Consider the following 57,372-nt stretch of genomic DNA (forward strand, 5'->3'; position numbering starts at 1 on the left):
CATCAAATGGTGGTAATGAAACATATACTCCAACGGTTACTGTAACTGTTAATGGTAATGAATATAAGTGGGAATATGGTTCTGAAGGTTCGATTGTTATTGATGAACAATTCGATGGCACTATGGTAGCAGTTGTTGAAGGTCTTGACCTTAACATGGCTAGCTTAACTATTACTGGTGCTGGAGGCAAATATAACGAATATTGGTCTGATGAAGAAGGCGATAATCCAATCGTTGGTGATCATACAAGAATCGAAATTCCTCTAGTAGGAAGTGACGATGGCAAGACCGTTAGTGGTGTATATAACATTATTGCTAGAAGTAATATTGGTGAAAAGAGAGCAGTAGTATCATTTACTGTTACTGTTGCACCAACTGTTGATAAGACAAAACTTCAGGCATTATATGATGATGTGAAAGATTATGAAAGTACTGATTCCTATTATAAATACTTTGGGGAAGAATTAGAGGAAGCAAAAAAGATTCTTGATGATCCTAATGCCACTCAAGATCAGGTAGATATGAAAGTAGATCAGCTTTCAGGCAGTTACTATGCATTATTAGTTTCAGAATTAAATAGTATGTATAGTCCTACAATTGGCAGTGAAGATTTGATGAAATATACGACTGATTCATTAATACCAGTGATCAATATGTGGGGTATTACTCATAATAGAACGAATAACAATTATGAGGAAAATTCAATAATTGGAAATGTTGGTCAGATGAAAGGCTGGTATGAAGAATATATTAAAGCTGTTGAGGGACTAGAAGAAGCAACTTTGGAAGATCATTATATCGGATTGTATGAAGAAGTAACTTCTACCAAAAAATATCAGGGACACTTTGAAGTTGTCAAAGAAGAAGTTGTGGAAGTAAATGGTGAAAAGAAAATTCGTTTAACTGTTCAATTTATTAATGATGGATTACATCCGGTTTATGGTGAAGAATTGCCAAATGCGAATGGAAGTACTAAATTTGAAGATTTCAGTATTGACAGAGATGGAGATAATATTCATGCAAAAGTAAAAACTTATAATGAAGAACTTAAACAGCAAAGATATACTGATTTAGCTAATATTACTCCTTTGGATGGAAATACCAATTATTATGCCGGATTCCAGGGAACGATTGACCTTAATCCAACAGATAAATATGTAACCTTTGATTTCTATGCTTCCAGCAACAGTTATAAAACTTATTCACCATGGTATTACAGGATAAGTGAAAGAGATCTGACAGCTCCTAATGCAACAGTTACGACATCAAACAATGGAGCACCAACAAATCAATCTGTAACTGTTACAATTACTGCGGATGAGCCAATACAGGAAGTAGAGGGATGGACATTAAATGAAGATGGTATGACCTTAACAAAAGTATTTGATGAAAATACTACAGGAACACTTACTATCACAGACCTTGCAGGAAATGAGACATCTGTGGAAATTAAAGTTGAGAATATAGATACAACAGGACCTGAACTGGATGTAGAATATTCGACAGATCAGCCAACAAATGCTTCTGTGACAGTCACTGTAAAATCAGATGAACCATTAAATCCAGCTCGTTTGCCAGAAGGCTGGACATTAAGTGAAGATGGTTTGACTGCTACGAAGATATATGATGAAAACAGGAATGAAACAGTTATCTTTGCAGATGAATTAGGTAATACTTCAGAAGTTCAAATTTCTGTTGATAATATTGATAAAACGAATCCTGTCATTGAATTAACAGAAAAGAATGTAGTAATTTGTGAAGGTGATGAATTTGATCCAATGGATTTAGTAGTAAGTGTTACAGATGGTCAGACAGATTTAAGTCAATCATTAGTCATTATTGAGGAACCAGAAATTGATACTGATAAAATAGGAACTTATGTAATTACATATCAAGTGGAAGATGCTGCTGGTAATGTCACTAAAGAAATTGTGACACTTACAGTAAATCCTAAGATGGCTGAAATTAATGCTATACCAGTCATTACGGCAAATGACCAGACCATAAAGGTGAATGATACATTTGATGTATTGGCAAATGTGTCTGCGACTGATAAAGAAGATGGCGATTTAACAAATAATATCAAAGTTATCGCAAATGATGTTGATACGACAAAGCCAGGAATTTATCATGTAACATATCAAGTATCAGATTCTACAGGTGGAACATCCACGAAGACAATTACAGTCACTGTTGCTGATAATACGGTTCCAACAGATCCAGAAGAACCGTCAACACCAGATGAACCTGATACAGGTGAAGAAAAACCAGGCGATACAACAGAAACTCCATCTACAAGCGATCAATCTATGATGTCAGTGTATGTCGGTTTATTAACAGTGAGTGCATGGATGCTGGCAGTATTGCTGAGAAGAAAAAGAGAAGCGAAATAGTTTAAATGTCTGTCTGATTCTGTTTTAAGGAAGCATTTGGGGAGGTAATGTAACTTTTAAGAGATAAGATATGCATAACAACATTTTGTCTTATGAAAAAACGGGAGAATGAAGTATCCCGTTTTTTTTAGGATTTTATTTATCAAATGAAAATAAGAAAGGATTGCGTAGAAAACGAACTTGAAGGTATAATAGTATAAGGGTGATGATATGAGTCAGAAACAGAAAAAGATTGTTCAAGTGAGTTACGCCATTTATTATATATTGCTTGTATTAGCAGCTGTTTATTGTTATCGTACACAAAAAGAAGGGCTTATGATGGGAGCTGTAGCGCTATTTACCTGCTTTCTGGTACCTTTAGTTTTAAAAATTCTTCATTTAACACCAATTTTTGAGATTTATATGATCAATATCATATTTGCCGCAATCGCAAGTATTGCAGGAAGTATGTTAGGTGCTTATTCATTTCCTTTTTTTGATAAGGTCTTACATTTCTGCAGTGGACTATTTTTGAGTGAATTAAGCTATATGGTATTTTGCTGGCTGAAAAAAACAACTGTGATAAAAGAAAAAAACGAACGTATTCTTTCTATCATATTTGTCAATGCCTGTAATATGATGATTGCAGTCTTTTGGGAATTTTTTGAATATGGATGTTTGATCTTTTTAAATAATGATGCGATCAATCATTATACGAGCGGAGTCCATGATTCAATGACGGATATGCTTGTAGCTTTTGTTGGTGGAATTATTATAACTTGTTTTATTTTGAGTTATTATAAAAATGATAAGAAAAACTTCTGGATAAAGTTGAATGAACATTTTTATGATATCAATTTTAATTCATAAAAAATTCTTGAAAATTTCACATTGACTTCACAATAGAGGAATATATTATATATGTCAAAGAAATTTGACAAATAACTTTTTCATATTTGTATCCTCATGAAAACTAGATTGCCAATTGCCGGGCAGTCTAGTTTTTTTCAATAAAATATGATATAAATTATTTATGGATATTAATGAAAAAACAAAATTAAAAATAGCTTATTCAATGAAAGAACTAATGGAACATTCTTCTTTATCCAAGATAAGTGTAAAGGATATTGTAGAGAATGCTCATTTGACACGTCAGACATTTTATCGATATTTTAAAGATAAATATGATTGTGTGAACTGGTATTTTGAAAGAGTCGCTCAAATGTCTTTTAAACAATTAGGGAATGGTGTTGATTTAGAAGAAGGCTTAATTAAGAAGTTTGAACTTTTGAAAAAAGATCAGCGTTTTTTCTATGAGGCTTTTATGGCTGATGATCAAAATTCTCTTTTTCAATATGATTATGATTGTATTTATGAATTTTATTCGCATATTCTTCTTGATAAGTTAGGAGAATTAAATGGAGAAATTGATTTCCTATTGAAAATGTATTGCAAGGGTAGTATTGATATGACATTTGAATGGGTAAAAAATGGTATGAAACTATCTGAAAAAGAATTTGCTCATCTTTTGATTGAAGCAATGCCTATGAAGCTACAGATATATCTTTTGAATAAATAAATTCATAAGAAAAGTGACAGACGATAAAATCTGTCACTTGTTTTTAATTTCACAAGAGTGCTAAAATAAATGCGGATAGTAAAGGAGATGTAATTTATGGCAAACAGATTTGTGTTAAATGAAACAAGCTATCATGGTAAAGGAGCAATCAAAGAAATCCCTACAGAAGCAAAAGCCAGAGGATTTAAAAAGGCAATGGTTTGCTCAGACCCTGATTTGATCAAGTTTGGTGTTACAAAGAAAGTAACCGATTTATTGGATGAAGCAGGATTAGATTATGTTGTTTATTCTGATATCAAACCAAATCCAACCATTGAAAATGTACAGAATGGTGTAAAGGCACTTCATGATGCTGGTGCTGATTATATGATCGCTATCGGTGGCGGTTCATCAATGGATACAGCTAAGGCAGTAGGTATCATTGATCGTAACCCGGAATTTGCGGATGTAAGAAGTCTGGAAGGTGTAGCTCCAACTAAAAATCCATGTACACCTATTTTCGCAGTTCCAACAACTGCTGGTACAGCTGCTGAAGTAACGATCAACTATGTTATTACAGATACTGAAAAAGATCGTAAGATGGTATGTGTAGATGTTCATGATATTCCAGTAGTTGCATTTGTTGATCCAGATATGATGAGTACGATGCCAAAAGGTTTGACAGCTGCTACAGGTATGGATGCTTTGACACATGCCATTGAAGGTTATATTACGGCAGGTGCCTGGGAATTGAGCGATATGTTCCATCTGAAAGCTATTGAAATCATTTCTAGAAGCTTAAGAGGTGCTGTTGAAAATACTCCTGAAGGAAGAGAAGGTATGGCATTAGGTCAGTATATCGCTGGTATGGGATTCTCGAATGTTGGTTTAGGTATCGTTCACTCCATGGCACACCCGCTAGGAGCTTTATATGATACACCTCATGGTGTTGCCAATGCGATCATCCTGCCAACGGTTATGGAATACAATGCTCCAGCTACTGGAACAAAATATAAAGATATTGCTGAAGCCATGGGCGTTGATACAACAGGTATGAGTCAGGAAGAATATCGTAAGGCTGCTGTTGATGCTGTAAGAAAATTATCTTCTGATGTAGGTATTCCTGCTAACTTAAAAGATATCGTAAAAGAAGAAGATCTGGATTTCTTGAGCGAATCTGCTTATGCTGATGCTTGCCGTCCTGGTAACCCAAGAGAAACAAGCGTAGAAGAAATCAAAGAACTTTATAAATCATTGTTATAATCAAGCAAAGGAGTTTCATTCATAAAGGATGGAACTCTTTTTCTTATTCATGTATAATAAATATGAAAAATGGAGGAATAAGCAATGATGACAAAGGAACAGATTGCTCATGATCTGGCAATGGTTTATATGCATAATCGATATGGAATTACGATAGAAGGAAGTGTGTCAAGTGGATGGGGAGAAATTGAGACCAAACATTTTCCTTCCTCTTCAAAAATAGAATATGAAGAAGTTGAATTAGAGTCAAGAGATATATGGGGACTTAATAAAACAGAAAAAGTGGAAAAAGGAAGAAAAGTAGATTCTATATTTCAAAAAATGTATGCAGATTATCAATATGCTTATCAGTATTTTTATGATTTGATTCGCAATTCATAAAGATACATCTATAAGTTGGTACTTTTTTCAAGACAAAATAGTTAAAAAATCATGTTATAATAATATCGTAAAAAAGCATACATAAGGCATCAGATACATACGATCTGGTGCTTTTTTTGTATCATATTTACAGAAAGGAGCAATTATGAAAAAGTATTTGAATAAAGATCCATGACAATGATCAAGAAGGAGCTTGTTAATAGCTCTTTTTTCATGAAAGGAGGCAGGTATGATTTGTCATGCATTGAGTGAAAATGTCTATCGTACACTTGAAAGTGTATTGAATGAAAACCGTTTTGAACCCACTGTCTTAAAGATGCTGGATAGCAGTGATACTTATCCCAAAGTAGTGATACAGGAGTTATCGAATACACAGAATGTCAAAGATGGAAATGGGATGATTTCACATTCTTTCATTCAGATTGAAGTGGATATTTATGCAATGAATACTAATTATGGAGAAGAAGAGTATTCGGGCAGTGATGTCGCAAAAGAATTGATCGATATTTGTAATGAAGTTATCGATGGTATTTTTGGAATGAAAAGAGAAAGCTGGAAACCTTCGGTGGATGTTCAAAATGGGGTTTATCGTTTAACAGTTGTCTATCAGGCAATTCAAGATGATTTAAGAAAAGTATTATTTTAAAAGAAAGGAAGATGAAATATGTTAGGAATTAATCAGGAATTTATATTTAATGAAAATCGTGCAAGAGTTGGAAGAGGATCAGGACTTTACAGTAAGGATGCAACTGATGGCAAATATGCATTATTATTACCACTTATTGAAGTACCATTTATCAAAGAAACACTGAATACAGTGGAAATCAAAGTAGCTAGTTCAGATACGATCAGTAAGATCGAAGGTTCAAGAACTTTAGAAGAAGCAGAAGCACCAGTATATTTACATCGTGATGTTTTACGAGTACTTGAAAGTGTTAGTGGAAAGACATTACATTTGCTTTCAAAAAGCAGTGATGAAACAGGATTTACGTTTGATGGATCTGTTTCTTACACACCAGATAGTGCCAAGATGGATGAAGCATGGCAGGGAACGATCAAGATCACGCCACTTACAAAACCTCAATATGTTGATGATGTTTATGGTCTATGCAAGCCTACCGCTAAATTTGCTTCCGGTATTCCTGCTAATGTACAGCTGGAAACAACAACAGGTGTAGAAACGATTGCCTTTACATGTGATCCAAGTGATGCCACAGTTACAGCTTCTACAAATGCTTCTGGTGTCGTAACAGCTACCGTTGAAAACGGTGCTGTCAAGATCACAGGAGTGAGTGCAGGAAGTGGAGTTGTTGCCCTAAAAGCTACAAAAGAAGGCTATGCTTCATGGGAAACAACGATTCATGTCGTTGTACCACAGGCAACAGAATAATTCATCATGCAGTCAATTTGACTGCATGATTTTTAGGAGGAAATCATGAAAAATATGTTGAATATCAAAGAATTTCAAATAAAAGATAAGCTTTATGAATTTCGTCTTTCCTATAAGGCAAAAGTAGAAATAGATAAAGAAAATCGTAAAAGCTTACAGCTATTAGCTGATGAAAATATATCTAAAGCACTTCCTTATATCAATAAGCTCAGTGATCCTAATTTAGATGAAAATGAACGTTTAGAAGCAATGGGAATCGTAGCCCCTTTATTAGAAAAAGAAGATCTGAATCATATCGGTGATATTGATCCAATTGAATTAGGATATATCCTATTACATAACATTAAAGGAAATGAAAGTATTACGAAAGAAGAATACTATGATGAAATCATTCCATCTATCGAAGAAACATTAGGCTTTGAAAAAATGTATGAAGAATTTATGGATATGCATGATAAGGTTTTTACCCAGCTGGAGGCAATGAACAAAAAGACGTCTCCGAATCCATCTCATTCTTAGACAAAGAATATCATGATTTTGAAGAAGTATGCTGGGATATTTTAATTCCTTTGGCACTGGAATGTGGTATGAATGTTCATGATTTCTGGTATGCGACAGATATAGAACTCCATGCTTATGAAAAAGCTTATTTCAATCGTATCAATCAAAATGCATGGCTCGAGGGATTCTACGGCTATCAGGCACAAGCAAGTGTATTGAGTGGCATCTTCGCCAAAAAGAAAAGTGATATCCAGGAATACCCAAAACAGCCAATTCGTTCCATAAATGATAACAAAACCAGTAAGACAGAACTTCAAAAAGATCAGGAATTTAGAGATATACTGATGCAATGCTACTAAAGAAATAAAATAAGGAATATAATATTCATATTTTGAGTTATAAAGTAGAAGAAATCGCTTAAATTTGACCAAATTTGCCCTTTAACCTTCACTTAATTAAAAAAATAACGGAAATTGGAAAAATCGCTTTTTGACCCTTTTAGTTCAGAGATAATAGAAGAATGGTCAAAATTTCTATGATTAACTGCCGATCTCCTCCTTTCATCATGATTCAAGATGAAAGGGAGGTGAAATTTTGTTTAACTATGGTCAAAAAAAGAAAAAGTGGCAAAAGATAAAAACAGAAGAAGAAAAGATATTAAGAAAGAATCATATAGATGAAAAAGTTATCTATGAACTCTATCAATATGACTGGCAAATGTTTAAAAAGGAAAGATCCTATCAGAATCATACTTGTAATTATGATCTGTCAAACTATCCTTCAAAAGAATCAAGCTTTATGTATGAAAACGCTCAGGAATTTTTAGATAGTTTTGAAGATGAACGACTTTATCATTTATTAAAAAATGATTCATTACTTCTTCAAATCTTATATTTAAAGGAAAAAGGTTTTCTTTATAAAGAAATTGCGGAAATATTAGGGCTAAGTGAACATCAGATATATTATAGAATTAAAAAAATGAAAAAAAATAAAAATAATGACTAATTTGACCTATTCACAGTGCCTATATAGTGAAAGGAGGTAAAATAACTATGTATTACTTAACATTAAATCTTCATAAAGAAGTTATTGAAAGAATGAAAATGATCAATTCTATCAAACAAAATCGTATTGATGCAGTGGCAGAACTGGAAGAAGTAAAAAAGAGAAATCCTCTTATCAGAACAAAATCAGCCAGTGAATCAAAACATGGCGGGAGCAGTGAAAAACATTCCATCGCTGTTATACTAGATGCAAAACAAAAAGCATTAGAAAAACAAATCGCTGAATACGACAGTATTATATACAGCTATGAAAAAGGTTATCGACTCTTAAATGAACAAGAAAAAGAAGTGCTGAAATTAAGATATCATGAAGATCTTAGTCAACAGCAAACAGCTGATGTGATGGGTTTTTCACTCAGTCACATCAAACAGGTCAACGCTTCATTAATCGACAAGATGATTAAACAGCTATTGTCCTAATAAAAAGAACATCAGGGAATACATTCTCTGATGTTCTTTTATAAATTATAAATGCAATTATATTAATAACCAGCAAGATGGTTATTCTTTGTCAGGGATGTCCATCTCAAAAAACAAGAGAATTGTTTCATCGAAACCATCATCATAAGAAGGAGAATGATTTACAGCACTGACAAGGTGAAAGCCTAATTTTGCGACTTCATTCATTAAATTATTTAATTGTTGCGAATCTTTATCAGTCCATGACCTACGATGACGATAATATATCGTTTGATAGAATTTCATATTAACCTCTCTTTCTAGTTTTATTCTACAATAATTAAAATGGTTTTACAATTTAAATTTTTAGCATTCATAAAAAACATTTTTAAAGGAGGTGTTTATATTGGCAAATACAAATATGAATGATGCGAGTGAAGTAACTTATCTTGTATCAGCTTTGAATGAACTAGATAAAAAAATAAACAAAATAACTAGTTCAATGAATAAAATGAAATTAAGTCAGACAACTACACTAATTGAAAAAATAAGAAAACAGATTGCTTCTTTTGATTTTTCATCTTTAGAAAAAGGTGTTGAAAAGATTAACAAAGTTACAGAGGGAATGAATGCACTTACGGAACAGTTAAAAAATAGTCCGTTAATGGCACTTCAAAAATTTACTGAATCATTGAATGAAAATATAAAAAGCATAAGTAAAAGTTTTGATAATGTTAAGGACATATATGCTGGAATTAAAAAAATTTTTGGTTTATCTTCAAATTCAAACAGTAAAGATGAAAGTAAAAATAATAGTAGCACTCAAGGGAATAATACACAAAATATTGGCAGTCAACTAGAAAATGTTAAAAATGGTTTAACTAATCTTGCCAATGATCCTAGTGCAGAGGCAATTGCGGAGAAGTGTACAAATATTACGACATCATTTAGTCAGATGTCATTATCATCGGTTGTATCGATTGGTGCTGTTGCATTGATCGTAGCGGCTGTAATAGGTGCTGTTGTACAGTTATGGAATACAAATGAAGAGTTTAGAAACAGTGTGCTGTTAGCTTGGGAAAATATTCAGGCTGTTTTATTGAGTGCTTATGAAAATGTTTTAAAGCCACTGTTTGATAGTCTTGTTTCTTTGTGTATTTCAGTATGGGAGAATGGTTTACGTCCATTATGGAATGAATTTGTGAATTTAGTTGATGTAGTTATGAGTGCATTACTTGATTTCTGGAATTTTGTTTCACCATATATTACACAGTTATTAGAATTTTTAGGACCGATACTTAAAGATGTTTTTTAATTTTTTAGGAACATTTATTGGTAATACATTGAATGGTGTTTTAGGCATCATAACGACTGTTATTGGAGCTGCTACTGGGGTATTTAAAGGAATTATAGATTTTATTTCAGGTGTATTCAGTACAGATTGGTCACAGGCTTGGGAAAATGTTAAACAGATTTTCTCAGGTATTTGGGAAACCTTAAGTGGTATTGTTAGTGGTGTTTGGAATACTATTTTAGGATTGTTTGCTAATGGCGGTAAAATATTCAGTGGTGTTGTGGATGGAATATCAGGTGCGTTTAAAAATATTGTAAATTCAATCATCAGAGGTATTAATGATGTCATACGTGTTCCTTTTAATAAAGTGAATGGATTATTGAACTCAATACGTAGTTTTAATGTTCCTTTGATTGGTCAGCCATTCTTAGGTTTATGGAGCTATAATCCATTACCAATACCTGTAATTCCTACTCTTGCTAGAGGTGGTTTTGCTAATGTAGGACAGTTGTTTATTGCGAATGAACCGGGGAATCCTGAATTGATTGGTAATATTGGTGGAAGAACGGCAGTTGTAAATAATCAGATGATCCTTGATGGTATTCAGAGTGCGATGAGAAATGCAATCATTGAAGGTATGAGCTTGAGTTATGGACAGGGGTGATACGTATGTGGATGTTTATATTGATGGCGTATTTACAGAAAGAAAGCTGATGAAGGCAAATGAAAGACATATGCTTCGGACAGGGAAGCCGGTATTTGCGAAAGGTTAGGAGGGTTGAATATGAGTGAAGATGAAATTAAATTTTATACAGTGATCAAAAGTAATGGTGTTGAATTACCGGCTGTGAGCAATGATATTGAATTAAGTATGAGTGATGTTCAAGCTTCTACCTTAACTTCATGGGTCAGTGGTAAGACAAAGCTGAATCCTAAACGCAGTGATGTTGTTACTTTGCCGATGTCTTGGGTGAATATTACGATTGAGCAGTTGAATCTTATCTTGGAGAATACAGCGGCTCAACAGGATGGTGGCAGCAGTGTTGAATTTTATGATCCTATTACGGATACAAGAATCACCAAAAGAATGTATCGCAGTGATCGTAAGAGTGTGATGAAGCTTTATAAGAATGGTATGTATGCTGATTTATCATTTGATTTTGTGGAAATGTAGGTGATTGTATGAAGATAAGATTTTATGTGAATGACCAGGATGTTTCTGAGTGGATCAGTGAGGTTAGCAGTCATATTGCTTTTGAAGAGAATAAGCTGATTGGTAATACACCTTCTATGGAATTAAGCATGAAGGTGGATAATAGTGATGGAAAGTTCGATAGTCTATTGGACTTTCCTTTTCTTATGAAAGATGAGAATCTTACATTATTGGGTACATTTTATGTTTATGAAAAGCCAGAGAAGATGACTAAGGAATTGAATTTGGAGTTATATGATTCTTTGATCATGGCAAATGAGAATTATGGTTCTTCACTTGAATATCCAACAAGTGTAGAAAATATCATAGATGAGATCAGTGAATGTTTGGAGATTGATATTGATCACTCTTTAATACCAAGCAGTTTATTAAATAAGGAAGTTAATTTTTATGACAGCAGTGAAACGATGCGTACTCATTTAGGGTGGATCGCAGAGGCTGGCGGATGTAATCTATTTGCACAGAGTGATACAAGCTATAAGTTTGTTCCTTTGTCAAAAACTGTGAAGTATGTATTAGATAGTGAAGATGTCGAACAGTTTGAAAAAGCAGATGAATATAGTATCAGTGGTGTGAAAATAGATAATGGATTGACACCTATCTTAAGTGGTAATGAAAGTAAGAATGTTTATATGTTAGATGAGATGAATCCTTATATTGATAAGCAAAGTGATGTGGATCTGATTTATGAATCATTGAATAATTTAAGTTTTTATTCTTGCAGGAATTTTAAGATAGCTGCGATTGATACATTAAGATGTGGGGAATTGATTGATAATGATGATCTTTTTGATTTTATGGCAATGTCGATTGATACTTCTTATTTAAATGCTACTTATGATATTCAAGAAATCAGTGGTGAAATCAATGGTGATCATACTTCTAAAACGAATACGAGTTCTACGGGTAATAAAATACGCAGGATCATTTCTACCTTAGATCAGAATAATGCTTCTTTAAATGTATTGGCACAGAATGTAGAAGAGAATAATGGGAAGATTGGTGAGCTAGAGTTAAATAGTGAACAGTTTAGAACAGAAATGCGGAAAATTGAAGTGATGGCAGATCAGTCAATTGCAGTGAGTGATGTTAATGTTCAATATGGTGTTTCTAATAATGAAGATACATCTCCTAGTGAGTGGGAAAGTAGTTTGCCTGAGGAAATTGAGGATGGCTGTTATTTATGGATAAGACAGGTTATTTCATATTCGAATGGTTTGGTTTTATATAGTAATGAAAGAGTCTTGAGCATTCAGAATAATGCAGATAGTAAGGGAATTGAAGCTGTAACACTTTATTATTTTGTGAGTGATTCAGATTCAGAAGTGCCATTGAGTGGCTGGGAAGATGAAAAGCCTATATGGACATTTGATCAGTTTCTTTGGCAAAAGGAAGTAGTTTCTTATACGGATGAATCCAGTTTAGAAAGTACTCCAATATGTATTACTTTAAAAACTAAATTGGAAGATGTAGACACTTCTATCAATCAGATGGTCTTAAAAATAGCTAGTTCGATCCAACAGGTAGCCGAAGGTTTAGAAATTAATAAAACAAAGGTGGATTCACTTGGTCAGGAAGTTCAAGAGTGGGCCAGATTCGATGGATCAAAACTTGAATTAGGTGCTTCTAATAGTACTTTTAAAGCTGTTCTCAGCAATTCTGAATTAGCTTTTTATCAGGGAAGCAATAAGGTAGCATGGCTATCGAATAATGAATTGCATGTATTAACAGCTGTTATCACATCAGCGATTGGTGTGGGCAGTTATCGTTTTACAGATGAAGGAAGTCTGGGATTTTCTTTATTACTGAAAGGAAGTGAGTAATCGTGGCAACATCAGGAACAGTAGGAACATTGAGTGGTTCATGGGGATCGACATATAGAGTTACATGGTCACTTGTTTCTCAGAATATCGCAAATAATACTTCAACCATTCGTTTAACTTCTACTTTTCATACGACAAATACAACAAAAATAGCCAGTACATATAGTAATTTCGTAACAGATGGCACGGTGATGTATAGTGGTGCCTATTCTAAAAGTGGTGCTGGAAATATTTTTTCTAAGACAAAGGATATTACAGTAAGTCATAATGCTGATGGTACTTTCCCAGGAAGAAGCGTTAGCTTTAGTACGAATGATTATATCATGGGAAATAAAAGTGGAAGTGGTACGATCAGTGGTGTAACAACCATTCCAAGATCAAGTAGCATATCTTCCATTTCAGGAAGTTCTTTGGGATCTTCCGTTACGGTAAATATTTCAAGAGCCAGTACATCTTTTACGCATAAAGTAGAGTATTCCTTTGCGGGTAGCAGTTATACGACTGCTACAAGCAGTGCTGCAACTTCAGCAACATTTACTCCGTCATTATCACTGGCAAATCATATTCCAAATGCAACAAGTGGTACATTGACAGTCAGAGTAACGACATATAGCGGCAGTACGCAGATAGGAAATGCTGTAACGAAGACACAGACATTATCTCTGCCAGGTTCAGTATTACCAACTCTATCAGGTGTGACTCTTACCAGAGTCGATAATGGCGTTCCAAGTTCATGGGGCGTATATGTACAGGGCTATTCCAAAGTAACAGCAACGATTGCAGGAGCAAGCGGAATTTATGGCAGTTCCATTAGTGGATATTCACTGAGTGGTGCTGGGTATCGTTCATCTTCTAATAGTCTGACAACAGGTGTATTAAATTCGACAGGCACATTCTCATTTAGTGGATATGTAACAGATAGTCGTGGAAGATCTTCATCAAGTATGACATCAGCTCAATTTGTGGTATATGAATATTTTCCTCCTTCTATCAGTGTTTCAGCACAAAGATGTACTTCAGATGGTACGATTAGTTCAAGTGGCACTTATTTAAAGGTTCATTGTACTTATAGCTATGCAAGTGTCAATGGGAAGAATACGATTAGTCGCAGTGTTACCTGTAATAGTGTATCGAATACAACTTTTTCCAGTGGTACTTCTTTTATTATGAATGCGAATTGTGCTATTGGCAGTTCATATACCCTTACAGCAGAAATTACGGATGGATTAGGCAATTCTTCTACAGTAACAGCTTTTATTCCTACTGCTGAAAGAGTCATGAATATCAAAAGCAATGGTAAAGGTGTGGCTTTTGGAGGATTTTCAACAAAGGAGAATACGCTGCAGTGTTATTGGGATCTGGAAGTGAATAATTATAAGGTTGCGACTTTGGATAGTGTTTACCCAGTAGGCTCGATTTATATTAGTGTAGTAAATACGAATCCTTCTTCTTTGTTTGGAGGAACATGGGTAGCATTTGCGAGCGGAAGAACGTTAGTAGGTGTTGATACTTCACAAAGTGATTTTTCTACAGTGCAGAAAACAGGAGGTTCTTCTACAGTTACGCTAACATCTTCACAGATGCCTTCACATACGCATTCAATCTCACATACACATGGCTTAAATTCACATAAGCATTCATTTAGTGCAACGACAAGCAGCGGAGGTTCTCATGCTCATAACTGGTCTTATGACTTTGATGCGGCAGCAGGCAGTGCCCGTTATTCACCACACAGAGCCTATGGTGCCGGTTATGGAAATGATGCAGTTACGAGTACAAATGGAGCACATACACATAGTGTGTCTGGAACAACAGGTGCGGCTAGTGGATCAACGGCAAAAGCATCCACAAGTACGAGCGGCAGTGCTGGATCAGGTGGGGCTCACTCCAATCTTCAGCCATATATTACCGTTTATATGTGGCGCAGGACTGCCTGATAACTTAAAAAAAAGGCGGAAAGGAAAAGAATATGAAAGATAAAACTTATTGGATCAAATGGATCAAGGCGGCTGGAATACGTGCTATTAAAACGATGGCACAGAGTGCTATAGGTCTTATTGGTACGTCTGTGATGATTTCTGATGTGAGCTGGCAGGTTGTTGCTTCTGCTTCACTTCTTGCAGGTATCGTATCGTTGCTGACATCGATTGCAGGTTTACCGGAAGTACAGGTAGAAAATACCGAGTTGCCTTTATAAATATATATGGAACAGGCATTTACAATTGGAGCAGTTGTTTTAGCACTTCTTTCTATCTTTAAACTGATTGGTGCTGTGAATAGCTTCTCTGAGAAATTTACAGGTCCATTGAATGAATTAAAGATTGCGATTCAACGATTGAATGATTCGATTGAACATTTGATCAAGGATAGTGAAGTCTTAAAAGATAAAATTACCAAGCATGGACAAGAGATTCATCATCTTAATTCAAGAATGGATAAAGTTGAGTTAAAAATGGATATGTATCACAAGGAGGATAAATAAGATGGCATATGATTATACGAGTGCAAGTGATTTAGTATCTTGGTGTAAAGAACAAAAGAATAAAGCAAATGCTTATCGTTTAGGCGGTATCGGACGGTATGAAAACGGAGTACGTATTTTTGACTGCGTAGGTCTTATTAAATGTTTTATGTGGCATGATTATTCAGAAAAGAATGCTTCTTATTATAATAAGGAAGTGCCTGATAAAAATGAAACAGGATTCTTTAATGAAGCAACTGAAAAAGGCACGATTGATACGATCCCTGAAATTCCAGGATTGATGGTTTATCAGCCAGGTCACATTGGAGTTTACTTAGGAAATGGAGAGGTCATCGAAGCAACCGCAGCCTTTGATAAGAAGATCGTCATTACATACTTCAAAGGAAATCACCCAGATACAAGCTATAAGCGTACGACTTGGACCCACTGGTTCAAGATGCCTTATCTGAATTATGATGTTCAAGAAGAAACTAATGACGAGTTTGCTCATACTTTAGGTGAAACTCTACGATTTACGACTTGTTATCGGTCATCTACAGATGCAGCTGCTATCAGGAACTACATTCCAGCTAGTCAGATGTTGCGTGACAGTGGAAAGATTACCAGATGTTTGAAAGTCAATGGTATATCTACTTATCTATTAGATGATGGCTTATGCTGGGTGAATGATGGTGATATTGCAGGTGGATCGACTGATTCAATTGAAATTAAAGTAGGTGATAAGGTCACACCCGCTTCAAGATATTCTTATGAAGGTGTTCAACTGATTGCGGATGTATTGAATCACAAATATAGTGTAATAGAAATTCGTGGCGATCGTGTCGTTTTAGGGGATGGCTTGAATACAGCTTTTCACAGTAAAGATATTAGAAAATAAATTAAATGACCCATAAAATGGATATTCATTCCATTTTATGGGAATTTTTTTGTGTATTACCGGATGGCGTGACTTTTGTTTTATCTATATTATGGTATAATAAAGAGGTTTTAGGAGAGATAAAGTATGATAAAAAGGTTTATGCAGTATTATAAGCCACATAAGAAGATGTTTATTTTAGATTTATGTGCGGCTTTTCTGATTTCTATGTGTGATCTGATTTATCCGATCATTACGAGGAATATGTTGAATGATTATATTCCAAATCAGCAGTTACGTCTTTTGATTACCAGTGCCATCGTACTTCTTGTCATCTATGTCGTAAAAATGCTGTTGAATTATTTTGTGACATATTTTGGACATATGGTAGGTGTTCATATGCAGGCGGATATGCGTAAAGAGGTGTTTAATCATTTACAGAAACTTCCTTTTAGTTATTATGATGAACATGAAACAGGTACGATCATGTCAAGAATGGTTAATGATTTACAGGATATTTCTGAATTGGCACATCATGGACCTGAGGATCTTTTTCTTTCAGTCATTATGATGTTAGGGGCTTTTTTCTATCTATGTACGATTAATGTAGCTTTGACGGTGATTATTTTTGCGTTTATTCCTATTCTGGTTTATATTGCGATTCAGTCAAGAAAAAAGATGCATGTTGCTTTTCATGAAAGTCGTGTACAGGTGGGTGTCATTAATGCTAATTTAAATAATGCAATTAGTGGTATTCGTGTATCGAAGGCTTTTAATAATGCTCATTATGAAGAAGAAAAGTTTTTACAGGGGAATAATGCCTATGTAAAGGCAAGAGAGTTGTCATATAAGGCAATGGCTTATTTTTATAGTGGTACAGGTTTTATCATTGATTTATTGAATGTCGTTGTTTTGATGGCGGGTGGTATTTATACGTTTAATGGCTGGATCAATTTTGCGGATTTTGTGACTTATATGTTATTTGTGAATAACTTTATTTCACCGATCAAGAAGCTGATTAATTTTGTGGAACAGTTGGAGAATGGGGCAACAGGCTTTAAGCGTTTTACTGAGCTTTTGGATCAGCCAATTGAACAGGAGAGTGTAAATGCTCATGATTTAAAAGATGTGAAAGGTCATATTGAATTTGATCATGTCAGCTTTAATTATGAAAGCGGTGAAGAAGTCTTACATGATATTTCTTTAAATATTGAACCAGGAAAGACAGTAGCTTTGGTAGGACCAAGTGGTGGCGGCAAGACGACCATTTGTCATCTGATCCCACGTTTTTATCCTTTAGAACAGGGTGAGATTCGTATTGATGGGGAGAATATCAAAGAGATTTCTTTTGAGTCGTTGCGTAAAAATATTGGGATCGTACAACAGGATGTGTTTTTATTTACAGGTACGATCAGAGAGAATATTGCTTATGGTAATTTAAATGCCAGTGAAGATGAAATTGTGGAAGCAGCTAAAAGAGCGAATATTCATGATTATGTCATGACGCTTCCTGAAGGTTATGATACTCAGATCGGTGAGCGTGGTATCAAGCTTTCAGGTGGTCAAAAACAGCGTTTAAGCATTGCTCGTGTCTTTTTGAAGAATCCGGCGATTCTGATATTAGATGAAGCAACCAGTGCTTTAGATAATGCGACAGAGATTCTGATTCAGGATGCTTTAGATGAATTATGTAAAGGTAGAACGACAATTGTTGTGGCACATCGTTTATCAACGATCAAAAATGCAGATGAGATCGTAGTGATTGAAAATCATCATATTACAGAAAGAGGGACTCATGAAGAACTCTTGAAAAAGAATGGTTTATATACTCGTTTATATCAGGCACAGTTTAAGTCTTTAGAGTAGAAAATATTAAAAAATGGAGTATAATAATACCAGGAGGGTTATTTATGGAAAATAAATGTGCATGGGAAAAATACAGTGACACAAAGGCTGTATTTGATTTCAACGAAAACTATAAAAAGTTTATTTCTGATTGCAAGACAGAAAGAGAATGTGTCAGTGAAGCCATCGCTTTAGCAAAGTCCAAAGGATATCGTGATTTAAATGAAGTTATCCAGAATCATGAAACGTTAAAAGCAGGCGATAAGGTGTATGCTGCTCATATGAAAAAAACATTGGCTTTATTCCATATTGGAAAAGAGCCTTTGGAAAAGGGATTGAAGATCTTAGGTGCTCATATTGATTCACCTAGAATTGATATCAAACAGAATCCTTTGTATGAAGATAATGATCTTGTACTTTTAGATACACATTATTATGGTGGTATCAAAAAGTATCAGTGGGTAACCTTGCCTTTGGCATTACATGGTGTTGTTGTAAAGAAAGATGGCAGTGTGATCAATGTTGTGATTGGTGAAGATGAAAGTGATCCTGTTATAGGTATCAGCGATCTTTTGATTCACTTAGCTGGTGATCAGATGGCAAAAACAGCTTCTAAGGTCATTGAGGGTGAGGATCTGAATGTTTTGGTTGGTTCAATTCCAAGCAAGAGTGCTGAGAAGGATAAATCAAAAGAAGCGATCTTAACACTTTTGAAAGAAAAATATAACATTGAAGAAGAAGATTTCAGAACAGCTGAGCTTGAAGTAGTTCCTGCCGGTAAAGCAAGAGACTATGGATTAGATCGTTCAATGGTCATGGGTTATGGTCATGATGATCGTGTATGTGCCTATACTTCACTTGTTGCTTTATTAGACAGTGATACAGCGAATAAAACAAGTGTTGTCTTATTGACGGATAAAGAAGAAGTAGGCAGCATTGGTGCAACAGGTGCTTCTTCTAAATTCTTTGAAAATACAGTAGCTGAACTGATGAATGTCTTAAATGATTATTCAGAGTTAAAGCTGAGAAGATGCTTAAGCAATTCAAAGATGCTTTCCAGTGATGTTTCTGCTGGTTATGATCCAAACTATCCAAGTGTGAATGAAATGAAGAATACAGCTTTCTTAGGAAAGGGTCTGTGCTACAATAAATTCTTAGGTTCACGTGGCAAAGGCGGAAGCAACGATGCAAATCCGGAATATCTCAGTGAAGTATTTAATGCTATGGATAAAGAAAATGTATCTTTCCAGACATGTGAACTTGGCCGTGTTGATCAGGGTGGCGGAGGAACGATCGCCTATATCTCTGCTCAGTATGGTATGGAAGTCGTGGATGCCGGTGTAGCGGTTCAGAATATGCATGCTCCTTGGGAAGTCGTTTCTAAGGTAGATGTTTATGAAGCTTATTTAGGTTATAAGGCATTTATCAAAAATATCTAATATAAAAAGAATCAGGACACGAAGTCTTGATTCTTTTTTTCATTTATTTTTTTTGTTTTTGAAAATAACTGCCTTTTTCCTGAGCTGGAGGGAATCTTCTTCCTTCTTCTACGTCAATGTCTTCATTTACGAGCGTTCCATCTTCTGTATATTCAGAATATTTACCGCTTTCTGTACAATTGCTTCCAGGTTTGTGTTTTGTTTTCTGTGCCATATATGTCACCTCCACTTTTATTTTGGTGACTTTTCAGCTTTCCATACATAAACGCATATCCTTTGGCATTTCACAGATAATTTCAATCTTTTTATGGGTCAGAGGATGGATAAATGAAAGTGAATAAGAATGAAGCATGCAGCGATAGGGTGAAGCCGTTCCATAGAGCTCATCGCCGATAAGGGGATGATTGATGCCTGCAAGATGAACACGGATCTGATGGGTACGACCTGTTTCAAGCTGACATTCAATCAGTGTCTTATTCTTTTTATAGGTCAATGGTTTTAGATGAGTGATGGCTTTTATGCCGTTTGAAGAAATACGGAAACGATTGGCATGACGATCTTTGCCAATGCTTTTATTGATGGTCATTGCCTGATTGATCTTCCCTTGTACGATTGCTAAGTAGGTACGTTGGATCTGTTTGGTTTTTATGGCATGATCAAAGTAGGGCTGTAAATAGGATTGCTTGCAGTATAAGATACAGCCGCTTGTATCTTTATCTAAGCGATGAATATGACGGATGGGACAGATTTGATCTGTTTTTTGAAAATATCCGGCGACTGCCTGATCAAGGGTGATAGGATGATTACCATCTTCATGAACAATCATATGGATCGGTTTATTGACCACTAAAACAATATCATCTTCATAAAGGATTTCCAAATCAAGATCGATAGGTTCAAGATCATCTTGTTCTTCTTTCGCACAATTGATTTCAAGAAGATCATCTTTGAAAAGATGAATATTATGAGTGATGATCTGATGATTGACACGAATTCTTTTTTCCATCTTTAAAAGATGACGCTGTTTCTTAGAAAATAGATGGTCATTGAGCCATTCATCTAACATCTGTTCATTTTTGATCGTTTCTGTTAATAAAATTGGTTTCATGTGAACATTATAGTATAAAAATATGATAGAATAAAGGAAAAGTGAGGTTATGTTATGAGTATTAAAACAAATGCGAAAGCATTCTGGACATATTTTTTAAAAAACAAAGAAAAGATCGAAGAGGCTTTACAGGCCAATGATTCAGATCAGATCAAAGAATGGGAAAAGAAGCTGGGAGATGAATGTTTAAAGACAGCTGGCTGCTATCTTTCGCTGGAAAAAGATGATGAATTAAATCTTTTAGTTTTTGAACCAATGAAAGATAAGACAAGTCAGATCATCTGTGTTTATCTTAAAAAGTTTGCACCTAAAACTCTTTCAGATAACTGGATCATCTTTGACTGTATTCCACCTTTAAGTGAAAAGATCTATCATTATCGTTTTCAGGTTGAAGAAAAAGATTATACGATTGATGATATGAAGATTGGTTTTATTGAGACACCAAAGGTACAAGACAGCTTTTCCGTATCGCTGGTATGTGAGGCTTTTGATAAGATGAATGAAAATGAAAAGGAAGTCATTGCTTCTACATTCGTAGAAAATGTCCTAGGTGATTTAGTCGTCAATAGTTATGTGGAGCGAATCGATTGCTCATCGAGTGAAAAAGAGGGTGTCAAATATGTACCTTTAAGAGAAGGCTATGATGAAATCATTGATTTTATGGAGCTTCATAATTATAAGACTTATAGTGATTGTACGCAGATCTATACGGTTTATAAACTGGATGAGGATCAGGTCAGTGATGAATTATTAAATGATCGTATCTTAATTTCTACGATTCAGCCTTTAAATTTTGTAGAGGTCATGAACCATGAGCGTACTTCTTTGAATCAGATCACACGTTTGCAGGGAGAAGTGGGTTTTCTGGTGCTTGAAATCGATGAATTTAATGAAGAGGAAGCACAAAGAAAAAGAGTTCTTGAAAAAGAACTCAACGATTTGTTGTATGATTTAGGAATTGCCCGTATCTGTGGCAGTGGGATTGCGTTAAAAAGAATTTACTTTGAAGTCTTTATTTTTGATAAAGAGGATTTTAAAAAAGCAATCGTCAAAGTCGTTTCAAATCTAAAATTGCCAATGACTTATATTCCTTATTGATAAAAAGCTTTGCATAATTGAATGATCGCTCTTTTTTCAATGCGTGATACATAAGAACGGGAAATATTATATTCCTGTGCAATTGCTTTTTGGGTCATTTCTTCATGATTAAAAAGACCATAGCGTTTCATAAGAATATCTTTTTCACGTTCATCTAGAATTTTGAAATGGGACATCATTTTCTCAATATTTTCTTTTTTCATAAAAGTATCGATGACATCTTCTTCATTGCTTGCTAAACAGTCAATAAGGGAAAGAGAATCATCATTATCTTTTTGGATCGTTTCATTTAAAGAAACGGTCTGGGAATGTTTCTGATTGACACGTAAGGTCATCAGAATTTCATTTTCAATACAACGAGCGGCATAGGTTGTCAGCTTATGACCACTTTCAAGCTTAAAGGTATCAATGGCTTTGATCAAACCGATGGTACCGACGCTGATTAAATCATCTTTGTCCATTTTCTTAATGTCGTATTTTTTAACGATATGGGCGACTAAACGAAGATTGTGTTCAATCAGCATATTGCGGGCTTGCTCATCTTTTAGAGCCAAACGTTCAAGACAGTGCAGCTCTTCCTGTTTTGTTAAGGGGTCTTTAAAGCGTTTGTTTTGAATAAAACCGCAAAATCCTAAAAATTCCATAAAACCAAGCTGTAGCATTTCAAACATGATTCACCTCAGTTAAGTATATGTCTATGGTTTTGATTTATTATAAAAAGTGATTTTATAGGGAGCAGTTTGGATGATCGATAGGAGGACGTATGAGTGGATTTTTACCAGTAACTTATGAAGAAATGAGAGATAGAGGCTGGGAGCAGCCTGATTTTGTGTATGTCTGTGGTGATGCTTATGTCGATCATCCGAGTTTTGGTGCTGCAATCATCTGTAGAACGCTGGAAAGTCATGGCTACAAGGTATGTTTTTTGGCACAGCCGGATTGGCGCAGCGTAGATGATTTTAAGAGGTTTGGAAAACCACGTTTAGGATTTTTAGTATCCAGTGGGAATATCGATTCGATGGTCAATCATTATACGGTGGCTAAAAAAAGAAGAAAAAAAGATGCGTATACACCGGGTGGTGTGATGGGGAAGCGCCCGGATCGGGCCGTGATCGTTTACTGCAACAAGATTCGTGAAGCATATAAAGATGCGGTGATTCTGATAGGCGGTATTGAGGCGAGCCTGCGACGTTTAGCTCACTATGACTATTGGAGCGATACGGTCAGACGTTCGATTTTATTAGATTCCGGTGCTGATTTATTGATGTATGGCATGGGGGAAAATAGTATCATTGAGATCGCTGATGCGCTTGATAGCGGATTAGATGTAAAATATCTGACATATTTAGATGGCACGGTCTTTAAGACCAAAGATCTAAGTGTAGCTTATGATCCGATCATTTTACCTGATTTTAATAGTGTAAAAAATTCAAAAAAGGAATATGCGAAAAGTTTTAAGATTCAGTATATGAATACGGATCATTTTAATGCCCGTACCCTTGTGGAGCCTTATGAGGATTGTTATGTCGTGCAGAATCGTCCGAATCGTCCATTGACCCAGCAGGAATTTGACGATGCGTATGCCTTGCCTTATATGCGTACTTATCATCCTTCTTATAAGGAAAAAGTGCCGGCCATCGAAGAAGTACGTTTTTCTTTGATATCCAATCGTGGCTGTTATGGAGCTTGTAATTTCTGTGCCCTTACCTTTCATCAGGGAAGAATCATTCAGTCAAGATCGCATGAAAGTATTATCAATGAAGCTAAAAAAATTACTGAGGAAGAGGATTTTAAAGGTTATATTCATGATGTTGGCGGACCTACGGCTAATTTTCGGGAACCTGCCTGCGCTAAACAACTGACCCATGGTGCTTGTGTAAACAGACAGTGCCTATGGCCAAAACCTTGTAACAATCTAAAGGTCGATCATACGGATTATCTTTCGCTTTTACAGGAACTAAGAGCGTTGCCAAAGGTCAAAAAGGTCTTTGTACGCAGTGGTATTCGTTATGATTATCTCATGTACGATAAAGATGAGAAGTTTTTCAGAGAACTTGTCCAGCATCATATTTCAGGTCAGCTGAAAGTGGCTCCTGAACATATCAGTGATCGGGTCTTAGATAAGATGGGAAAACCAAGAAGCGGTTTATATAAGAAATTTGTGGAAAAATATTATCGGCTGAATGAAGAATACGATAAGAATCAATATCTTGTCCCTTATCTGATGAGCTCTCATCCGGGAAGTGATCTGCATGCGGCCATTGAACTGGCAGAATATCTCAGAGATATCCATCATCAGCCACAACAGGTGCAGGACTTTTATCCAACACCAGGTACCCTGTCGACAGCCATGTACTACACAGGGATCGATCCACGTGATAATACTCCTGTTTATGTGCCAAAAAATGCTCATGAGAAAGCAATGCAGCGAGCTTTGATGCAGTATCGCTCACCTGCTAATTATGACCTCGTGTATGAAGCTCTCACAAAAGCAGGACGTCAGGACTTGATCGGTTTTTCAAAGAAATGTCTGATTCGTCCAAAAACAGTGCAGAAAGGAAGAAATCATGAACAAAAGAAAAAAGATCATCATCGCCGTTAGCTTCCTGATCTTACTGCTAGCAGGCTATGGTATATATAAATTAACTTTAGGAAATCATGATTCAAAAGTAATTCAGATTACCATTCAAAATGAAGATGATGTTATTTATGATAAACAAGTTGAAACGAATAGCGCAACACTTGGAGAATTACTAGAAGAAATGAAGAAACAAAAAGAAATTTTGCTTGAAATTGAACAAAGCACTTATGGGATGTATATTACAGGCATGGGTGTTGATGAGCTCTATGTTCAAGATGAAGCAAGCGGTAAATATTGGACATATGATTCTGAGAACAATGCTCAATGCGTCAAAAATTCATTTTGTGATGCTGCCGATGTCCTTGTGATAGAAGATAAAGATCACTTTACTTTTACGCTAGAGGCTTATGAGTAAAATCAAAGAAATGACTTTGATCGCACTTTTAAGTGCGATCTTAACGATTTCAAAAGAAATTTTAGCTTTTTTACCGAATATCGAACTTGTAAGTTTTCTTTTGATTCTTTTTGGACGACATTTTAAACTTGCTCATTCTCTGTTGATTGCTACGATCTTTTGTTTCTTACAGATTATCTTATATGGTTTTGGAGATTGGTCCATCATGTATTTTATCATGTGGAATGGATTGGTTTTGATCAGCTATCATACAAAAAATATCTTTAAAAATGAACATCAGCTTGCTCTTTTTAGTGGTGCTTTTGGACTTGTTTTTGGCATGTTTTTTGCGTTTTTTTACCTTGTCTTTTCATTTGAAGCAGCCCTGGCTTATTGGCTTAAAGGTTTATTTTTTGATTTGATTCATGGAGTAGGCAATTATTTGATCATGCTTGTTCTTTATGAAAAAACAGATAAATATATTGGGGAGATATTTAAAGAGTTATGAAAATTGAACGTATTGAGGAATATGATGAACGCTTTGAGAAAGATATTATTGATCAGCATGGAGCTTATGCCATCAATGATGAAACGTATGCTTTTCAAGTATTAGATCGGGATACCTGTAGGGTAACATTTTCAAATAGAAACGATTTAAATGAAGCGATTGAGGAGTATCGTTTTTTTGGTGGTCATGAAAGTCAATCAGTTGCTTTTAGGCAAGCCACAATGAAAATGATACAAAGATACTAAATCCATTCAACGAATTCACTTTTGCCAATCGTCGGAAAAAAAATATGCCAACAATCGGAAAAAAAATAAACCAATCGTCGGAAAAGGTTGTGAAATTTAGTATTATAGAATATACTATAGGTAGTGTAAACGCAAATGAGGTATTTCGAATGAAAAAATATAGAAAAAGAATAGTAGATGATATTTTAAAACGAAAATTGTTAGGCAAAGGAGCAGTTTTAATTGAAGGTCCTAAGTGGTGTGGGAAAACTACGACTGCTGAACAGATTGCTGCCAGTGTTTTATATATGGATGATCCTGAGAAAAAAGAACAAAACATTACTATGTCAGATTTGAATCCTAAATGGCTGTTAAAAGGCGCAACACCAAGACTTATTGATGAGTGGCAACTTGCTCCCAAATTGTGGGATTCTATTCGCTTTGAAGTGGATCATCGTGACTCACTTGGACAGTTTATACTGACTGGTTCTGCTGTTCCTGTTAATACTCAAGAAATTACTCATTCTGGTACAGGACGGTTCACTTGGTTAACAATGCGAACGATGAGTTTGTATGAGTCTGGTGATTCAACAGGTGAAGTTAGTTTGAAAGAATTATTTGAGGGTATAACTGAGATTGCCGGTTCTTCCAATCTTAGTATTGAACGTTTGGCTTTCCTCATTTGTAGAGGTGGTTGGCCTCGAGCTATAGATATGCATGATGAAATTGCATTGGATCAGGCAATAGATTACTATGACGCTGTTGTACGTATGGATATTAACCGGGCAAACAATGTGAAAAAGAATCCTGAAAGAGTTCGTCGTCTGATGCGCTCTTACGCAAGAAATCAGGGGGGACAAGTACCTAATACCGTACTAGCAAAAGATATTGCTATAAATGATGATGCGTCGATGAATGAAGAAACTGTGGCATCTTATATCCAAGCACTTCGGAAAATCTTTGTTATTGATGATATGCCAGCATGGAATCCGAATTTGCGATCTAAAACGGCCATTCGTTCGTCTGATACACGTTATTATAACGATCCTTCGATTGCGGCTGCAGCTTTAGGTATTGGGCCTAATGACCTGCTAAATGACCTAAAAACATTTGGTCTTCTCTTTGAAACACTTTGTATTAGAGATCTTCGTGTTTTTGCTGATGCTCTTGGTGGTGATGTATATCATTATCGAGATAAAGATGGTCTGGAGTGTGATGCAGTTATTCATTTAAGAAATGGTAAATATGGATTAATTGAAATAAAACTTGGTGGCGATAAACTTATTGAAGAAGGTGCAAATAATTTAAAAGAAATGAAAGCTAAAATCGATACGGATAAGATGAATACACCGTCTTTCCTTATGGTTATAACAGGAACGGGTGATTATGCATATCGCCGTCATGATGGTTTATATGTTGTTCCTATAGGGTGCTTAAAATACTGATTCAACAATCAATCAATATTTAATAAAACAACTCATTGAAGTCGTTTTATCTTTTTTTGATAAATGCTTATTAGATATTGAATGGAGTAGTTAATTGTTTTGAGTAATCAAAATGAAGCTGGACTCAGTTTCTTTTTGGAGAAAAATTAAGTATAATAATGGAGATGATAATAAATTATCAGTTAAAAAAAAGAATAATATATGAAAGGTATTTAAAGAGTTATGAAAATTGAACGTATTGAGGAATATGATGAACGCTTTGAGAAAGATATTATTGATCAGCATGGAGCTTATGTCATCAATGATGAAACGTATGCTTTTCAAGTATTAGATCGGGATACCTGTAGGGTAACATTTTCAAATAGAAACGATTTAAATGAAGCGATTGAGGAATATCGTTTCTTTGGTGGTCATATTAGCTGTTTTGTTGATCAAAACGGAAAAATATTAAAAGAATATGATAAGGTTTCATTTTTTGATATGAAATTAGAAGATATTTATGTATCACAATTTTATGTGAGTGAAGAAAAGATAAAGAGGCTTTTGCCATATGTCAATGAATTTTTGATACCAGTAGCTAAGATAGATGGAAAAATGGTTTCGCTTGATGGTCATACACGTATGAAAATTGCTCAGTTAAAAGGAATCTCTCATGTGAACTGTTACTATGAAGAAGCTGGAGATTATGCGAAAGATTTTATGGAGGAAGCACAACAAAGAGGTATTTTTCATGTCTATGATATGCCTTTATTATCGAAAGAAGAATATGAAGAAAAATGGCATCGTTTCTGTGATGACTTTTTCGAACAAAGAAAGGCTCTCTAAATTGTTTGGAGAACTTTTTTCATATAAATTTAAGAAATGGAATCTTGAAAAGATGAAAGATAGTGAATTTATATTGATTAGTTATGAAATTAACACTTTTTGTTGTAATTTTATAACTTTTTCTTTTAAAATCAAGTATAATATGGAGGATGAAAATGAATTGGTATCCGGATGAAATCAAGACAAGTCTTTTGGATGTTGACTTGGATCAATTAAAAAAAGAAGGTATTGAAGCTATTATTTGTGATGTGGATAATACCTTGTGTACGCATGATGAACTTGTCATTTCCAATGAGAAGAAAGCATGGATTAAAAAGGCCCATGATCTGGGTATGAAGGTAATTTTGATATCGAATAATCATGTGGGCAGGATTCAAAAGATTGCGGATGATCTAGGATGTCAGGCCTATGGTTTTTCCCTTAAGCCTCTTCCTCATACATATATGAAAATATTGAAAAAGAATCATCTTAAAAAAGAGCATGTCATTTGTATTGGAGATCAGCTGTTTACAGATATATGGGGTGCTAAGGGAATGAAGTTAAAAAATATTTATGTTAAACCTATCAGTGAGGCGGATATCTTTTATACCCGCTTGTCTAGGAAAATAGAAAATAGGATCTTAAAGGAGAGATTATGAGAAAATGTCAAGGATGTGGAGCTGTGCTCCAAAGTGAAGATGCAAAGAAAATTGGATATACTCCTAAAAGTGATGCTTTGATTTGTCAGCGCTGCTTTCGTCTGACTCATTATAATGATGCGATGGTGAGTTATCGGCAGGGCATCAGTGCAGATGAAGTGTTTCAAAAGGTGAATCAGTTAGATGCCTTGATTTGTTATGTTGTTGATCTGTTTGATTTTGAAGCAGGACTGTTTTCAAGGATCATGGCTCGTAGTAAAAACAAGGAAATACTTCTGGCAGCAACCAAAAGAGATCTGCTTCCTCGCTCTGTTGGCTATGATAAAATATCGCATTTTATCGTTCGCCGCTGTAAAGAAGAAGGAATTGATCTCAAGGGCGTCGTTGTTGTTGAGGATCTTGTTCATCATGCGAAAAGTGATAACAATCCAAGTGTTGAAAATCTAGTAGAAGCTATCAAGGTATTAAGAAAGGACCGTGATGTCGTGATGATGGGAATGGCCAATGCAGGTAAGAGCACGCTTGTAAATGCTTTGCTTGATCGCTCCCAGATTACGACAAGTCCTCATCCAGGTACGACCTTAGATCTGATCGAAATAGAATATGAAGATTTTAAACTGTATGATACTCCAGGCCTTCTGGCAAATGGCAGTGTCTTAACGTATTGTGATGATTCAGACTTGAAAAAGCTGATTCCTCACAAACCTATCAAACCGATCGTGTATCAGCTAAAGGGCAATCAATCGCTTTCAATTGGCGGCTATGCACGTGTTGATCTTTGGGGATGTGAAGGAGTCAGTGCTACCTGTTATTTTTCCAATGAGATGAAGATTCATCGTGGAAAATGTGAGAAGGCAGATGAACTTTGGCAGAATCATTTAGGAAAAGAGCTTTCTCCTACGATCTCAAAGGATTTGTCTGATTTAAAGAAAATGACTTATCAGGGGAATATCGATGGACAGGATATCGTTATTTTTGGATTAGGATTTGTATGTGTCCGAGGAAAAGTAAATAAAGTAGATGTGGTCGTAGATGAAAAAGTTTCTGTGACCTTTAGAAAGGCGATGATTTAAATGTTAGATGGAAAAGCAAAAAGTAAATTAAGAGGAATGGCTCAGACAAGAAAGGCCATTGTCATGATTGGAAAAGAAGGTGTCAGTGATACTTTATGTGCAACGCTTTCTGATTCTTTGAAAGCTCATGAACTAGTTAAGATCAGCTGTTTGAAAACATCACCGATCAGTGTGCGTGAGGCAGCTATTCAGTGTGCGAGTGCAACGCATAGTGAAATCGTACAGATCATTGGTCATACCTTTGTTTTATATCGAAAGAGTGAAAAGAATCTATGTCAGCTGTAAGAATTGGACTTTTAGGCGGGTCTTTTGATCCGATCCATAAAGGACATCTTGCTTTGGCGAAGGCCATCTTGAAAGATGGATGCTCGCAAGTATGGCTGATTCCTTGTATGATTTCCCCTTTCAAGCATGAAAAGCCTACTTCTTTTGAAGATCGTGTAGCAATGATCAAAAGAGCCATAGCACCTTTTAAGAAGATGAAAGTCTGTACGATTGAAAAAGAGCTTCCGATGCCAAGCTATACGATATACACTCTTCAAAAATTGAAAGAGAAGTATGATCATGAATTTATCTTTTATATTGGTAATGATCAGGCACAGCTCTTAGATAAGTGGAAAGATATCGAGGAATGCATGAAACTAGCAGAATTTCGGGTGTTTAAACGTGATAGTGAAATGATCAAATGCCCCTATGATCTAAAAGAAGTTCCTTTTGAGCGGATCGATATTTCATCAACGAAGGTACGTGAGGGAGCTTTTCAGGATGTCAGTGAAAGTGTGCGTAACTATATTTGGGAACATCGTCTTTATCTTCATGAATTTGCCCGGCATTCGATGAATGAAAAACGCTATCGTCATAGCGTGAGCGTGGCCAATGTCTGCAAAGAACTTGCTTCAGCGCATCATTTAAATGAAGAAGATGCCTATGTGATCGGTCTTTTACATGATATCTGTAAATGCTGGGATGATGAAAAAAGTGAACGTTTTATGAAGGTGTATGAGAAAGATCATCTTGATGAACCTAAAGCCATCTGGCATGGCTATCTGGCCGATCATTATTTAAAAAGAGTTTTTAAGATCAAAGAAAAACATATTTTAAAAGCTGTTCATCATCATGTCAAAGGAGATTGTGATGATCCTTATGCACAGATCGTTTACATTGCAGATAAATGTGAACCGTTAAGAGGTTATGATTCCAGCTATGAATTGAACTTAGCGAAAAGAAATTTAAAAGAAGCTGTTTACTATGTAAAACAGGTACAGAGTGAATATATAAAAAAGGAGAAACAAGTATGAACAATGCCTTAAAGGATGTCTTAGAAGCCATTGATAAAGCAAAAGGAAGCGATACAGTTGTTTACCGGGTACATGAGTTAAACCCTTTAATTGACTATGTCGTGATTACGAGTGCGACCAATACTCGTCAGCTTCATTCTTTGGCTGACTATGTGAAGGATAGTTTACAGGAGCATGGACATGGGTATCGCCATATCGAGGGAAATGATATGAGCAAATGGCTTTTAGTAGATAGCGATGATATCGTCATTCATATTTTTGAAGAGAATGAACGTGAGGTCTATGCCCTTGAAAAACTTTATGCTAACTGTGAAAGGGTGATGTAAATGTATCAGGTGCTTGCCCGTTTTTATGATGCGCTTGTGAAAGATGATAAAGCAACACAGGATTGGGTTGATTTTATTGAAGCACACGCTTCTTTTCAACGTGTATTGGAATATGCCTGTGGCAGTGGTGAAATCACGCTTGCTCTGGCAAGAAAAGGCTATGATGTGAAAGCAAGTGATCTTTCCAGTGACATGATTGAAATGGCTAAAAGAAAAGAAGATGCTCATCTGGTAGATTTTAAGGTTCATGATATGGTGGAGCCTTTAAATGAAAAAGTGGATTGTGTGCTTTGTTTATGTGACAGTATGAATTATCTGATTGAAGAAGATGATTTTAAACAGGTACTTCATAATGCTTATATGAATCTAAATGAGCAGGGAACCTTTATTTTTGATGTTCATTCTTTAGATCGTTTAAAAGAATTTGAAGATGAATTTTATGAAGAAGGTGTGATCGATGGATGTGGGTATGAATGGAGCATTGAAACCCACGGTGATTGCATCTATCAGAACTTTGTCTTTTTTGATCAAGAGGCTCATCCAAGCTATGAACAGCATATCCAGCGTGTCTATGATCCATCTTTGATTCGTGAATGGTGTCAAAAGATGGGTTTTAAGGTGAGCCTATATACTGATTTTAAAAAGCAAGGAATCCATGAGGGTGAAAAATATTTTTTTGTATGTGAAAGGAAATCTTTATGATAGCGATTATTAGTGCCATGAATATTGAAAATGAGGCGATCCTGGCCTTATGTCATGATGTAAAGGAAAAAACGATTGCGAATAAAAAGTTTTATGAAGCTGTTTTAGGTGATGAAAAAGTGATCTGTTGTCTAAGTGGGTGTGGAAAAGTCAATGCGACAATTAGCACTACTTTGCTTTTAGAACATTTCCCGATAGATGCAATCTTAAATATCGGAACAGCCGGTGGTTTAAAAGAAGATGAAAATGTATTGGACTGCGTGATCTCTACTTCTGTTGTTGAACATGATTTTGATACGTCAGCCTTAGATGGTGAAGCTGGCAAAGGAGCTTTTTTTGAGGCGGATCCACTGCTTGTTAATACCGCTAAAACAGTTGCGGAAGAGATGAAGATTGCTTATCATGTAGGACTTATCGCCAGCGGTGATCAGTTTATCAGTCAGGATGAACAGATTTCTAAGATATTAAACGATTTTCCTGAAAGTCTTTGTTCTGAAATGGAAGCGGGAGGAATTGCCCACTGTGCCGCTCATTATGGAGTACCATTTGTGGTGATCCGTTCATTAAGCGATATTGCGGTAAAAGAAGGTAATGAGATGGATTTTGAGGAATATGCGAAAAAGGCCAGTGAACGAAGTGCTCAATTCTGTGAGAAATGCGTGGCTCGTTATTCTAAAAAATAATATATTTGATTAAAGGACAGATGTTAGATGTGAAATTCTACCATCTGTCTTTTTTTAATATTTATGAAACAAAAAGTAATTAGGGTTGAAACATAAATTTGTGAAAATATAGAAATAAAGGAAGAGGCTAATGTCAACTTGCAAATTATTGTCCAAACCAGCATTGAAACTTTCCTCGATTAAAGGAAGCTTAAAAACAATACTTTTTATCCATTGACTATTCGATTGTCTTTTTTCATAAATTTGTATTTCTTCAATAATAAGTTCTATAAATTTTCTTTGCTCATCTTTATTCATTTTGTATCAAAACAAAAAAACTTGCGAGCTATAGCACCCACAAGTTTAATCAATTTATTTAATTACAATCCAACTTCCTTTTCGGTTAGAACCAATTCTTTCAATTACTTTTTTATTTTGTAAAGAAATAAAAGTTCGTTCAATCGTTCTTTTTGAAACACCTATCTTCAAAGCAAGTTCATCTGCTGTATATTCTGCATTTTCAATTAAAAGAGTAATTACTTTCTTTTCTGTTTTATTTAATGAAATATTATTACCGACATTATTGCCGACATTATTACCGACAATTTTAGCAAAAAAAGAGATCAAGCTTAAAAACTCACTCTCTCATTTCTTTAATAACTTAAAAAGCCTTGCAAGAAATTATATGATGAGTGACACAGATTTATGGGTATGATAAGAAAGATATCACAATTATTGGCTTTAGGCTGATGGTGTGATTGTAATACATAAGGTCCTAACGGATTTATATCTTGTGAAAAGTAAAAAGAGGCATTGCCTCTTTTAGTTTTTTTGAGAAATTTCAAAGAATTGATTTCTTTCTAAAAAGCTTTCTAGATTTTCAAGATTTTCTTCTGAATTGACAACATATTCAAAGCTATCTACTTTCTCATAGCCATCCTCTGTCTTAGTAATTGCTACGATAGCTGGAAAGGAATCGATATTAAAGGTATTTTTAATGATTTGGTGAATATAAGAGCGATAGGATTGCTCATAATTTACCTTATAGATATTTTCAAATGTAATTCCGTTATGCTCATAGCTGATTTCTTTTAATAATACTTCATCCAGATAGACACAGTCATCTGAATCTTCATCATACAGGAAAACATAAATTGTGTCACTGTTGGTCTTTTCAAAAATACTGTCAATTTGGTTATAAGGAAAAACTTCCTCGTTTACGACACTGTTATTGTATTTATGAAGACGATAGTCTGATATAAAGTTGGATATGATCAAAAGCAATGAGAATAAAACGACAAGGATGGCTGCAATCTTGAGAATTTTTTTCAACATGTTATCACCGCTGACATTTTACCATATTTTCCTTATAAAAAAAAGCCAACGTGTTTTATAAAAAAATGAAATGTGGTAAAATATGCATTAAGGAGTGAAATTATGAATATTAAAAAAATTGCTTTAACAGCTGGATTACTCTTTCTCGTTGTTTTTTTAATATTTGTGAATATTGGTTTAAATATTAGTGGACCCGTTCGATATGAGATGAAAAAGGATGAAGCGGTGCTTGCTGTCGTTCAGGAACGCTTTCCTTTGATTCATTCGCTTTATCGTCATAGTTTTAAGTATGTGACTTATAGTGCTGTAAATGATGATACTGCTTATCTTTTTGATAATGAGGGTGGTCTTGTCATGCAGAAGGATTATGATGTTTCTATGATTGAAGATATTCAATCGCTTGTGGAAGAAAACTATGGTATTGAGAATGCAGAGGTAAATATTGGTTACGGTTATGATAATATGGTATTTGCCGTTGAAGAAGGGGATCTGATGGTTTATTATGATTATGATACCTATGAAGTCGTTTATTATCTTAGGAGAAATTTGATATGAAACAGTGGTATGAAAAAAAATATTTTAATCGGATGTATTGGATCTTTGAAGAGATGGAGAATTTGAATCTAACTCATACGCAGCTTTGTCTGATTTTGTTAGTTCAATATCTTAATGAAACACATTCCATGATTAGTTTTGATGTTTTACGAAATAAATTGAATAAAAGTGAAGAAGAAATCGATGATCTTTTAGATCAGTTACATCAGAAAGGTTATTTACAGATCGATGTTACACCAAAAGGATTTGATATCAGTATTGATGGTCTGTTTCAGATGGAAAATGAGCTTCATTTTGAATCAAATATTTTTGATTTATTTGAAAGTGAATTTAAACGTCCTTTAAGTTCTCGTGAACTTCAAAGAATCAGTGAATGGCTTCATCTGTATGATGAAACATCGATTACCTTTGCTTTGCGTGATGCAAGCATGAGAAATATTTTGAATTTTGATTATATAAATCGTATTTTGGAGAACGGAGCACATGAAGAAGATAAGCAGTGATGAGATCTTAGATCAGTTAGAGATCATGTTTCCAGAAGCTCATTGTGAGCTTATTCATGAATCAACCTTTCAGCTTTTGATTGCTGTCATTCTTTCAGCACAGACGACGGATGCCAGTGTCAATAAGGTTACACCGGCATTATTTGAAAAATATCCAACGGCAAATGAATTAGCTAGGGCTGATCTAAAAGATGTTGAAAATATCATTCGTAATATTGGTTTATATCGCAATAAGGCTAAAAATATCATTGCTTGTGCAAAGGAACTTGTGGAAAACTATGATGGAGAAGTCCCATCGAATATGAAACAGCTGACTTCACTTAGTGGGGTAGGACGAAAAACGGCAAATGTAGTGATGAGCGTTGCTTTTGATATTCCGGCGATTGCAGTGGATACTCATGTAGAAAGAATCAGCAAACGCTTAGGATTTGCTAAGCAGCAGGATAGCGTATTGCAGGTGGAAGTGAAATTAAAACGAAAACTTAATAGACAAAGATGGAATCGAGCTCATCATTTGTTTATTTTCTTTGGAAGGTATTTTTGTACTGCGAAGAATCCAAAATGCAGTGAATGTCCATTTATTGAAAGCTGTCGTGAAAAAAATAAGAATCCCGGACATCATAAGTCATGATTTTACATAAATTTAATAGTAAATTTTAGTAGGTTTTACATTGCTTCATTATACTAAAATTGTATACATAGCATATATACAGGAGGAAGTAGGATGAGCATAAAAACAGCTGTTATCGAATATTCACCAAAAGCAGAAAAAATGGCAAAAAAAATTGAAGAAAAAGCGAATGAAATGGAAGCGTTAGGTTATGAATTCATTACTTTCTCGATTACTGGAAGTGCCAAGGCGATCTTAGTTTTTAAAGATCGTTTAAAAGAAGCAGAGAAACAGCAGGGGTGTTAAACAACTGCTGCTTTTTGGTATAGGAGGTCAAAATGAAAGAAGCGGTTATTGATATTGGATCTAACTCGATGCGATTAACAGTATATGAGGTAGAAGAAAAAAATTTTAAGATTTTATTTAAAGAAAAGTTTATGGCAGGTCTTGCAGGATATGTGGAAAATGGATGCATCAGTGAAGAAGGGATCCAGCGAGCTTGTAATGGATTATTGGAATTTAAGAATACGTTAAAGCTGCTATCTTTAGATGAGTGTGTTCACGTTTTCGCAACTGCTTCATTGCGTAATATCGTCAATACAGATGATGCAGTGGCACAAATCAAAGAAAAGACGGGCTTTGATCTTGATATTATTTCAGGTGAAGAAGAAGCAGTTCTTGGGTATATGGGTGTGATGCAGGAAATTGCAGTATCTGAGGGTGTATTTGTTGATATTGGCGGAGCCAGTACAGAAATTACCGTATTCAAAGATCATGAATTGCATTTTTCTAAAAGTTTTCGTATTGGTTCGTTAAAACTTTATAAAGACTGCGTAAAGAAGATCTTGCCTGGGAAGGGTTCCCTGAAAAGAATTGAAAAAGCGATTGATGAAGCGTTGTCAGGTGATGTTGATAGTTTCACAAAACAAAAACAGTTAGTTTGTACTGGTGGAACGGCTCGAGCTGTATTGAAACTTGCGAAATTTTTAGGACTGGTATCAGAAAATGAACGGACACTTTTGATCGCACATATGAATAAGATCAAAGAGGTGCTGTTAGCTGATGAAAAGCAGGCTGCAGATGTAATTTTAAAAGTTGTTCCGGAACGTATTCATACGATCATTCCTGGCTTTTTAATTCTTTATTCTATTGCAGTTGAGTTCCAAGTTGAGAAAATCATGGTTTGTAATTATGGTGTCAGGGAGGGATATCTTTGTCAAAAGGTTCTGAAATGAAACAGACATATCTATATACCCAAAATCGAGAGCTAAGCTGGTTACGGTTTAATCAGCGGGTTTTGGAAGAAGCGATGGATGAGAGCGTACCAGCGCTGGAAAGACTGAAGTTCATCTCTATCTTTTCCACAAACCTAGATGAATTTTTTATGATTCGTGTAGGCAGTCTATTTGATATCTCATCGGCTGCTGTAGATGATATTGATAATAAGACAGGATGGACGGCGAAACAACAGCTCCATCAGATCTATCAGACGATTCCTGGATTGATAGAAAGAAAGGCAAATATTTATGCTGCTGTTTGTGAAACACTTTCGCAAAGCGGCATTCAAGATGTTTCTTATGGAGAATTAAGTGCGAGTGAAGCGAAATTTGTAAAGCGTTATTTTAATGAAAAGATATTACCGATTCTTTCACCGCAAATTGTAGATAACCGGCATCCTAAACCACATTTTCGTAATAAACAGTTATATGTGGCTTCACTTGTAAAAGGAAAAGACAATAAAAAGTCAATTGCTTTCATACCGGTTCCTTTGCTTTTATCACAAGTCATCATGTTACCGGATGAGAAACGTTTTATTCGAATTGAAAATATTCTTTTAGAGATGGCTTCGACACTTTATGGTCAATATAAAGAGATAGAATCCTGTATTCTTGCTGTTACAAGAAATGCGGATGTTAGCTTTGATCCAGAGAAGTTTGAAGATGCGGATACTGATTTTCGTACGTACATGAAGAAAATTCTGAAGAAAAGGTCGAGCCTTGCGATTGTTCGTTTGGAATTGAGTCATAAGATATCGAATACGTTTTCTAAGGAACTTTTGAAAATCATCGATGTCGAGAATCGTCAGATCTATGCGGATACAACTCCGTTGAATATGAAATATGTTTTTGAATTGGTTAAAAAATTACCAGATAAAATCAAAGAACCGCTTTGTTATTCTTCTTATATTCCAAAATGGCCCAATGACTTAGATAAGAACAGTTCTATGATCGAACAGATACGTGAATCCGATAAACTGTTGTTTTTCCCTTTTGATTCTGTGGATCCGTTTATTCGTCTTTTAAATGAGGCCGCTGACAGGGAAGATGTCGTATCAATAAAAATTACGATTTATCGTTTGGCTTCTTCTTCAAAAATTATTCGTGCCTTATGCAGAGCGGCTGAAAATGGTAAAGAGGTCATAGCTTTGATGGAACTGCGTGCCCGTTTTGATGAGGAAAATAATATTGCCTGGTCGGCAATGCTGGAAGAAGCGGGATGTAAAGTCATTTATGGTTTTGAAAATTATAAATGTCATAGCAAGATATGTCTGATCACCCTTCGTCAAAAAGGAAAATTCCGTTTTATTACCCAGATTGGTACAGGTAATTATAATGAGAAGACCAATGCCATGTATACCGATTTAAGTCTGATGAGTGCGAATGATCGTTTAGGTGCTGATGCAACTGCTTTTTTTAGAAATATGATGATTGAAAATCTTGAGGGTGAATATAGTGATCTTCTGGTTGCACCTTTAGGAATGAAACCTGCTTTGATCCGCCTTATTGATGAGCAGATTGAAAAAGGTGAAGAGGGTTATATTTGTATCAAGGTAAATTCAATTACAGAAAGAGATATGATTGAAAAGCTTGCGGAAGCGAGTCGGGCAGGGGTTGATGTGCAGCTGATCGTTCGAGGTATTTGTTGTATTCGTCCGGGCATCATCGATCATACAGATCATATCGTGGTAAATAGTATCGTTGGACGCTATTTAGAACATGCACGTATTTATTGTTTTGGTAAAGGAGAAGAAATGAAGCTATATATTTCTTCCGCTGATCTTATGACACGTAACTTACGGCATCGTGTGGAGATTGCGGCTCCTATTTATGATAACGATATAAAAGAGATGATCTTGCACATTCTTCAGACTCAGCTTGCCGATACTTCTAAAGCTTCTTTGCTGCAGCCGGATGGCACATATGTCCGCAAAAATAAAGCCGGAGAGGTCTTGGTAGATAGTCAGCAGGTGTTTATGGATCAAAGTCTGCATAAACAGGTCATCGTTAAACCCAAAAAGAAAGGTTTTGCACATTTTATCCAAAATATATTCAAATCAAGATAGAAAATATAGAAATCATCAGCATCTTGCTGATGATTTCTTTCATTCATAAAAAATTACCACTATAAAGTGTCTAAAAAGGGGCAATTGTTGATTTAATATTGATAATATTATGATAAAATTTATATGAAAGAGAGGGTTTTATATGGAAATGACATTGAGATGGTATGGTTCAAAATCTGATACCGTAACCTTAAAACAAATTCGACAGATACCTGGAGTGACAGGTGTCATTACAACTTTATATGATAAACAGCCGGGAGAGGTATGGAGCCGTGAAGAAATTGCCGCTATGAAAAAAGAGGTAGAAGCGAGCGGTCTTCGTGTAGCCGGAATTGAAAGTGTCAATGTGCATGATGCAATCAAGACAGGAGCAGCTGAGCGTGATCAGTATATTGCTAATTATATTGAGACATTAAAGAATCTTGGAGAAGAGGATATTCATTTAGTATGTTATAATTTTATGCCTGTATTTGACTGGACAAGAACAGAATTGGCACGTGTGAGGGAAGATGGTTCTACCGTTTTGGCTTATTCACAAGATGCAGTAGATCATTTGGATCCTGAAAAAATGTTTGAATCAATTGCTTCTGATACTAATGGAACAGTTATGCCAGGATGGGAACCTGAAAGAATGGCACGTGTTAAAGAACTTTTTGCGATGTATAAGGATATTGATGATGAAAAGCTATTTGAAAATTTAAAGTATTTTCTAGAAAAGATCATGCCAGTATGTGATCAGTATGACATCAATATGGCGATTCATCCTGATGATCCAGCCTGGTCTGTTTTCGGATTGCCAAGAATCATTATCAATAAGGAAAATATATTAAGAATGATGAAAATGGTGGATAACCCACATAATGGGGTTACGTTTTGCAGTGGATCTTATGGTACGAATCCTAAAAATGATCTTCCGGATATGATTCGTTCTTTGAAGGGAAGAATTCATTTTGCACATGTAAGAAATTTGAAATTTAATTCTGATCGTGATTTTGAGGAAGCAGCTCATCTTTCAAGTGATGGCAGCTTTGATATGTATGAAATCATGAAAGCTTTATATGATATTGGTTTTGATGGTCCCATTCGTCCGGATCATGGACGTATGATCTGGGATGAGGTAGCGATGCCAGGATATGGTTTGTATGACCGTGCATTAGGCGCTACCTATCTGAATGGTCTTTGGGAGGCTATTGATAAAGGAGCTAAAAGATAATGGAATTAAACAGTCAAGGATTAAAAAAAAGGGAGCAGTGGCTAGATAAAGGATATCAGCTTGGAGAGTATGATCGTGAAGAAGTTACGGCACTGACAAGAAAAAATCCCTTGTGGATTCATTTTGGAGCAGGAAATATTTTCCGTGCTTTTCAGGCGAATGTTGTAGAGAAACTTTTAAATGAGAAAGTTTTAGATAGAGGATTGATCGTTGCAGAAGGATTTGATTATGAGATCGTTGAAAAGATGAATCGTCCTCATGATGATTATTCGATTTTAGTGACGTTAAAGGCTGATGGAACGGTTGAGAAAAAAGTAATTGGAAGTGTTGTAGAAAGCTGTATTCTAGATTCCGCAAATGAAGAAGAATTTACACGTCTTAAAGAAATCTTTGCGAATCCTTCTTTACAGATGGCCTCTTTTACGATTACTGAAAAGGGATATTCGTTAGTGGATGGCAGTGGAAATCTGCTTGCTAGCGTAGAAGAAGATTTTAAGGGTGGTCCTGAACAGCCATCTTCATATATTGGTAAGGTGGCATCTTTGCTTTATATGCGTTATCGTAATACGGATAAAGGAATTGCGATGGTGAGCATGGATAACTGTTCTCATAATGGCGATAAGCTATATGAAGCAATCAGTGCTTTTGTGAAAGAATGGGTGGCAAATGGTTTAGTTGAAGCAGGATTTGAAAACTATATCAATGATAAGACACGTGTTTCTTTTCCATGGACCATGATCGATAAGATTACTCCTAGACCGGATGCGTCAGTAGAAAAGATATTAAATGAGGATGGTATTGATGGCCTTGATCCCATCATTACTTCAAAAAATACCTATGTAGCACCATTTGTGAATGCTGAAGAGTGTGAATATTTGGTTGTGGAAGATGTTTTTCCAAACGGACGTCCTGAATTGGAAAAGGGCGGTATCATGTTTACGGATCGTGAAACGGTTGATAAGGTTGAAAAGATGAAAGTTTGTACCTGTCTGAATCCGCTTCATACTTCTTTAGCGGTGTTTGGCTGTCTTTTGGGTTATAAGAAGATTTGTGATGAAATGAAAGATGAGCAGTTAAGAAAGCTCATTGAAAAGATTGGTTATGAAGAGGGATTGCCGGTTGTCGTTGATCCTAAAGTAATTGACCCAAAGGAATTTATTGATACAGTAATTAATGTACGTCTTGTGAATCCTTTTATGCCGGATACACCACAGCGTATTGCTACAGATACATCTCAAAAGCTAGCCATTCGTTTTGGAGAAACGATCAAAAAATATGAAGCTTCAGATAGTTTGAATGTTTCTGATCTTAAGCTGATTCCCCTTGTTTTTGCTGGCTGGATTCGCTATTTGATGGGAATTGATGATCAGGGAGAAACTTTTGATTTATCACCGGATCCACTTTTAGATACACTGACACCTCTTGCTTCTAAACTATCTTTAGAAGAAGATGTGGATATAGAAAAGATCGTAGAAGAACTTTTACGTAATGAATCTATTTTTGGTGTTGATTTAGAAACAGTGGGACTTGCGGAAAAGGTCATTGGTTATCTAAAGGAATTGTGTGCCGGTAAGGGTGCTGTAAGAGCAACATTAAGAAAGTATACGGAGTAAGATCATGCGAAAATTTATGGATGATGATTTTTTGCTTCATAGCGATGTAGCTAAAAGACTGTATCATGATATTGCCGCTAAAATGCCAATTATTGATTATCATTGTCATATCGATCCTAAAGAAATCTATGAAGATGTTCAGTTTGACAATATTACACAGGTTTGGTTAGGTGGAGATCATTATAAATGGCGTCAGATGCGTTCAAATGGTATTGATGAGAGATATATTACTGGTGATGCCAGTGATCGTGAGAAGTTTCAAAAATGGGCTGAAACGTTAGAAAAAGCGATCGGGAATCCACTTTATCACTGGTCACATTTAGAATTAAAACGCTATTTTGGTTATGAAGGACATCTTTGTGGTGAAACGGCTCAGGAAGTATGGGATCTTTGCAATCAGCGATTACAAGAAAAGGATCTGTCCGTACGTGGGATCATTCGACAATCAAATGTAGAAGTTATCTGTACGACAGATGATCCAATCGATGATTTAAGATGGCATCACATGCTTGCGGAAGATGATTCTTTTGATGTAAAAGTCTTACCAGCATGGCGTCCGGATAAAGCGATGAACATTGATAAAAATGATTATGTCGATTATCTGAGAAAATTAGAAGCAGTGAGCCAGATAAAATTAGATAGTTTTAAATCACTGATGCAGGCTTTAAGATTACGTATGGATCACTTTGAAAAACATGGCTGTAAAGTAAGTGACCATGGATTAGATTATGTATGTTTTGTTGAAGCAAGTGAAGAAGAAATAGAATCTATCTTCCAAAAACGTTTAATGGGAGAAGAACTTTCTTTAAATGAAATAAGTGCCTATAAAACAGCTTTTATGTGTGCTCTTGCGAAAGAATATCATAGACGTGGATGGGTGATGCAGCTTCATTATGGGGCAGCTCGTAATCTGAATCAGAAAATGTTTGAAAAATTAGGTCCAGATACAGGATATGATGCAATTTCTACTTATGCACCTTCTTCACAGCTAGCAAGTTATCTGAATGCCCTTGCTTATGATAACTGCCTTCCTAAAACGATTCTTTATTCTTTAAATCCAAATGATAATGCCATGATTGGATCACTGATTGGCTGTTTTCAGGATGGAAGTGCAGCCGGTAAGATCCAGCAGGGAAGTGCCTGGTGGTTTAATGATCATAAAACAGGTATGACTGAGCAAATGACCTCGTTGGCAAATCTGGGACTTCTTGGTAATTTTATTGGGATGCTGACTGATTCAAGAAGCTTTTTATCCTATACAAGACATGAGTATTTCCGTAGGATCTTATGTGATCTTGTAGGAACATGGGTTGAAAACGGTGAATATCCAGATGATGAAAAAGCACTTGAAAAGATCATAAAAGGCATTTGTTATGAGAACTGTAAGCATTACTTTAATTTTTAATTGTATAAACCTTTAGGTAAACATACTTGAACAAATCGAGACTTCTGAATGAGTCTCGATTTTTCTTAGCATAAATAAAATACAGGAATCATGATGTGATTCCTGTATTTTTTTTTAATCATCTGTTTCGTCTGTTGGATCTGTTGGCTGTTCAGGTGTTTCTGGTGTCTGTGAAGAACCTAATTTTCTTGTTTCACTAGCTGATAATGTCACACAGACCTGATTTGATTTAGAACTATCGTTTTGATATCCGTAATAGCCGCAGACTCTTGCTTCAACTCCTGGTGTTATGTCAAAGGTATCGCTGCCAGTATCAGTGTCAAAGCTAGTGACACCAAGGCTTGTACCATTCTGGAAAACTTCTACCTTATAAACAATTGGACCAAAAACAGCTTTTTTATCGAAAACTTTTGTTCCCGTATAATCCGGGAAGCCGTCAACACCATGATACAAACCATCAAATTCGTTGAGAGCCTCACTATCAGGATATGGAGTGAAAGTAAAGTCAACAGTTTTCGCATTTTCATTGACTACCGCTGTAAATGAGTTTAAATTTGAAATCTCATCTGGAGTCAGTGTTTTAAGTGTTGCGAATTCACTTATGACTTTTCCTGTGGATATCATTGAAGCCGGTGTTCCATCCGGAACTGCAAAATGTCCGTTGTCAAAGGCACCTTTAATATGTGTTATAGTAACAATACCACTTGGCTGAACAAAGTCATCCGGGTAATTATTGGCATGAATGGTATCAAAAATAAGCTTATTGATCTTTGTTGGTATATTTTGATTCATCATGGCATCAGTCAAATAACCATAAGGAACGTTATTTTCATCATTGTCAAAGCCCATCCACGTCGCTATGGAATACTTGCTTGTATAAGAAACTGTCCATTTATCTTTAGCTGCTCTTGTTGGAATACCATAGGCAGCTCCAGCATCTGCCCAGTCACTTGTACCGGTCTTTGTAGCTACCTGATAGCTGCTTCTCATTGCACCCTGGAAGGAACTTGGGTAATTGCTTACAGCCTGTACTAATAGTTCAGTCATCAGATAAGAAGCTTGTGGTGAGAATACCTGACGGGAAACCACTTCGTGTACATAGTCTTCTTGTTCACCATCTAAAAATTCAATACGTGTAATGGCATATGGTTCAACATAAACACCACCATTTCCTAAAGCAGCATAAGCAGCAGCCATTTGAAGCGGTGTTGCAGCCATTTCACTACCACCAATGGCCATACCTAAATCAAGATTGACTTCACCGTCTAATACATCTTGGAAAGTATCTAAGCCTAAGCTAACCATCGTTTCTGCAACTTTTTTCTGACCAACTACATTTATAACATCTCGTAATGCAGTAATCGCTGAGATATTCCATGAACGAGCAAGTGCTTCTAAGATCGTAACATCACCATGGAAAGCACCACCTGCATTTTGAGGAATATAATCTCCAAAATCTTGAGGAACATCGGCAATGATCTGATCTGTTGACCATCCAAGGTATTCAAAGGCCAATGTGTAATCTAGCAACGGTTTGATACTTGATCCTGTCTGTCGTTCTACAGAGTAACCAAAATTTTTACGAATATCACCTGAATAATTTAATCCACCGGCAATTGCCGCAATTGATCCGTCGCTAATATCGATCAAGGCGCTACCAGACTGTAATCCTAAAGGGGCATCTTCAAAGTAACCATATTCACCGTTCATGATGGCTTCATAAAGCTGTTGTGTTTCAAGATCAAAAGTCGTATAAATGACCATATTTCCTTGATAGATATCGATACCTAATTCCTCATCACAGTAATCACGAACATAGTCGATCACGCTTTGCAATGGATCACCTTCAAAATTAGTCGTACCATTCAGCTGGAAAGCTAATTCAGTATTGATTGCCAGATCATATTCTTCCTGACTGATATAACCGTGCTGAAGCATGAGCCCTAAAGCTGTATCACGTCTTTCTACTGCATTTTCATAATTTAAATAAGGATTATAGGCATTTGGGGCATTGATGACACCTGCTAAGAAAGCAGCTTCAGATAGGGTGACTTCACTAATGTCTTTTCCAAAATAATATTCTGCACCTTTCTGAACACCTCGAGCAACACCGCCAAAATTAATATAATTCAAATAGCGCATCAGAATTTCTTCTTTGCTTAAAGAGCTTTCAGCTTCCAATGCAAGAAAGATTTCTTGTACTTTCGCAAAAAGTTTTTCAATGGCATTTTGCGATTCATCTGTTGTGCCATGAGTCACATCGATCATCTGCATCGTTAAGGTAGACCCGCCTTGTCCAAAACTTAAAGTTTTTATATTTTCAAGCAATGCTTTTAAGAAACGTGGTAAATCAAAACCATTATGCTTAAAGAAACGGGAATCTTCAACTGCCAGAAAAGCATCGATAACTACTTGAGGTACCTGATCATAGGTAGTATTTTCTCTGATACCGTCACCGCTGGAAAGCTGAATAGCAGGAACATCTTCACCATTCTCATCTTTCATCATGATCGTTGTCGGTTCATCACCATGTAATAGTGATTCATCGAACTTATCTTTTTGTGCCAGGATCTGATTGAGCGTCAGATAACCAAATAAACTAGCGATTACCACACAAGCTAATGCGAAAACTCCGATCGTATCGATAATTTTTCTTTTTCTGGATTTGCTTTGTGTATTTTGATCCTTTACTTTTTTATTTGCCATTGTTGCAACCTCCTTGGAAATACATTTCATCTACTGCATCTAAATATTTAAGACGAGGAATATAACTTTCCTGAATCAGTTTGCCTACTTCTTTTATTTTTTTATAAGAGAGCGATTTCTGATTCTTATCTTCATAGGCATCAATCATAATTTGTCCATCGATCAGATAAGTTTCATTATAGCTTGTAAAACGCAGGATGACAAATGAGATTCCGCCATGATGAATGACTCGTTTCATGTGCTGAATCTGATGAGGATGAATCAGCTGAAAAGGGAAGCCTCCCTTATTTTTGGTTTGTTTTGCCTCAAAGTCAATGGCCTTGCCACGATAGACACCATTATAGTCGGTCGTAGAAGGAACTTTGTAATAGGCTTCGCTGATTCGGGCATGAGCACGATTGGGATAATCCACCCTGACTACTTGAATCGGTGTAGGTTTCTTATGAATACATGCTCGATCTGTTTCCAGATAATATTCATTTGTTTCATTGATATCATTCTCCAGACTCATTCCACGGCCACTGTGAGAAAGCGTTTTAGCGGATGTGTTAGAGACTGATATGGATGGGTTTTGTTTTGTCGGATAACCAATCATTTCATCACCTATCTACCATTATACAAAATTTTTATATTTAAATCTAGTTATGTTTCAAATTGGCTTGCTTTTTATAAGAAAATTTGAGAAACTAATAAAGGTGGTGATGATATGCAGACATTTGAATTAACTGTCCAGGAAATTCTGGATAAGCAGTTTAACATTGATTTTAAAGGGTATAACGCACAGGAAGTTGATGAATTTCTTGATCTTGTTATCCATGATTATCAGCAGTACGATGAAAAGTTAAAAGAGTGTACAGATACACTGTTGAAATATGAAAACACGATCGAGAGTCTGAAAAATCAAATCAGCGATCTGCAGTCTCGTTTAAATCTTCAAAGTGAGGTATCAACGAATACATCAAATTTAGATGTACTAAGAAGACTGTCTCGTCTTGAAGCAGAAGTGTTTAAAAAATAACTGACATTAGGGCAATCGCTGGCGTAAGCTAGAGGAAAGTCCATGCTCGCACATTCTGAGATGAATGTAGTGTTTATGCTGAACGAAGTCATAAGTTCAGGTAGAGAAATCTAACGGCCGGTCAACGCCTAAGGGAAACTATGGTTGAGACCGTGAAGGTGCCACAGAGACGAGCTGTGTGGAAACATACAGGTGGAACGGGTAAACCCCATAAGCGAGAAACCCAAATTTGGTAGGGGAATCGCTGCGAGTGAAATGAAATAAGCAGCGGACACATAAGTGTAGATAAATGGTTGCCACTTCCTTTGGAAGGACAGAACATGGCTTATATAATGTCGGTATTTAGCCTCGCACAAGCGAGGTTTTTTTTGTGTAAAATGAAAAAATATAAATAAAAAACAAAAAAAGAATATCATTTTAATAAAAAATATGATATAATCTACTGCGTATTAAAACAATTTTATACTAATAATCAAAAGAATTTGAAGTTCCTATTCAAATCTGTCTTGTTCGTTGAAATGTCTAGGGTGACATGTTATAATATTGTGGAATAAAAAGGTGATTGTAGACTATGAAAGAAATCGGAGAATTTTTAAAACAAAAAAGACTTGAAAAAGGAATCACGATTGATCAGATAGCAGAAAAGACAAGAATGCCTGCTGTGAGGATCAAAGCGATTGAAGAAGGAAATCTGGATGCTTTTAAGGACGATCTTTCCTATCTCCAGTTTTTTATTCAATCTTATTGCAATGCGATAGGAATTGATTATCATGAAGTGAAATCACAGCTTAGTGACAGTATCAATAGTTATACGATGTCATTTCAGGCAGATCAGCTTCGTGCACAGAGCGAATCAGAAAAAAATATTCGTGAGAAATCAACGCAAAGGGTCAATGAATATAAAAAACGAAATCCTGCAAAGAAGGTAGAACGCAAGATTGATTTTTCTTTGATCAGTTTTGTTGCTGTTATTGCTTTGGTTATTATTTGTCTGGCTACAGTAGGCGGTTATTATTTAACACGACAGTTTGCTCCAGGAAATGATGAGCCAATTGCTGATGTGACTCCACCTGAAGATGATACAACAGATGACAAGCCACAAGTAGATCAGCCTGAGGAACCGGTAGAAGTGAAAGAAATTGAAGCAGTTGCGGCTGAACAAGTGGGTGATTATGTCATTGAGAATGCGGAAGACAAATTCATCTTAAGAATAGAATTTGCTTCTAATTCCTGGTTTCGTGCTATTTTGGATGGCACAGAACTGAGCACTCCGGAAGCAAGAGTGTATGATGCTGGTACAACGCTTGAAATTGAGCTTGATCCAGCCAGCAATACTGATTTAAATCTGCGTTTTGGTTATTTTGCCGGTACGAAGATGTTTGTTGATGATCAAGAAGTAGTGATCGATGAATCGATTGCTAATTCAACAGGAGTTCAAGAAATAAACTTTACGATTGGAGGAAATACGAGTGAACCTGCCGAATAAACTTTCCTGTTTCAGAATGGCATTAGTGCCTTTGATCGTTCTTGTGTGGATCTTTCCGTATGCCCAGCTGAATATTGCGATGCCTGAATTTACTTTTGGAATCGTAAGTCTTTCGTTAAAAAATATTTTGGTGCTAGTCCTGTTTTGTGTAGCTTCATTTACAGATTATTTAGATGGCCAAATTGCTCGAAAAAATCATCTGGTGACTTCTTTTGGAAAATTCATTGATCCTATTGCTGATAAGCTGCTTGTAAATACGATGCTGATCATGTTTGTATGTTATGGTATGGTACCTATCGTACCGGTCATTGTAATGATCTGGCGTGATACGATCGTAGATGGAATGCGTATGAGCACAGCGAGCAAGGGGATCGTCGTTGCGGCGGGAATGCTTGGAAAGATCAAGACAGTCAGTCAGATGATCACGATTATTTTAGTGCTTTTAAATAATTTGCCATTTGAATTATGGCGTTTTCCGATGGCTGAATTTATGCTTTGGTTTTCGATGCTTGTTTCAGTCGCCAGCGGATTTAGTTATTTTATGCAGATGAAAAAATATATTATGGAAACAATGTAATGGAAAAATTTGTTGAACTGTTAAAAGAAAAAAAAATTACGATTGCTACCTGTGAGTCCTGTACAGGCGGGTTATTAGCAGCTATGTTATGTGATTTTAGTGGCATTAGTGCTGTTTATAAAGGAAGCATTGTTACCTACAGCAATGAAATCAAAGAAAGAATTGTTGGTGTCGATCCAAAACTGATTGCTGATAAAGGTGTGGTCAGTGAAGAGGTAGCTCGTGAAATGGCTATACATACGCAAAAGCTAATGAATGTGGATCTATGCATCTCTTATACAGGAAATGCGGGGCCTGATGTTTGTGACAATAAGCCGGTTGGCTGTGTCTATTGTGGAGTAGCTTTTAAAGATGAGGTTTTCTGCTTTGAATATATGCTTAAAGGAAGCCGAAATGAGATTCGTCATCGTGTAATTGAAGAAAGTATAAAAAAAATTAAAGAAATTTTGGGAAATATGACAAAAGAGTGCATATAAAAGAGTAGGAGGTTTCATAAGTATGGATAAAGATAAGGAAAAAGATAAATCCGAAGCGTTATTGAAAGATACGATCGCCCAAATTGAAAAACAATACGGTAAAGGATCGATCATGAAACTGGGAGATCGTGCAAGCGTAGATGTGGATGCAATCAGTTCCGGTTCATTAAAAATTGATCAGGCTTTAGGAATCGGTGGTTTTCCAAAAGGAAGAATCATAGAAATATATGGTCCGGAATCAAGCGGAAAAACAACCCTTGCTCTTCATGCGATTGCTGAGGTTCAGAAAAAAGGCGGAAGAGCCGCTTTTATTGATGCGGAAAATGCCATTGATCCTGTATATGCACAAAATCTAGGTGTTCAGATCGATGATTTGATTTTGTCTCAGCCAGATTCAGGGGAACAGGCCTTGGAGATCACAGAGCTTTTGATCAAATCAGGAGCGATTGATTTAGTCGTTATTGACTCTGTAGCGGCTTTGGTGCCCCAGGCAGAATTAGATGGTGAAATGAGTGATGCTCATGTAGGATTACAAGCACGTTTGATGTCTAAGGCAATGAGAAAATTAGCCGGTGTTATGAATCGCAGTGAATGTACAGCCATTTTTATCAACCAGTTACGTGAAAAGGTAGGCATCATGTTTGGAAATCCAGAAACGACACCAGGTGGAAGAGCTTTGAAGTTTTATGCGTCTGTTCGTTTGGATATTCGAAAATCTGAAGCTATTAAAAATGGTACTGAAATCGTTGGAAATAAGGTAAATGTAAAGGTAGTCAAAAATAAAGTGGCTCCGCCATTTAAAACAGCGGTAGTAGAAATCATGTATGGTCAGGGAATCAGTTATGTTGCGGAACTTCTGGATTTGGCAGTTGACTACGATATCATTCAGAAAAGTGGTTCCTGGTTCTCATATAAAGGCGAAAAGATTGCTCAGGGAAGAGATGCTGCTAAGAATTATTTGAAGAACAATCCAGAAATCTTTAATGAAGTGGATGCTCTTGTGAAAGAAAAACTGACGGCATAGTTATGAAATTCTTTAAAAAAAAGCCAAAGCCGGATGTCATGGGGTTTATCTGTTGTGAAACTTCTTTGAACAGGGCTCATTACATGGCGGAACATTTTCATGATGATAAACTTTATTATCCTTCCTATCTTTTTTCAACAGCGATCATTTTTTATAATTTAGAAAAAAAATATTCAGAAGAGCTGATTGATAAAATAGAGAATCACTGCGATCGTTTTTTTATAAAGAAAAATAAAACTTATTCACAGGATCAGATTTTGTCTGATCGAAGTATGGTTAAACGTTCATTGATGAAACAAAGTCAGATAGCCGACTTTTTAGAAATGAGCGGATTTGTGGATGAAACTGGTGAAATAGCTGATATTTTAGATGACTGGATGGCAGCTGATTTATTATTGAATGAAGATATAAAGTCTATGTAAATAGGCTTTTTTCTTAATCTAAAGGAGAAAATATGATACTGAATGTCAGTGGACGATGTGATATTGTAGCTTTTTATACAGACTGGTTTATGAAACGATATGAAGAAGGATTTGTTGATGTACGCAATCCATTTTATCCTACTTTTGTTAGTCGTATTTATTTTGAAAATGTAGATGCGATCATGTTTTGTACAAAAAATCCACTTCCTATCCTGCCTCATCTTTCTAAAATACATCAGCCGATTCTTTTTCATATAACCTTAACTCCTTATAAAAAAGATATTGAACCGAATGTAATCGATAAAAGATTAATCATCAAAGGAATCAAAGAGCTTTCTAAAAGTATCCCTAAAGAAAATATCTATGTGCGGTATGATCCAATTTTTATCAGTGATGTTTATACGATTGATTATCATATTCGTGCTTTTGAGAGAATGTGTACGTTACTTGATGGCTATGTGGAACATATCATTATATCTTTTCTTGATGAGTATAAAAATGTACAAAAAAATCGGCATATATTAAAAGATCATCCTTTAGGTGAAGATGAATATCAAAGAATTGGTCTTTCATTTGCACAGAGTGCCAAAGCACATGGTATGAGCGTACAAACCTGTGCTGAGGAGCATCATTTATGTGAATATGGTTTTATCCGTTCTGACTGTATATCTAAAGAATTGGCTTTTCAGTTAACACATAAAAAATATAAACGATGGAATGCAAGAGGAAAGAAGTGTAATTGTGTAGAAATGGCTGATATAGGAACGTATAACTGCTGTTCTCATCTATGTCGCTATTGTTATGCGAATTATGATGAATCAGTGGTCATCAAGAATATGAAGCAGCACGATGATGCGTCGACAATGCTGGTAGGTTATTTGAGAGATGATGATAGGGTCAAGGTAAGAAAATGAAACAGAAATTAAGGAAAAAATATAAACAAATTCGTAAGGGTATTCCTGATAAAGCAATGAAATCTTTACAGATAGCCAATAAACTTAAAAATCATTTCAATTATCAGCAATCAAATCATATAGCTTTTTATTCCTGGTATATTATAAATGACTCATTTAATAGTCATTTACAGTATACTTTTCCTTTCTATCAACCCTTTAAACCGTGGTTGATTACGGTTTTGTTAATCTGTAAAATTGAATAATGTGAATGTGGATTTGTATTATTCCTTGTGGCTTGACTACTTTAAGGAGGTTCTTACCACACCTTATTCCTAAATAATGATGAGTTAGATGAGTCTTTGAATTCGTATTTTGAACCAGGTTTTGTGGTTTAAGTGTTGTGGATACCATTTTCACGTATTTTAAAGAAAGGATTTTATATCATGAAATTAGTTGGAATCGACATTGGAAAGAATAAACACTTCTTTTGTATCATGGATAAAGATACCGGAGAACTTATCGTTCACCCTGCTTCTTTCTCTAATGATAAACATGGCTTTGATCTGCTTATTCAAAATCTTAAACCTTACTCTAAAAAATCTATCTTAATTGGTATGGAAGATACCGGACACTATCATTTTGCTTTGTTGAGATTTCTTCTGGATAGAAACTTCTCCGTTGCTCTTATCAATCCTACAACCACTGATTTTTCCCGTAAAATGCAAGGTGGTATTACCAAAAATGATAAGCTCGACACTTTGACTATTTGTGATGTCCTGGATACTCCAGAACGTAAAAAGCAGTATCGTATCACGAAAGTTAACAGCTTCGATCTTTATGAACAGAAACAGTTAACCAGACATCATCATAATCTGAAGGAAGAGCTCAATGTCTACTCAAACCGCCTGCAAAGGTGTATTGATATTGTATTCCCTGAATTCAACAGTCTGTTTGATTCCAAATATAGCCGTGTATATATGGCGGTGCTTAAAACTTTTGGCAGTGCTGAAGCTATCGCTAATGCTGATATAAGAAGGATTCGTCGATGCTTTGAATACAAAGGCAGAGGAAGACGTATTTCTTTAACCCCTGAAATGCTTAAGGATCGTGCAAAATCCTCTGTTGGAATTCCTTCATCAGCAGACGTTATTCAGATCAGACATCTGGTCGATCAAATAGAATTGATCCATGAGCAAATTACTGAAATAGATAAAAAAATAGAAGAGTTCTCGCTCAAGACAAACTCTCCTATCCTCTCCATACCAGGAATTTCTCATTTCTCTGGTACTTCTATTTTAGCGGAATTAGGAGATATAAGCAACTATTCTAATGCAAGAAAAATCATAAAGGCTGCAGGGGTGGCCCCTTACCATTACGAATCAAGTCAGTTTGCTGCACAGCATACAGCTATTGCCAAGAAAGGATCAAAGTATCTTCGAAAGACCTTGTATCAGATCATACTGACAGTTATTCGATGCAATCCTGTATTCAAGGAATACTATCAGCTTAAGATCTCTCAAGGCAAGGGACATCGCTGTGCTCAAGGACACTGTGTAAGAAAGCTGCTTAGAGTTATCTATCATTTAGTCACTACGAATCAGCCATTTAATCCTGATTTGTTAAGATAAATAATTAACTTCAAACAAATTTTAGAAATTCCCTTCATCAAGGTTGTTTTCATCATGCCCAAAAAGTACAAATCACTATTCACTTTTCAAAGAACAGCTCCAGCTAACATACAAAACTAGAAATTTTATATTTTCAAACTTTTTCATCTAATTCTCTTGATTTTTATATAGTTAGCTCCTTTGGCAGTGAAACAGATACTCATGAAATGATTTTAATGGCTTTAGCTGATCATAAACATGTTTATCTTCCTAAAGTAGTAAATAAACAAAAGATGGATTTCTATGAAATTCAAACGCTGGATGATATGATCGATCAAAATGCTTTTGGCATCAAAGAACCAAAAGAAAGCTGTATTAAAGTGAAGGCTGAGGATATTGAATTAATGATCCTTCCTGGTCTTTGCTTTGATTTAAAAGGGAATAGGCTTGGCTATGGTGGCGGCTATTATGATCGTTATCTTCAAGGTAAAATGATATATAAAATAGGAATATGTTTTGATGAACAGATCTTGAATGAAGAACTTGAAACGGATGAATATGATATTCAGATGGATGAAGTTATAACGGATAAAAGACAGCTGGCAGCAGGAGGAAAAATGATAGAAGAAGTAAGATATCTGGTAGCGGAATTATTAAAGGATGAACAGTCAGGACATGGTATGGACCATATAGAAAGAGTATTAAACTTGTCTTTAAAATTTTGTGAGAAGGAAAAGGCTCATAAAGAAATAACAGCTTTGATTGCATTATTGCATGATGTAGATGATTATAAATTGTTTGGAATAGAAGGGGCTCAAGAGCTTAATCATGCGAAAAGAATCATGAAGGAGGTACAAATTGATTCTGAGATCCAGCAACAGGTTCTAGAAGCTCTTAGCTGTATTGGCTACAGCAAAGCCTTAAAAGGGATCCGCCCTAAAACGATTGAGGGGAGAATTGTATCAGATGCGGACATGTGTGATGCGATTGGAGCAACCGGTATCCTGAGAGCTTACACATATAGTATGAAAAAGGGTAAACCTTTTTTCAATAAAGATGTCTTTCCTATAGAAAATCTGAATGCTGATACATATATTCAGAGGTGTTCTGAGAGCAGCTGTAATCATTTCTTTGAAAAATTATTAAAATTAAAAGGAATGATGATGACTGAAGCAGGTAAAAAAGAAGCCAAGCATCGTCATGAAATCATGGTGTCTTTTCTATACCATTATTTTGAAGAAGAGAATGTACCTGAATGGAGAGAATATTTAGATAATTATTTAAAATTAAAAATATAAAGAAGGTGTCTTATGATAATTAAGAAAAAAGATATGTGTAAAACAAACTGAACAGATGTTTAGAAAAAGAATATAAATATCAAAAGTTTGAATTTGATGGATTAGAAGGGATTGTCAGCTTATCTAAATTTAATAAACTAGTTGCGCCATTAGTTATAAATTATGAATTTGGAGATATTAAAATTGCTGATGATAATTATGTATGGCTACAGTTTGCCTTTAAGAATCAAAATTTCTGGCTGACTGCTATGTATGATGATGAAGAAGAATTAATAGAATTATATTTTGATATTACAAATGGTAATTATTTTGGCGATTTAAAAAATCCATATTTTTATGATCTGTTTTTAGATATCGTAGTAACAAAACAAAAGAAGATATATGTAATTGATCAAGATGAACTACAAATGGCATTTGATGATAATACCATTACAAAAGAAGAATATGACAGGGCTTTAGACACTGCTGATAGGTTATATCATTATTTAAATGAAAATGTAGATTCAATCATCGAATATTGTCATCAATGTTTACAAGAAATGAATTTTGATATTTCCAATAGCATAGATTATGAATGATATCATTAATACGATAAACAAATCATTTGAGAGTAGAATGTAACAGGAGAAAATATATGAAAAAGATGATTCTTGAAATTCAAAACCTAACAAAATATTATGGAAAGATAAAAGGAGTAGAAAACTTATCCTTAACACTAGAAGAAGGAGAAATATTTGGCTTTATTGGACCTAATGGATCAGGAAAATCTACTACCATTCGCTCTGTAATGAATTTAATTAATAAGACAAGCGGAAAAGTTTTGATAGAAAATAAAGAATTTAATAAAGATGATATAGAGATAAAGGAAAAAATAGGCTATTTACCAAGTGAAATTAATTTATATGATGATTTGACCGTTAAAGAAATGTTAGACTATCATGAAAGTTTTTATAAAAAAGATATTCATAAAAAAAGAATTGAATTAGTAAAAAAACTAGAACTCGATGAGAAGAAGAAAATAGAAGACTTATCCTTGGGGAATTTAAAAAAATTAGGAATTATCTTAGCTTTGGTGCATGAACCTAAAATATTAATCTTAGATGAACCTACAAGCGGACTTGATCCGATCATGCAAAATGTATTTTATAATATATTAAAAGAAGAAAAGTTAAAAGGGAATACGATATTTTATTCAACCCATATTTTAAATGAAGTTTCTAAAATTTGTGACAGAGTAGGAATCATTAAAGATGGACATTTAATTAAGATAGAAAAAGTAGAAGATTTGTCTAAAAAGGGTCTGACATTTGTTACTATAACTTCAGAAGAAGTAAAAGAAATTGTCAAAGATTTAAGAATAGATATTATTTTTGAAGAAGGGAATACGATTAAATTTGGAAATGTTTTACCACATGATGAATTGATAAAAAAGCTTTCAAAACACAAAATTGATAGGATCTTAATTGAAGAAGCAACACTTGAAGATGTATTTTTACATTATTACGAGGGGGATCAAGGATGTTTAAAAGAGAAATGAAAATTAATTTTAAAAGTTATATAATATGGACATCTGTTTTGATAGGGTTATTTTTAATCGTGTTTTTAGTCTATCCATCTATTATAAATAGTGAAAATATGGAAATGATCGATGAAATGATAAAAATATTTCCAGAGGAAATTTTAAAAGCATTTAATATGGATATTTCAAGTATAGATACAGCTTTTGGATGGCTTAAGACAGAAGGTTTTATATTTGTACTTTTGATTACAGGAATTTATAGTGGTATTTTAGGATCAAATATTTTAGTAAAAGAAGAAAGTGATAAAACAATTGAGTACTTAAATAGTGTACCGGTAACAAGAAAAAGTATCGTATTAAATAAGATCTTTTGTGGTTTTTTCTATATTATCTTAATGATCGTAACGATCGGAATATTTAATTTTATAGGATTAAGCTTAAGTGGGGAATTTGATGTGAAATCATACATATTATTAAGTATGACACCATTATTTACTTCAGTAGTCATATTTACATTATGTTTATTCTTATCAACTTTTGCACATAAAACAAAGAAAACATTTGGAATAAGTTTAGGAATCGTATTTGCAAGTTATTTTTTAAATGTTATATCGGAAATGGGAGAAAGCACAGAGTTTCTAAAATATCTGTCAATTTTTACCCTTGCAGATATTCGTAATGTAATTATCAATGCATCAATTAATCCGGTGATGATCGTATTAACGATAGTAATCAGTGGAATATTGATAGCTTTAACGATGATTCGATATGAGAAAAAAGAACTTCTATAATTTTCATCACTTTAAGTATTTTTCTTATGGAAAAAGAATGAGTTACAACATCCATTAAATTACTAAGTAAGGAAAAGATATAAAAATAAAGCTAATTCGCTGGACGAATTAGCTTATATTTCGTAAATGGAGCAGTGAGTTGCACAATTCCGAAACTAAATTTCGTCCATGCAGTTTTCTTGCAAAAATATAATATCATAAATGTTCAAAAAA

General features: G+C 35.2%; 65 protein-coding genes and 1 other RNA gene (1 of these 66 cut by a window edge). 58 read left to right on the plus strand and 8 right to left on the minus strand.

From position 1 onward, the window contains the following. The 11 genes from BQ5367_RS06110 to BQ5367_RS06160 form a co-directional block, all read left to right on the plus strand. A protein-coding gene (locus tag BQ5367_RS06110) for an immunoglobulin-like domain-containing protein (protein WP_071441642.1) crosses the window boundary here: on the plus strand, window positions 1-2,393 show its 3' end. The gene continues 2,575 nt to the left of window position 1, outside the view; only the last 2,393 of its 4,968 coding nucleotides appear in the window; its start codon lies beyond the left edge, outside the window; it ends in the stop codon at window positions 2,391-2,393. A gap of 210 nt (window positions 2,394-2,603) precedes the next feature. Further along, on the plus strand, window positions 2,604-3,242 hold the full coding sequence (locus BQ5367_RS06115) for a hypothetical protein (protein ID WP_071441643.1): 639 nt from the start codon (window positions 2,604-2,606) through the stop codon (window positions 3,240-3,242). A 163-nt stretch (window positions 3,243-3,405) separates the two neighbouring features. Continuing rightward, window positions 3,406-3,951, plus strand: coding sequence for a TetR/AcrR family transcriptional regulator C-terminal domain-containing protein (locus BQ5367_RS06120; RefSeq protein WP_071441644.1), 546 nt, complete (start codon window positions 3,406-3,408; stop codon window positions 3,949-3,951). Between the two features lie 96 nt (window positions 3,952-4,047). Continuing rightward, on the plus strand, window positions 4,048-5,193 hold the full coding sequence (gene fucO, locus BQ5367_RS06125; protein ID WP_071441645.1) for a lactaldehyde reductase: 1,146 nt from the start codon (window positions 4,048-4,050) through the stop codon (window positions 5,191-5,193). 84 nt (window positions 5,194-5,277) lie between these two features. Further along, window positions 5,278-5,574, plus strand: a complete 297-nt coding sequence (locus BQ5367_RS06130; protein WP_071441646.1) for a hypothetical protein — start codon at window positions 5,278-5,280, stop codon at window positions 5,572-5,574. 229 nt (window positions 5,575-5,803) lie between these two features. Beyond that, entirely contained in the window at window positions 5,804-6,220 is a 417-nt protein-coding gene (locus BQ5367_RS06135) for a hypothetical protein (RefSeq protein ID WP_071441647.1), read from the plus strand. Window positions 6,221-6,238: 18 nt separating this feature from the next. Continuing rightward, complete coding sequence (locus tag BQ5367_RS06140; RefSeq protein WP_071441648.1) at window positions 6,239-6,964, plus strand: hypothetical protein; 726 nt, start codon at window positions 6,239-6,241, stop codon at window positions 6,962-6,964. Between the two features lie 45 nt (window positions 6,965-7,009). Continuing rightward, window positions 7,010-7,483 (plus strand): hypothetical protein, encoded by a 474-nt coding sequence (locus BQ5367_RS06145; protein WP_071441649.1) that lies wholly within the window; start codon window positions 7,010-7,012, stop codon window positions 7,481-7,483. Window positions 7,484-7,533: 50 nt separating this feature from the next. Next, window positions 7,534-7,824 (plus strand): hypothetical protein, encoded by a 291-nt coding sequence (locus BQ5367_RS06150; protein WP_143052355.1) that lies wholly within the window; start codon window positions 7,534-7,536, stop codon window positions 7,822-7,824. Window positions 7,825-8,059: 235 nt separating this feature from the next. Next, window positions 8,060-8,470, plus strand: coding sequence for a helix-turn-helix domain-containing protein (locus tag BQ5367_RS06155; RefSeq protein ID WP_083383181.1), 411 nt, complete (start codon window positions 8,060-8,062; stop codon window positions 8,468-8,470). 47 nt (window positions 8,471-8,517) lie between these two features. After that, window positions 8,518-8,949 (plus strand): sigma factor-like helix-turn-helix DNA-binding protein, encoded by a 432-nt coding sequence (locus BQ5367_RS06160; RefSeq protein ID WP_071441652.1) that lies wholly within the window; start codon window positions 8,518-8,520, stop codon window positions 8,947-8,949. Window positions 8,950-9,030: 81 nt separating this feature from the next. On the opposite strand, the gene BQ5367_RS06165 is transcribed toward BQ5367_RS06160, so the two are convergent. Beyond that, window positions 9,031-9,234 (minus strand): DUF4177 domain-containing protein, encoded by a 204-nt coding sequence (locus tag BQ5367_RS06165; protein WP_071441653.1) that lies wholly within the window; start codon window positions 9,232-9,234, stop codon window positions 9,031-9,033. A 100-nt stretch (window positions 9,235-9,334) separates the two neighbouring features. Here BQ5367_RS06165 and BQ5367_RS06170 point away from each other — a divergent pair, with 100 nt between their 5' ends. From BQ5367_RS06170 to BQ5367_RS06215, 11 genes are all read left to right on the plus strand, one after another. Beyond that, the gene (locus BQ5367_RS06170) at window positions 9,335-10,243 is read left to right on the plus strand and encodes a phage tail family protein (protein ID WP_071441654.1); all 909 of its coding nucleotides are present in this window, start codon (window positions 9,335-9,337) and stop codon (window positions 10,241-10,243) included. Next, window positions 10,233-10,886 carry a phage tail protein gene (locus BQ5367_RS06175; protein ID WP_071441655.1) on the plus strand — a complete coding sequence of 218 codons (654 nt, stop codon included), beginning with the start codon at window positions 10,233-10,235 and terminating at the stop codon, window positions 10,884-10,886. The genes BQ5367_RS06170 and BQ5367_RS06175 overlap by 11 nt, the downstream gene beginning before the upstream one ends. Then, on the plus strand, window positions 10,873-10,995 hold the full coding sequence (locus BQ5367_RS13915) for a hypothetical protein (RefSeq protein ID WP_268874438.1): 123 nt from the start codon (window positions 10,873-10,875) through the stop codon (window positions 10,993-10,995). The genes BQ5367_RS06175 and BQ5367_RS13915 overlap by 14 nt, the downstream gene beginning before the upstream one ends. An 11-nt stretch (window positions 10,996-11,006) precedes the next feature. Beyond that, complete coding sequence (locus BQ5367_RS06180) at window positions 11,007-11,396, plus strand: hypothetical protein (protein WP_071441656.1); 390 nt, start codon at window positions 11,007-11,009, stop codon at window positions 11,394-11,396. 8 nt (window positions 11,397-11,404) lie between these two features. Further along, window positions 11,405-13,258 carry a hypothetical protein gene (locus BQ5367_RS06185; protein ID WP_071441657.1) on the plus strand — a complete coding sequence of 618 codons (1,854 nt, stop codon included), beginning with the start codon at window positions 11,405-11,407 and terminating at the stop codon, window positions 13,256-13,258. Window positions 13,259-13,260: 2 nt separating this feature from the next. Further along, window positions 13,261-15,195 (plus strand): DUF859 family phage minor structural protein, encoded by a 1,935-nt coding sequence (locus BQ5367_RS06190; protein WP_071441658.1) that lies wholly within the window; start codon window positions 13,261-13,263, stop codon window positions 15,193-15,195. 32 nt (window positions 15,196-15,227) lie between these two features. Continuing rightward, window positions 15,228-15,455 (plus strand): holin, encoded by a 228-nt coding sequence (locus BQ5367_RS06195; protein ID WP_071441659.1) that lies wholly within the window; start codon window positions 15,228-15,230, stop codon window positions 15,453-15,455. A gap of 6 nt (window positions 15,456-15,461) precedes the next feature. Continuing rightward, window positions 15,462-15,740 (plus strand): hypothetical protein, encoded by a 279-nt coding sequence (locus BQ5367_RS06200; RefSeq protein WP_071441660.1) that lies wholly within the window; start codon window positions 15,462-15,464, stop codon window positions 15,738-15,740. Window position 15,741: 1 nt separating this feature from the next. Next, window positions 15,742-16,617, plus strand: coding sequence for a hypothetical protein (locus tag BQ5367_RS06205; RefSeq protein WP_071441661.1), 876 nt, complete (start codon window positions 15,742-15,744; stop codon window positions 16,615-16,617). A gap of 126 nt (window positions 16,618-16,743) precedes the next feature. Continuing rightward, on the plus strand, window positions 16,744-18,462 hold the full coding sequence (locus BQ5367_RS06210) for an ABC transporter ATP-binding protein (protein WP_071441662.1): 1,719 nt from the start codon (window positions 16,744-16,746) through the stop codon (window positions 18,460-18,462). A 44-nt stretch (window positions 18,463-18,506) separates the two neighbouring features. Next, window positions 18,507-19,880, plus strand: coding sequence for an aminopeptidase (locus BQ5367_RS06215; protein WP_071441663.1), 1,374 nt, complete (start codon window positions 18,507-18,509; stop codon window positions 19,878-19,880). Window positions 19,881-19,923: 43 nt separating this feature from the next. On the opposite strand, the gene BQ5367_RS13065 is transcribed toward BQ5367_RS06215, so the two are convergent. Then, window positions 19,924-20,094 carry a YjzC family protein gene (locus BQ5367_RS13065; protein WP_074022000.1) on the minus strand — a complete coding sequence of 57 codons (171 nt, stop codon included), beginning with the start codon at window positions 20,092-20,094 and terminating at the stop codon, window positions 19,924-19,926. A 33-nt stretch (window positions 20,095-20,127) separates the two neighbouring features. Beyond that, window positions 20,128-20,988: an RluA family pseudouridine synthase gene (locus BQ5367_RS06220; RefSeq protein ID WP_071441664.1), complete on the minus strand. Its 861-nt coding sequence runs from the start codon at window positions 20,986-20,988 to the stop codon at window positions 20,128-20,130. A gap of 54 nt (window positions 20,989-21,042) precedes the next feature. Between BQ5367_RS06220 and BQ5367_RS06225 the strand changes: the two genes are divergently transcribed. Then, a complete protein-coding gene (locus BQ5367_RS06225) occupies window positions 21,043-22,086 on the plus strand; it encodes a hypothetical protein (RefSeq protein ID WP_071441665.1) in 1,044 nt (347 codons plus the stop codon). On the opposite strand, the gene sigK is transcribed toward BQ5367_RS06225, so the two are convergent. Then, complete coding sequence (sigK, locus tag BQ5367_RS06230; protein ID WP_071441666.1) at window positions 22,080-22,757, minus strand: RNA polymerase sporulation sigma factor SigK; 678 nt, start codon at window positions 22,755-22,757, stop codon at window positions 22,080-22,082. The two genes, BQ5367_RS06225 and sigK, sit on opposite strands and share 7 nt — an antisense overlap. A gap of 92 nt (window positions 22,758-22,849) precedes the next feature. Between sigK and BQ5367_RS06235 the strand changes: the two genes are divergently transcribed. The 13 genes from BQ5367_RS06235 (at window position 22,850) to BQ5367_RS06295 (ending at window position 32,783) form a co-directional block, all read left to right on the plus strand. Then, the gene (locus tag BQ5367_RS06235) at window positions 22,850-24,688 is read left to right on the plus strand and encodes a YgiQ family radical SAM protein (RefSeq protein WP_071441667.1); all 1,839 of its coding nucleotides are present in this window, start codon (window positions 22,850-22,852) and stop codon (window positions 24,686-24,688) included. Then, complete coding sequence (locus BQ5367_RS06240; protein WP_071441668.1) at window positions 24,654-25,082, plus strand: DUF4430 domain-containing protein; 429 nt, start codon at window positions 24,654-24,656, stop codon at window positions 25,080-25,082. Before BQ5367_RS06235 ends, BQ5367_RS06240 begins: the two co-directional genes overlap by 35 nt. After that, window positions 25,075-25,569 (plus strand): hypothetical protein, encoded by a 495-nt coding sequence (locus tag BQ5367_RS06245; protein WP_071441669.1) that lies wholly within the window; start codon window positions 25,075-25,077, stop codon window positions 25,567-25,569. The genes BQ5367_RS06240 and BQ5367_RS06245 overlap by 8 nt, the downstream gene beginning before the upstream one ends. Beyond that, complete coding sequence (locus BQ5367_RS06250) at window positions 25,566-25,814, plus strand: hypothetical protein (protein ID WP_071441670.1); 249 nt, start codon at window positions 25,566-25,568, stop codon at window positions 25,812-25,814. The genes BQ5367_RS06245 and BQ5367_RS06250 overlap by 4 nt, the downstream gene beginning before the upstream one ends. A 149-nt stretch (window positions 25,815-25,963) precedes the next feature. Continuing rightward, complete coding sequence (locus BQ5367_RS06255) at window positions 25,964-27,238, plus strand: ATP-binding protein (protein WP_071441671.1); 1,275 nt, start codon at window positions 25,964-25,966, stop codon at window positions 27,236-27,238. A gap of 222 nt (window positions 27,239-27,460) precedes the next feature. Further along, window positions 27,461-28,063: a hypothetical protein gene (locus BQ5367_RS06260; RefSeq protein WP_071441672.1), complete on the plus strand. Its 603-nt coding sequence runs from the start codon at window positions 27,461-27,463 to the stop codon at window positions 28,061-28,063. 155 nt (window positions 28,064-28,218) lie between these two features. Beyond that, a complete protein-coding gene (locus BQ5367_RS06265) occupies window positions 28,219-28,701 on the plus strand; it encodes a YqeG family HAD IIIA-type phosphatase (RefSeq protein ID WP_161940475.1) in 483 nt (160 codons plus the stop codon). Next, window positions 28,698-29,774 (plus strand): ribosome biogenesis GTPase YqeH, encoded by a 1,077-nt coding sequence (yqeH, locus tag BQ5367_RS06270; protein ID WP_071441674.1) that lies wholly within the window; start codon window positions 28,698-28,700, stop codon window positions 29,772-29,774. The genes BQ5367_RS06265 and yqeH overlap by 4 nt, the downstream gene beginning before the upstream one ends. Further along, window positions 29,775-30,059, plus strand: coding sequence for a YhbY family RNA-binding protein (locus BQ5367_RS06275; protein ID WP_071441675.1), 285 nt, complete (start codon window positions 29,775-29,777; stop codon window positions 30,057-30,059). Then, a complete protein-coding gene (gene nadD, locus BQ5367_RS06280; RefSeq protein WP_071441676.1) occupies window positions 30,047-31,072 on the plus strand; it encodes a nicotinate (nicotinamide) nucleotide adenylyltransferase in 1,026 nt (341 codons plus the stop codon). Before BQ5367_RS06275 ends, nadD begins: the two co-directional genes overlap by 13 nt. Further along, window positions 31,069-31,398, plus strand: a complete 330-nt coding sequence (gene rsfS, locus BQ5367_RS06285; protein ID WP_071441677.1) for a ribosome silencing factor — start codon at window positions 31,069-31,071, stop codon at window positions 31,396-31,398. Before nadD ends, rsfS begins: the two co-directional genes overlap by 4 nt. After that, complete coding sequence (locus BQ5367_RS06290; RefSeq protein ID WP_071441678.1) at window positions 31,399-32,100, plus strand: class I SAM-dependent DNA methyltransferase; 702 nt, start codon at window positions 31,399-31,401, stop codon at window positions 32,098-32,100. Beyond that, window positions 32,097-32,783: a 5'-methylthioadenosine/adenosylhomocysteine nucleosidase gene (locus tag BQ5367_RS06295; RefSeq protein WP_071441679.1), complete on the plus strand. Its 687-nt coding sequence runs from the start codon at window positions 32,097-32,099 to the stop codon at window positions 32,781-32,783. Before BQ5367_RS06290 ends, BQ5367_RS06295 begins: the two co-directional genes overlap by 4 nt. 351 nt (window positions 32,784-33,134) lie before the next feature. On the opposite strand, the gene BQ5367_RS06305 is transcribed toward BQ5367_RS06295, so the two are convergent. Then, on the minus strand, window positions 33,135-33,389 hold the full coding sequence (locus tag BQ5367_RS06305) for a helix-turn-helix domain-containing protein (protein ID WP_071441681.1): 255 nt from the start codon (window positions 33,387-33,389) through the stop codon (window positions 33,135-33,137). Between the two features lie 195 nt (window positions 33,390-33,584). Then, window positions 33,585-34,097, minus strand: coding sequence for a hypothetical protein (locus tag BQ5367_RS06310; protein ID WP_071441682.1), 513 nt, complete (start codon window positions 34,095-34,097; stop codon window positions 33,585-33,587). 102 nt (window positions 34,098-34,199) lie between these two features. On the opposite strand from BQ5367_RS06310, the gene BQ5367_RS06315 reads away from it, so the two are divergent. From BQ5367_RS06315 to uxaC, 9 genes are all read left to right on the plus strand, one after another. Next, on the plus strand, window positions 34,200-34,652 hold the full coding sequence (locus BQ5367_RS06315; protein WP_071441683.1) for a hypothetical protein: 453 nt from the start codon (window positions 34,200-34,202) through the stop codon (window positions 34,650-34,652). After that, window positions 34,649-35,155: a DnaD domain-containing protein gene (locus BQ5367_RS06320; protein WP_071441684.1), complete on the plus strand. Its 507-nt coding sequence runs from the start codon at window positions 34,649-34,651 to the stop codon at window positions 35,153-35,155. Before BQ5367_RS06315 ends, BQ5367_RS06320 begins: the two co-directional genes overlap by 4 nt. After that, window positions 35,136-35,786 carry an endonuclease III gene (gene nth, locus BQ5367_RS06325; RefSeq protein WP_456243194.1) on the plus strand — a complete coding sequence of 217 codons (651 nt, stop codon included), beginning with the start codon at window positions 35,136-35,138 and terminating at the stop codon, window positions 35,784-35,786. Before BQ5367_RS06320 ends, nth begins: the two co-directional genes overlap by 20 nt. A 93-nt stretch (window positions 35,787-35,879) precedes the next feature. After that, entirely contained in the window at window positions 35,880-36,071 is a 192-nt protein-coding gene (locus BQ5367_RS06330) for a hypothetical protein (protein WP_071441685.1), read from the plus strand. Window positions 36,072-36,103: 32 nt separating this feature from the next. Next, complete coding sequence (locus tag BQ5367_RS06335; protein ID WP_071441686.1) at window positions 36,104-37,000, plus strand: Ppx/GppA phosphatase family protein; 897 nt, start codon at window positions 36,104-36,106, stop codon at window positions 36,998-37,000. Further along, entirely contained in the window at window positions 36,979-39,108 is a 2,130-nt protein-coding gene (ppk1, locus tag BQ5367_RS06340; protein WP_235858742.1) for a polyphosphate kinase 1, read from the plus strand. The genes BQ5367_RS06335 and ppk1 overlap by 22 nt, the downstream gene beginning before the upstream one ends. A 142-nt stretch (window positions 39,109-39,250) precedes the next feature. Continuing rightward, window positions 39,251-40,321: a mannonate dehydratase gene (gene uxuA / locus BQ5367_RS06345; RefSeq protein ID WP_071441688.1), complete on the plus strand. Its 1,071-nt coding sequence runs from the start codon at window positions 39,251-39,253 to the stop codon at window positions 40,319-40,321. Beyond that, window positions 40,321-41,934 (plus strand): mannitol dehydrogenase family protein, encoded by a 1,614-nt coding sequence (locus BQ5367_RS06350; protein WP_071441689.1) that lies wholly within the window; start codon window positions 40,321-40,323, stop codon window positions 41,932-41,934. The genes uxuA and BQ5367_RS06350 overlap by 1 nt, the downstream gene beginning before the upstream one ends. Before the next feature lie 4 nt (window positions 41,935-41,938). Continuing rightward, complete coding sequence (gene uxaC, locus BQ5367_RS06355; protein ID WP_071441690.1) at window positions 41,939-43,339, plus strand: glucuronate isomerase; 1,401 nt, start codon at window positions 41,939-41,941, stop codon at window positions 43,337-43,339. A gap of 114 nt (window positions 43,340-43,453) precedes the next feature. Here uxaC and BQ5367_RS06360 read toward each other — a convergent pair whose 3' ends face one another. Further along, window positions 43,454-46,045 carry a transglycosylase domain-containing protein gene (locus BQ5367_RS06360; protein WP_071441691.1) on the minus strand — a complete coding sequence of 864 codons (2,592 nt, stop codon included), beginning with the start codon at window positions 46,043-46,045 and terminating at the stop codon, window positions 43,454-43,456. Continuing rightward, window positions 46,035-46,640: a Holliday junction resolvase RecU gene (gene recU / locus BQ5367_RS06365; RefSeq protein ID WP_071441692.1), complete on the minus strand. Its 606-nt coding sequence runs from the start codon at window positions 46,638-46,640 to the stop codon at window positions 46,035-46,037. The genes BQ5367_RS06360 and recU overlap by 11 nt, the downstream gene beginning before the upstream one ends. Window positions 46,641-46,751: 111 nt before the next feature. On the opposite strand from recU, the gene BQ5367_RS06370 reads away from it, so the two are divergent. The 13 genes from BQ5367_RS06370 to BQ5367_RS06435 all read left to right on the plus strand — a co-directional run bounded on the left by BQ5367_RS06370 (window position 46,752) and on the right by BQ5367_RS06435 (window position 57,159). Further along, window positions 46,752-47,063, plus strand: coding sequence for a DivIVA domain-containing protein (locus BQ5367_RS06370; protein WP_071441693.1), 312 nt, complete (start codon window positions 46,752-46,754; stop codon window positions 47,061-47,063). Window positions 47,064-47,066: 3 nt separating this feature from the next. Further along, an RNA gene (gene rnpB / locus BQ5367_RS06375) (RNase P RNA component class B) lies at window positions 47,067-47,396 on the plus strand. A gap of 238 nt (window positions 47,397-47,634) precedes the next feature. After that, window positions 47,635-48,549 carry a helix-turn-helix domain-containing protein gene (locus tag BQ5367_RS06380; protein ID WP_071441694.1) on the plus strand — a complete coding sequence of 305 codons (915 nt, stop codon included), beginning with the start codon at window positions 47,635-47,637 and terminating at the stop codon, window positions 48,547-48,549. Then, window positions 48,533-49,126 (plus strand): CDP-diacylglycerol--glycerol-3-phosphate 3-phosphatidyltransferase, encoded by a 594-nt coding sequence (gene pgsA / locus BQ5367_RS06385; protein ID WP_071441695.1) that lies wholly within the window; start codon window positions 48,533-48,535, stop codon window positions 49,124-49,126. The genes BQ5367_RS06380 and pgsA overlap by 17 nt, the downstream gene beginning before the upstream one ends. Further along, entirely contained in the window at window positions 49,126-49,602 is a 477-nt protein-coding gene (locus tag BQ5367_RS06390) for a CinA family protein (RefSeq protein WP_071441696.1), read from the plus strand. The genes pgsA and BQ5367_RS06390 overlap by 1 nt, the downstream gene beginning before the upstream one ends. Window positions 49,603-49,624: 22 nt before the next feature. After that, the gene (gene recA, locus BQ5367_RS06395) at window positions 49,625-50,626 is read left to right on the plus strand and encodes a recombinase RecA (protein ID WP_071441697.1); all 1,002 of its coding nucleotides are present in this window, start codon (window positions 49,625-49,627) and stop codon (window positions 50,624-50,626) included. A gap of 2 nt (window positions 50,627-50,628) precedes the next feature. Next, window positions 50,629-51,048, plus strand: coding sequence for a hypothetical protein (locus tag BQ5367_RS06400; protein WP_071441698.1), 420 nt, complete (start codon window positions 50,629-50,631; stop codon window positions 51,046-51,048). Window positions 51,049-51,080: 32 nt separating this feature from the next. Continuing rightward, complete coding sequence (locus BQ5367_RS06405) at window positions 51,081-51,962, plus strand: DUF1848 domain-containing protein (protein WP_071441699.1); 882 nt, start codon at window positions 51,081-51,083, stop codon at window positions 51,960-51,962. Window positions 51,963-52,387: 425 nt separating this feature from the next. Next, the gene (locus tag BQ5367_RS06415) at window positions 52,388-53,572 is read left to right on the plus strand and encodes an IS110 family RNA-guided transposase (RefSeq protein ID WP_071440703.1); all 1,185 of its coding nucleotides are present in this window, start codon (window positions 52,388-52,390) and stop codon (window positions 53,570-53,572) included. A 167-nt stretch (window positions 53,573-53,739) separates the two neighbouring features. Beyond that, window positions 53,740-54,849 carry a 5-formyltetrahydrofolate cyclo-ligase gene (locus BQ5367_RS06420; RefSeq protein ID WP_268874442.1) on the plus strand — a complete coding sequence of 370 codons (1,110 nt, stop codon included), beginning with the start codon at window positions 53,740-53,742 and terminating at the stop codon, window positions 54,847-54,849. A 182-nt stretch (window positions 54,850-55,031) separates the two neighbouring features. Beyond that, entirely contained in the window at window positions 55,032-55,427 is a 396-nt protein-coding gene (locus tag BQ5367_RS13810) for a DUF402 domain-containing protein (protein WP_268874443.1), read from the plus strand. Window positions 55,428-55,483: 56 nt separating this feature from the next. Then, window positions 55,484-56,386: an ABC transporter ATP-binding protein gene (locus tag BQ5367_RS06430; protein ID WP_202615276.1), complete on the plus strand. Its 903-nt coding sequence runs from the start codon at window positions 55,484-55,486 to the stop codon at window positions 56,384-56,386. Further along, on the plus strand, window positions 56,368-57,159 hold the full coding sequence (locus BQ5367_RS06435) for an ABC transporter permease subunit (protein WP_071441703.1): 792 nt from the start codon (window positions 56,368-56,370) through the stop codon (window positions 57,157-57,159). The genes BQ5367_RS06430 and BQ5367_RS06435 overlap by 19 nt, the downstream gene beginning before the upstream one ends. Window positions 57,160-57,372 lie beyond the last annotated feature (213 nt).

The organism is Traorella massiliensis, from assembly GCF_900104665.1.
Classification (GTDB): Bacteria; Bacillota_I; Bacilli_A; order Erysipelotrichales; family Erysipelotrichaceae; genus Traorella; species Traorella massiliensis.

Bases quoted from the DNA above. Each gene is read 5' to 3' on its own strand.
- BQ5367_RS06145 (WP_071441649.1), top strand. From the start codon at position 7,010: ATGAAAAATATGTTGAATATCAAAGAATTTCAAATAAAAGATAAGCTT.
- BQ5367_RS13915 (WP_268874438.1), top strand. From the start codon at position 10,873: ATGGACAGGGGTGATACGTATGTGGATGTTTATATTGATGGCGTATTT.
- BQ5367_RS06205 (WP_071441661.1), top strand. From the start codon at position 15,742: ATGGCATATGATTATACGAGTGCAAGTGATTTAGTATCTTGGTGTAAA.
- BQ5367_RS06115 (WP_071441643.1), top strand. From the start codon at position 2,604: ATGAGTCAGAAACAGAAAAAGATTGTTCAAGTGAGTTACGCCATTTAT.
- BQ5367_RS06405 (WP_071441699.1), top strand. From the start codon at position 51,081: ATGATACTGAATGTCAGTGGACGATGTGATATTGTAGCTTTTTATACA.
- BQ5367_RS06175 (WP_071441655.1), top strand. From the start codon at position 10,233: ATGTTTTTTAATTTTTTAGGAACATTTATTGGTAATACATTGAATGGT.
- BQ5367_RS06260 (WP_071441672.1), top strand. From the start codon at position 27,461: ATGAAAATTGAACGTATTGAGGAATATGATGAACGCTTTGAGAAAGAT.
- BQ5367_RS06215 (WP_071441663.1), top strand. From the start codon at position 18,507: ATGGAAAATAAATGTGCATGGGAAAAATACAGTGACACAAAGGCTGTA.
- BQ5367_RS06435 (WP_071441703.1), top strand. From the start codon at position 56,368: ATGTTTAAAAGAGAAATGAAAATTAATTTTAAAAGTTATATAATATGG.
- BQ5367_RS13065 (WP_074022000.1), bottom strand. From the start codon at position 20,094: ATGGCACAGAAAACAAAACACAAACCTGGAAGCAATTGTACAGAAAGC.
- BQ5367_RS06430 (WP_202615276.1), top strand. From the start codon at position 55,484: ATGAAAAAGATGATTCTTGAAATTCAAAACCTAACAAAATATTATGGA.
- BQ5367_RS06415 (WP_071440703.1), top strand. From the start codon at position 52,388: ATGAAATTAGTTGGAATCGACATTGGAAAGAATAAACACTTCTTTTGT.
- BQ5367_RS06140 (WP_071441648.1), top strand. From the start codon at position 6,239: ATGTTAGGAATTAATCAGGAATTTATATTTAATGAAAATCGTGCAAGA.
- BQ5367_RS06265 (WP_161940475.1), top strand. From the start codon at position 28,219: ATGAATTGGTATCCGGATGAAATCAAGACAAGTCTTTTGGATGTTGAC.
- fucO (WP_071441645.1), top strand. From the start codon at position 4,048: ATGGCAAACAGATTTGTGTTAAATGAAACAAGCTATCATGGTAAAGGA.
- BQ5367_RS06135 (WP_071441647.1), top strand. From the start codon at position 5,804: ATGATTTGTCATGCATTGAGTGAAAATGTCTATCGTACACTTGAAAGT.
- BQ5367_RS06250 (WP_071441670.1), top strand. From the start codon at position 25,566: ATGAAAATTGAACGTATTGAGGAATATGATGAACGCTTTGAGAAAGAT.
- BQ5367_RS06295 (WP_071441679.1), top strand. From the start codon at position 32,097: ATGATAGCGATTATTAGTGCCATGAATATTGAAAATGAGGCGATCCTG.
- BQ5367_RS06275 (WP_071441675.1), top strand. From the start codon at position 29,775: ATGTTAGATGGAAAAGCAAAAAGTAAATTAAGAGGAATGGCTCAGACA.
- BQ5367_RS06185 (WP_071441657.1), top strand. From the start codon at position 11,405: ATGAAGATAAGATTTTATGTGAATGACCAGGATGTTTCTGAGTGGATC.
- BQ5367_RS06165 (WP_071441653.1), bottom strand. From the start codon at position 9,234: ATGAAATTCTATCAAACGATATATTATCGTCATCGTAGGTCATGGACT.
- BQ5367_RS06350 (WP_071441689.1), top strand. From the start codon at position 40,321: ATGGAATTAAACAGTCAAGGATTAAAAAAAAGGGAGCAGTGGCTAGAT.
- sigK (WP_071441666.1), bottom strand. From the start codon at position 22,757: ATGTTTGAAATGCTACAGCTTGGTTTTATGGAATTTTTAGGATTTTGC.
- uxuA (WP_071441688.1), top strand. From the start codon at position 39,251: ATGGAAATGACATTGAGATGGTATGGTTCAAAATCTGATACCGTAACC.
- BQ5367_RS06180 (WP_071441656.1), top strand. From the start codon at position 11,007: ATGAGTGAAGATGAAATTAAATTTTATACAGTGATCAAAAGTAATGGT.
- recA (WP_071441697.1), top strand. From the start codon at position 49,625: ATGGATAAAGATAAGGAAAAAGATAAATCCGAAGCGTTATTGAAAGAT.
- BQ5367_RS06235 (WP_071441667.1), top strand. From the start codon at position 22,850: ATGAGTGGATTTTTACCAGTAACTTATGAAGAAATGAGAGATAGAGGC.
- BQ5367_RS06310 (WP_071441682.1), bottom strand. From the start codon at position 34,097: ATGTTGAAAAAAATTCTCAAGATTGCAGCCATCCTTGTCGTTTTATTC.
- BQ5367_RS06160 (WP_071441652.1), top strand. From the start codon at position 8,518: ATGTATTACTTAACATTAAATCTTCATAAAGAAGTTATTGAAAGAATG.
- BQ5367_RS06330 (WP_071441685.1), top strand. From the start codon at position 35,880: ATGAGCATAAAAACAGCTGTTATCGAATATTCACCAAAAGCAGAAAAA.
- nadD (WP_071441676.1), top strand. From the start codon at position 30,047: ATGTCAGCTGTAAGAATTGGACTTTTAGGCGGGTCTTTTGATCCGATC.
- BQ5367_RS06245 (WP_071441669.1), top strand. From the start codon at position 25,075: ATGAGTAAAATCAAAGAAATGACTTTGATCGCACTTTTAAGTGCGATC.
- BQ5367_RS06400 (WP_071441698.1), top strand. From the start codon at position 50,629: ATGAAATTCTTTAAAAAAAAGCCAAAGCCGGATGTCATGGGGTTTATC.
- yqeH (WP_071441674.1), top strand. From the start codon at position 28,698: ATGAGAAAATGTCAAGGATGTGGAGCTGTGCTCCAAAGTGAAGATGCA.
- BQ5367_RS06370 (WP_071441693.1), top strand. From the start codon at position 46,752: ATGCAGACATTTGAATTAACTGTCCAGGAAATTCTGGATAAGCAGTTT.
- BQ5367_RS06130 (WP_071441646.1), top strand. From the start codon at position 5,278: ATGATGACAAAGGAACAGATTGCTCATGATCTGGCAATGGTTTATATG.
- BQ5367_RS06210 (WP_071441662.1), top strand. From the start codon at position 16,744: ATGATAAAAAGGTTTATGCAGTATTATAAGCCACATAAGAAGATGTTT.
- BQ5367_RS06200 (WP_071441660.1), top strand. From the start codon at position 15,462: ATGGAACAGGCATTTACAATTGGAGCAGTTGTTTTAGCACTTCTTTCT.
- BQ5367_RS06240 (WP_071441668.1), top strand. From the start codon at position 24,654: ATGAACAAAAGAAAAAAGATCATCATCGCCGTTAGCTTCCTGATCTTA.
- BQ5367_RS06290 (WP_071441678.1), top strand. From the start codon at position 31,399: ATGTATCAGGTGCTTGCCCGTTTTTATGATGCGCTTGTGAAAGATGAT.
- recU (WP_071441692.1), bottom strand. From the start codon at position 46,640: ATGATTGGTTATCCGACAAAACAAAACCCATCCATATCAGTCTCTAAC.
- BQ5367_RS06380 (WP_071441694.1), top strand. From the start codon at position 47,635: ATGAAAGAAATCGGAGAATTTTTAAAACAAAAAAGACTTGAAAAAGGA.
- BQ5367_RS06390 (WP_071441696.1), top strand. From the start codon at position 49,126: ATGGAAAAATTTGTTGAACTGTTAAAAGAAAAAAAAATTACGATTGCT.
- BQ5367_RS06195 (WP_071441659.1), top strand. From the start codon at position 15,228: ATGAAAGATAAAACTTATTGGATCAAATGGATCAAGGCGGCTGGAATA.
- BQ5367_RS06315 (WP_071441683.1), top strand. From the start codon at position 34,200: ATGAATATTAAAAAAATTGCTTTAACAGCTGGATTACTCTTTCTCGTT.
- BQ5367_RS06320 (WP_071441684.1), top strand. From the start codon at position 34,649: ATGAAACAGTGGTATGAAAAAAAATATTTTAATCGGATGTATTGGATC.
- BQ5367_RS06225 (WP_071441665.1), top strand. From the start codon at position 21,043: ATGAGTATTAAAACAAATGCGAAAGCATTCTGGACATATTTTTTAAAA.
- BQ5367_RS06335 (WP_071441686.1), top strand. From the start codon at position 36,104: ATGAAAGAAGCGGTTATTGATATTGGATCTAACTCGATGCGATTAACA.
- BQ5367_RS06255 (WP_071441671.1), top strand. From the start codon at position 25,964: ATGAAAAAATATAGAAAAAGAATAGTAGATGATATTTTAAAACGAAAA.
- uxaC (WP_071441690.1), top strand. From the start codon at position 41,939: ATGCGAAAATTTATGGATGATGATTTTTTGCTTCATAGCGATGTAGCT.
- BQ5367_RS06360 (WP_071441691.1), bottom strand. From the start codon at position 46,045: ATGGCAAATAAAAAAGTAAAGGATCAAAATACACAAAGCAAATCCAGA.
- nth (WP_456243194.1), top strand. From the start codon at position 35,136: ATGAAGAAGATAAGCAGTGATGAGATCTTAGATCAGTTAGAGATCATG.
- BQ5367_RS06220 (WP_071441664.1), bottom strand. From the start codon at position 20,988: ATGAAACCAATTTTATTAACAGAAACGATCAAAAATGAACAGATGTTA.
- BQ5367_RS06120 (WP_071441644.1), top strand. From the start codon at position 3,406: ATGGATATTAATGAAAAAACAAAATTAAAAATAGCTTATTCAATGAAA.
- rsfS (WP_071441677.1), top strand. From the start codon at position 31,069: ATGAACAATGCCTTAAAGGATGTCTTAGAAGCCATTGATAAAGCAAAA.